The 55,728-nt window shown below is 60.4% G+C and carries 57 protein-coding genes and 3 tRNA genes (2 of these 60 running past the window's edge); 19 read left to right on the forward strand and 41 right to left on the reverse strand.

Features of this window, described 5'->3' with window-relative positions:
- On the reverse strand, positions 1-286 hold the 5' portion of the coding sequence (locus CRO23_RS21840; protein ID WP_016929339.1) for a methyl-accepting chemotaxis protein. Its footprint begins 1,268 nt before the window's first position; the window shows 286 of its 1,554 coding nt (coding positions 1-286); the start codon lies at positions 284-286; the stop codon falls past the left edge of the window.
- A 260-nt stretch (positions 287-546) separates the two neighbouring features.
- Here CRO23_RS21840 and ppa point away from each other — a divergent pair, with 260 nt between their 5' ends.
- Positions 547-1,077 carry an inorganic diphosphatase gene (gene ppa, locus CRO23_RS21845; RefSeq protein WP_004933594.1) on the forward strand — a complete coding sequence of 177 codons (531 nt, stop codon included), beginning with the start codon at positions 547-549 and terminating at the stop codon, positions 1,075-1,077.
- Between the two features lie 52 nt (positions 1,078-1,129).
- Here the strand turns inward: ppa and CRO23_RS21850 are convergent, their stop codons facing one another.
- Genes CRO23_RS21850 through tamA form a run of 3 tightly spaced genes read right to left on the reverse strand, consistent with a single transcriptional unit; the run spans position 1,130 to position 7,013 of the window.
- Complete coding sequence (locus CRO23_RS21850) at positions 1,130-1,477, reverse strand: gamma-glutamylcyclotransferase family protein (RefSeq protein WP_004933596.1); 348 nt, start codon at positions 1,475-1,477, stop codon at positions 1,130-1,132.
- A 2-nt stretch (positions 1,478-1,479) separates the two neighbouring features.
- On the reverse strand, positions 1,480-5,298 hold the full coding sequence (gene tamB / locus CRO23_RS21855) for an autotransporter assembly complex protein TamB (protein WP_097102916.1): 3,819 nt from the start codon (positions 5,296-5,298) through the stop codon (positions 1,480-1,482).
- The gene (gene tamA / locus CRO23_RS21860) at positions 5,295-7,013 is read right to left on the reverse strand and encodes an autotransporter assembly complex protein TamA (RefSeq protein WP_249339672.1); all 1,719 of its coding nucleotides are present in this window, start codon (positions 7,011-7,013) and stop codon (positions 5,295-5,297) included. The genes tamB and tamA overlap by 4 nt, the downstream gene beginning before the upstream one ends.
- Positions 7,014-7,320: 307 nt before the next feature.
- Between tamA and msrA the strand changes: the two genes are divergently transcribed.
- The gene (gene msrA, locus CRO23_RS21865; protein WP_086013601.1) at positions 7,321-7,959 is read left to right on the forward strand and encodes a peptide-methionine (S)-S-oxide reductase MsrA; all 639 of its coding nucleotides are present in this window, start codon (positions 7,321-7,323) and stop codon (positions 7,957-7,959) included.
- A gap of 180 nt (positions 7,960-8,139) precedes the next feature.
- A complete protein-coding gene (locus CRO23_RS21870; protein WP_016929344.1) occupies positions 8,140-9,471 on the forward strand; it encodes a hemolysin family protein in 1,332 nt (443 codons plus the stop codon).
- 68 nt (positions 9,472-9,539) lie between these two features.
- Here the strand turns inward: CRO23_RS21870 and CRO23_RS21875 are convergent, their stop codons facing one another.
- Entirely contained in the window at positions 9,540-9,746 is a 207-nt protein-coding gene (locus CRO23_RS21875) for a DUF1107 domain-containing protein (protein ID WP_004933604.1), read from the reverse strand.
- A 330-nt stretch (positions 9,747-10,076) separates the two neighbouring features.
- On the opposite strand from CRO23_RS21875, the gene CRO23_RS21880 reads away from it, so the two are divergent.
- The gene (locus CRO23_RS21880; RefSeq protein ID WP_025159587.1) at positions 10,077-10,634 is read left to right on the forward strand and encodes a YtfJ family protein; all 558 of its coding nucleotides are present in this window, start codon (positions 10,077-10,079) and stop codon (positions 10,632-10,634) included.
- Position 10,635: 1 nt separating this feature from the next.
- Here the strand turns inward: CRO23_RS21880 and cysQ are convergent, their stop codons facing one another.
- A complete protein-coding gene (cysQ, locus tag CRO23_RS21885) occupies positions 10,636-11,376 on the reverse strand; it encodes a 3'(2'),5'-bisphosphate nucleotidase CysQ (RefSeq protein ID WP_176519337.1) in 741 nt (246 codons plus the stop codon).
- A 255-nt stretch (positions 11,377-11,631) separates the two neighbouring features.
- Between cysQ and CRO23_RS21890 the strand changes: the two genes are divergently transcribed.
- Positions 11,632-13,584, forward strand: coding sequence for a bifunctional 2',3'-cyclic-nucleotide 2'-phosphodiesterase/3'-nucleotidase (locus CRO23_RS21890; RefSeq protein ID WP_049300851.1), 1,953 nt, complete (start codon positions 11,632-11,634; stop codon positions 13,582-13,584).
- Between the two features lie 98 nt (positions 13,585-13,682).
- Here the strand turns inward: CRO23_RS21890 and fklB are convergent, their stop codons facing one another.
- Positions 13,683-14,303, reverse strand: coding sequence for an FKBP-type peptidyl-prolyl cis-trans isomerase (gene fklB / locus CRO23_RS21895; protein ID WP_004933618.1), 621 nt, complete (start codon positions 14,301-14,303; stop codon positions 13,683-13,685).
- A 267-nt stretch (positions 14,304-14,570) separates the two neighbouring features.
- On the opposite strand from fklB, the gene CRO23_RS21900 reads away from it, so the two are divergent.
- Entirely contained in the window at positions 14,571-15,245 is a 675-nt protein-coding gene (locus CRO23_RS21900; protein ID WP_097102919.1) for an OapA family protein, read from the forward strand.
- A gap of 3 nt (positions 15,246-15,248) precedes the next feature.
- On the opposite strand, the gene CRO23_RS21905 is transcribed toward CRO23_RS21900, so the two are convergent.
- The 5 genes from CRO23_RS21905 to rpsF all read right to left on the reverse strand — a co-directional run bounded on the left by CRO23_RS21905 (position 15,249) and on the right by rpsF (position 17,162).
- On the reverse strand, positions 15,249-15,602 hold the full coding sequence (locus tag CRO23_RS21905) for a DUF488 domain-containing protein (protein WP_016929349.1): 354 nt from the start codon (positions 15,600-15,602) through the stop codon (positions 15,249-15,251).
- Between the two features lie 111 nt (positions 15,603-15,713).
- Positions 15,714-16,166, reverse strand: a complete 453-nt coding sequence (rplI, locus tag CRO23_RS21910; protein ID WP_004933629.1) for a 50S ribosomal protein L9 — start codon at positions 16,164-16,166, stop codon at positions 15,714-15,716.
- A gap of 39 nt (positions 16,167-16,205) precedes the next feature.
- A complete protein-coding gene (gene rpsR, locus CRO23_RS21915; RefSeq protein WP_000135199.1) occupies positions 16,206-16,433 on the reverse strand; it encodes a 30S ribosomal protein S18 in 228 nt (75 codons plus the stop codon).
- Positions 16,434-16,437: 4 nt separating this feature from the next.
- Positions 16,438-16,755 carry a primosomal replication protein N gene (gene priB / locus CRO23_RS21920; protein ID WP_049233092.1) on the reverse strand — a complete coding sequence of 106 codons (318 nt, stop codon included), beginning with the start codon at positions 16,753-16,755 and terminating at the stop codon, positions 16,438-16,440.
- 8 nt (positions 16,756-16,763) lie between these two features.
- Positions 16,764-17,162 (reverse strand): 30S ribosomal protein S6, encoded by a 399-nt coding sequence (rpsF, locus tag CRO23_RS21925; protein ID WP_004933634.1) that lies wholly within the window; start codon positions 17,160-17,162, stop codon positions 16,764-16,766.
- Between the two features lie 453 nt (positions 17,163-17,615).
- On the opposite strand from rpsF, the gene CRO23_RS21930 reads away from it, so the two are divergent.
- Positions 17,616-17,882, forward strand: a complete 267-nt coding sequence (locus CRO23_RS21930) for a DUF1471 domain-containing protein (protein ID WP_004933636.1) — start codon at positions 17,616-17,618, stop codon at positions 17,880-17,882.
- A 99-nt stretch (positions 17,883-17,981) separates the two neighbouring features.
- Here the strand turns inward: CRO23_RS21930 and CRO23_RS21935 are convergent, their stop codons facing one another.
- On the reverse strand, positions 17,982-18,341 hold the full coding sequence (locus tag CRO23_RS21935; RefSeq protein ID WP_097102921.1) for a hypothetical protein: 360 nt from the start codon (positions 18,339-18,341) through the stop codon (positions 17,982-17,984).
- 124 nt (positions 18,342-18,465) lie between these two features.
- Complete coding sequence (gene yjfP, locus CRO23_RS21940; protein WP_097102922.1) at positions 18,466-19,218, reverse strand: esterase; 753 nt, start codon at positions 19,216-19,218, stop codon at positions 18,466-18,468.
- A gap of 127 nt (positions 19,219-19,345) precedes the next feature.
- On the opposite strand from yjfP, the gene bsmA reads away from it, so the two are divergent.
- Complete coding sequence (gene bsmA, locus CRO23_RS21945; protein ID WP_016929352.1) at positions 19,346-19,654, forward strand: biofilm peroxide resistance protein BsmA; 309 nt, start codon at positions 19,346-19,348, stop codon at positions 19,652-19,654.
- A 123-nt stretch (positions 19,655-19,777) separates the two neighbouring features.
- Entirely contained in the window at positions 19,778-20,053 is a 276-nt protein-coding gene (locus CRO23_RS21950) for a DUF1471 domain-containing protein (RefSeq protein WP_028127568.1), read from the forward strand.
- Here CRO23_RS21950 and CRO23_RS21955 read toward each other — a convergent pair.
- The 16 genes from CRO23_RS21955 to nnr form a co-directional block, all read right to left on the reverse strand.
- Positions 20,050-20,448, reverse strand: coding sequence for a DUF350 domain-containing protein (locus tag CRO23_RS21955; RefSeq protein WP_016929354.1), 399 nt, complete (start codon positions 20,446-20,448; stop codon positions 20,050-20,052). The two genes, CRO23_RS21950 and CRO23_RS21955, sit on opposite strands and share 4 nt — an antisense overlap.
- Positions 20,449-20,514: 66 nt before the next feature.
- Positions 20,515-22,143 (reverse strand): isovaleryl-CoA dehydrogenase, encoded by a 1,629-nt coding sequence (locus CRO23_RS21960; RefSeq protein ID WP_016929355.1) that lies wholly within the window; start codon positions 22,141-22,143, stop codon positions 20,515-20,517.
- Positions 22,144-22,259: 116 nt separating this feature from the next.
- On the reverse strand, positions 22,260-22,991 hold the full coding sequence (gene rlmB / locus CRO23_RS21965) for a 23S rRNA (guanosine(2251)-2'-O)-methyltransferase RlmB (RefSeq protein WP_004933653.1): 732 nt from the start codon (positions 22,989-22,991) through the stop codon (positions 22,260-22,262).
- Positions 22,992-23,052: 61 nt separating this feature from the next.
- Complete coding sequence (rnr, locus tag CRO23_RS21970) at positions 23,053-25,527, reverse strand: ribonuclease R (protein ID WP_097102924.1); 2,475 nt, start codon at positions 25,525-25,527, stop codon at positions 23,053-23,055.
- A gap of 59 nt (positions 25,528-25,586) precedes the next feature.
- Positions 25,587-26,012, reverse strand: coding sequence for a nitric oxide-sensing transcriptional repressor NsrR (nsrR, locus tag CRO23_RS21975; RefSeq protein WP_004933660.1), 426 nt, complete (start codon positions 26,010-26,012; stop codon positions 25,587-25,589).
- Positions 26,013-26,245: 233 nt separating this feature from the next.
- On the reverse strand, positions 26,246-27,544 hold the full coding sequence (locus CRO23_RS21980) for an adenylosuccinate synthase (RefSeq protein ID WP_004933663.1): 1,299 nt from the start codon (positions 27,542-27,544) through the stop codon (positions 26,246-26,248).
- Between the two features lie 98 nt (positions 27,545-27,642).
- Positions 27,643-27,843, reverse strand: a complete 201-nt coding sequence (locus CRO23_RS21985) for a DUF2065 domain-containing protein (RefSeq protein WP_004933666.1) — start codon at positions 27,841-27,843, stop codon at positions 27,643-27,645.
- Between the two features lie 61 nt (positions 27,844-27,904).
- Entirely contained in the window at positions 27,905-28,909 is a 1,005-nt protein-coding gene (hflC, locus tag CRO23_RS21990) for a protease modulator HflC (protein ID WP_004933669.1), read from the reverse strand.
- Between the two features lie 3 nt (positions 28,910-28,912).
- Complete coding sequence (gene hflK / locus CRO23_RS21995) at positions 28,913-30,163, reverse strand: FtsH protease activity modulator HflK (protein WP_016929360.1); 1,251 nt, start codon at positions 30,161-30,163, stop codon at positions 28,913-28,915.
- Between the two features lie 68 nt (positions 30,164-30,231).
- Positions 30,232-31,512 (reverse strand): ribosome rescue GTPase HflX, encoded by a 1,281-nt coding sequence (gene hflX, locus CRO23_RS22000; protein WP_004933675.1) that lies wholly within the window; start codon positions 31,510-31,512, stop codon positions 30,232-30,234.
- A gap of 98 nt (positions 31,513-31,610) precedes the next feature.
- Entirely contained in the window at positions 31,611-31,919 is a 309-nt protein-coding gene (gene hfq, locus CRO23_RS22005; protein WP_004933678.1) for an RNA chaperone Hfq, read from the reverse strand.
- A gap of 114 nt (positions 31,920-32,033) precedes the next feature.
- Complete coding sequence (miaA, locus tag CRO23_RS22010; RefSeq protein ID WP_097102926.1) at positions 32,034-32,975, reverse strand: tRNA (adenosine(37)-N6)-dimethylallyltransferase MiaA; 942 nt, start codon at positions 32,973-32,975, stop codon at positions 32,034-32,036.
- Complete coding sequence (gene mutL / locus CRO23_RS22015) at positions 32,968-34,851, reverse strand: DNA mismatch repair endonuclease MutL (RefSeq protein ID WP_060444772.1); 1,884 nt, start codon at positions 34,849-34,851, stop codon at positions 32,968-32,970. Before mutL ends, miaA begins: the two co-directional genes overlap by 8 nt.
- A 22-nt stretch (positions 34,852-34,873) precedes the next feature.
- A complete protein-coding gene (gene amiB / locus CRO23_RS22020) occupies positions 34,874-36,670 on the reverse strand; it encodes an N-acetylmuramoyl-L-alanine amidase AmiB (RefSeq protein WP_016929364.1) in 1,797 nt (598 codons plus the stop codon).
- 7 nt (positions 36,671-36,677) lie between these two features.
- A complete protein-coding gene (tsaE, locus tag CRO23_RS22025; RefSeq protein ID WP_028127566.1) occupies positions 36,678-37,148 on the reverse strand; it encodes a tRNA (adenosine(37)-N6)-threonylcarbamoyltransferase complex ATPase subunit type 1 TsaE in 471 nt (156 codons plus the stop codon).
- Between the two features lie 10 nt (positions 37,149-37,158).
- The gene (gene nnr / locus CRO23_RS22030; RefSeq protein ID WP_097102928.1) at positions 37,159-38,673 is read right to left on the reverse strand and encodes a bifunctional ADP-dependent NAD(P)H-hydrate dehydratase/NAD(P)H-hydrate epimerase; all 1,515 of its coding nucleotides are present in this window, start codon (positions 38,671-38,673) and stop codon (positions 37,159-37,161) included.
- Between nnr and queG the strand changes: the two genes are divergently transcribed.
- Positions 38,672-39,811 carry a tRNA epoxyqueuosine(34) reductase QueG gene (gene queG, locus CRO23_RS22035; RefSeq protein WP_097102929.1) on the forward strand — a complete coding sequence of 380 codons (1,140 nt, stop codon included), beginning with the start codon at positions 38,672-38,674 and terminating at the stop codon, positions 39,809-39,811. The genes nnr and queG overlap by 2 nt on opposite strands.
- A gap of 311 nt (positions 39,812-40,122) precedes the next feature.
- Here the strand turns inward: queG and CRO23_RS22040 are convergent.
- The 4 genes from CRO23_RS22040 to orn form a co-directional block, all read right to left on the reverse strand.
- Positions 40,123-40,198, reverse strand: a tRNA-Gly gene (locus tag CRO23_RS22040).
- A gap of 54 nt (positions 40,199-40,252) precedes the next feature.
- Positions 40,253-40,328 (reverse strand) — tRNA-Gly (locus CRO23_RS22045).
- Positions 40,329-40,394: 66 nt separating this feature from the next.
- Positions 40,395-40,470, reverse strand: a tRNA-Gly gene (locus CRO23_RS22050).
- Positions 40,471-40,662: 192 nt separating this feature from the next.
- Entirely contained in the window at positions 40,663-41,208 is a 546-nt protein-coding gene (gene orn, locus CRO23_RS22055; protein WP_004929689.1) for an oligoribonuclease, read from the reverse strand.
- A 245-nt stretch (positions 41,209-41,453) separates the two neighbouring features.
- Here orn and rsgA point away from each other — a divergent pair, with 245 nt between their 5' ends.
- The 3 genes from rsgA (at position 41,454) to mscM (ending at position 46,834) form a co-directional block, all read left to right on the forward strand.
- Positions 41,454-42,503, forward strand: a complete 1,050-nt coding sequence (gene rsgA / locus CRO23_RS22060; protein WP_016929368.1) for a small ribosomal subunit biogenesis GTPase RsgA — start codon at positions 41,454-41,456, stop codon at positions 42,501-42,503.
- Between the two features lie 76 nt (positions 42,504-42,579).
- A complete protein-coding gene (gene asd / locus CRO23_RS22065) occupies positions 42,580-43,473 on the forward strand; it encodes an archaetidylserine decarboxylase (protein ID WP_047025075.1) in 894 nt (297 codons plus the stop codon).
- A 13-nt stretch (positions 43,474-43,486) separates the two neighbouring features.
- Positions 43,487-46,834, forward strand: coding sequence for a miniconductance mechanosensitive channel MscM (gene mscM / locus CRO23_RS22070; RefSeq protein WP_016929370.1), 3,348 nt, complete (start codon positions 43,487-43,489; stop codon positions 46,832-46,834).
- A 68-nt stretch (positions 46,835-46,902) separates the two neighbouring features.
- On the opposite strand, the gene epmA is transcribed toward mscM, so the two are convergent.
- Positions 46,903-47,880, reverse strand: coding sequence for an elongation factor P--(R)-beta-lysine ligase (epmA, locus tag CRO23_RS22075; protein WP_028127564.1), 978 nt, complete (start codon positions 47,878-47,880; stop codon positions 46,903-46,905).
- A gap of 385 nt (positions 47,881-48,265) precedes the next feature.
- Here epmA and frdA point away from each other — a divergent pair, with 385 nt between their 5' ends.
- The 5 genes from frdA to blc all read left to right on the forward strand — a co-directional run bounded on the left by frdA (position 48,266) and on the right by blc (position 52,186).
- Positions 48,266-50,062 (forward strand): fumarate reductase (quinol) flavoprotein subunit, encoded by a 1,797-nt coding sequence (gene frdA / locus CRO23_RS22080; RefSeq protein ID WP_028127563.1) that lies wholly within the window; start codon positions 48,266-48,268, stop codon positions 50,060-50,062.
- Complete coding sequence (locus CRO23_RS22085; RefSeq protein ID WP_004929676.1) at positions 50,055-50,789, forward strand: succinate dehydrogenase/fumarate reductase iron-sulfur subunit; 735 nt, start codon at positions 50,055-50,057, stop codon at positions 50,787-50,789. Before frdA ends, CRO23_RS22085 begins: the two co-directional genes overlap by 8 nt.
- Positions 50,790-50,803: 14 nt before the next feature.
- Positions 50,804-51,196 (forward strand): fumarate reductase subunit FrdC, encoded by a 393-nt coding sequence (frdC, locus tag CRO23_RS22090; RefSeq protein ID WP_025305010.1) that lies wholly within the window; start codon positions 50,804-50,806, stop codon positions 51,194-51,196.
- Positions 51,197-51,208: 12 nt separating this feature from the next.
- On the forward strand, positions 51,209-51,568 hold the full coding sequence (gene frdD / locus CRO23_RS22095) for a fumarate reductase subunit FrdD (RefSeq protein WP_016929374.1): 360 nt from the start codon (positions 51,209-51,211) through the stop codon (positions 51,566-51,568).
- Between the two features lie 84 nt (positions 51,569-51,652).
- Positions 51,653-52,186 (forward strand): outer membrane lipoprotein Blc, encoded by a 534-nt coding sequence (gene blc, locus CRO23_RS22100; protein WP_097102931.1) that lies wholly within the window; start codon positions 51,653-51,655, stop codon positions 52,184-52,186.
- Here blc and sugE read toward each other — a convergent pair.
- The 4 genes from sugE to efp all read right to left on the reverse strand — a co-directional run bounded on the left by sugE (position 52,180) and on the right by efp (position 53,710).
- Positions 52,180-52,497 carry a quaternary ammonium compound efflux SMR transporter SugE gene (sugE, locus tag CRO23_RS22105; protein WP_004929669.1) on the reverse strand — a complete coding sequence of 106 codons (318 nt, stop codon included), beginning with the start codon at positions 52,495-52,497 and terminating at the stop codon, positions 52,180-52,182. The two genes, blc and sugE, sit on opposite strands and share 7 nt — an antisense overlap.
- A 192-nt stretch (positions 52,498-52,689) precedes the next feature.
- A complete protein-coding gene (locus CRO23_RS22110; protein ID WP_004929668.1) occupies positions 52,690-52,821 on the reverse strand; it encodes an entericidin A/B family lipoprotein in 132 nt (43 codons plus the stop codon).
- 120 nt (positions 52,822-52,941) lie between these two features.
- Complete coding sequence (locus tag CRO23_RS22115; protein WP_004929667.1) at positions 52,942-53,073, reverse strand: entericidin A/B family lipoprotein; 132 nt, start codon at positions 53,071-53,073, stop codon at positions 52,942-52,944.
- 70 nt (positions 53,074-53,143) lie between these two features.
- Positions 53,144-53,710 carry an elongation factor P gene (efp, locus tag CRO23_RS22120; protein ID WP_004929666.1) on the reverse strand — a complete coding sequence of 189 codons (567 nt, stop codon included), beginning with the start codon at positions 53,708-53,710 and terminating at the stop codon, positions 53,144-53,146.
- A 42-nt stretch (positions 53,711-53,752) separates the two neighbouring features.
- Between efp and epmB the strand changes: the two genes are divergently transcribed.
- A complete protein-coding gene (epmB, locus tag CRO23_RS22125; RefSeq protein WP_028127561.1) occupies positions 53,753-54,781 on the forward strand; it encodes an EF-P beta-lysylation protein EpmB in 1,029 nt (342 codons plus the stop codon).
- An 88-nt stretch (positions 54,782-54,869) separates the two neighbouring features.
- Here epmB and CRO23_RS22130 read toward each other — a convergent pair whose 3' ends face one another.
- Together CRO23_RS22130 and groL are read right to left on the reverse strand one after the other, a co-directional pair.
- Positions 54,870-55,214: a DUF4156 domain-containing protein gene (locus CRO23_RS22130; protein WP_025305007.1), complete on the reverse strand. Its 345-nt coding sequence runs from the start codon at positions 55,212-55,214 to the stop codon at positions 54,870-54,872.
- A 244-nt stretch (positions 55,215-55,458) separates the two neighbouring features.
- Positions 55,459-55,728, reverse strand: partial view of a chaperonin GroEL gene (gene groL, locus CRO23_RS22135; RefSeq protein WP_004929662.1) — the 3' end only. The gene runs 1,377 nt beyond the window's last position; 270 of the gene's 1,647 nt are visible here — the last part of the coding sequence; its start codon lies off the right edge, out of view; the stop codon is at positions 55,459-55,461.

The raw sequence follows: 55,728 nt of genomic DNA on the forward strand, positions 1-55,728 counted from the left end.
GCTCGAGGTAGCCGTAAATGCGGCCCACGGTGGCGTCAGCGACATCGATCTGGCCGATCTCCCGTTGGCGCACCGCCAGCGAGGCGGCGGTGCGGGCGCGCAGCGTCAGGTTGGAGCTGTTGGCCAGCGAGCCCAGCTCTTCGCCGAGGATCTGGTTTAAGGTATGGATCGAGCGCGATCCTTCGTTAATCGCGTTGACGCCAATAACGCTGACCATGATCAGCAGCATGGTCATCAGGCTCAGCAGGGCGATCAGCCCAGCCTTCACCGTAATCTTTTTTAGCATGAGTTCTTCCCGGCTTCAGAATAGTGAGATCAGACGTAGTAGGGGTGGCAAAACGCGGAGCCAGCTTTGCTGGCTCATTATTGTTTGTTGAAGTTATCGGCAGGCGGAGACAAAACTTCATGCCGTGGCGGGATTAATCTGGAAATTATCCCTGCGCCGGCACGCGGGGTTTTCGACGATGAAAAGGGCAGGAAATCGCAAAAGAGTCCGCTATAATAGCCGCCACTCCATTTCTGGTTTGATGATTAAAGGAAACCGACATGAGCTTGAATCTGGTCCCTGCTGGCAAAGACCTGCCGGAAGACATCTACGTAGTAATCGAAATCCCGGCCAACGCCGATCCAATCAAATACGAAATCGACAAAGAAACCGGCGCGCTGTTCGTTGACCGTTTCATGTCCACCGCGATGTTCTACCCGTGCAACTACGGCTACATCAACCACACTCTGTCTCTGGACGGTGATCCGGTTGACGTGCTGGTCCCAACCCCATACCCGCTGCAGCCGGGCTCCGTGATCCGCTGCCGTCCGGTTGGCGTGCTGAAGATGACCGACGAAGCCGGTGAAGACGCCAAGCTGGTTGCGGTACCGCACAGCAAGCTGACCAAAGAGTACGATCACGTGAAAGACGTGAACGACCTGCCGGAACTGCTGAAAGCCCAGATCGCTCACTTCTTCGAGCACTACAAAGATCTGGAAAAAGGCAAATGGGTGAAAGTGGAAGGCTGGGCAGACGCTGCTGCGGCTAAAGCGGAAATCATCGCCTCCTTCGAACGCGCTGCCAAGAAGTAATTTTCGCCGCCGTCCGATGAAAAAACACCGCTCATTGAGCGGTGTTTTTTTATTACTGATCTTCGAGGCGTTTCAGCCAGTCACCGCTGGTAATTCGCGGGTAACCGTCCACGCTGTGTTTATACAGGTAGATCCACGCACTCCCATAAGGCGTCTGAATCAGCTCGCGCTTATAGTCCTTGGTGTTGCTTTTCAGTTCGTCCAGCTCTGCCAGAATCGATGAGTTAATACGATACACTTCGCAATGTATCGTGCCCTCTCCAGGGATCGCCGCCGGGTAATGGCCCAGATTATAAATCTGATAGCCTTCGAGCTCGTGCTCGCCGAGCCATTGGGCGTTGGTCATCCAATGGCTGTTTCCCTGTTTGCGCCGTAAACTGCCGTAGACAATTATTCGCATCGCTAAAACTCAAACTGATAGAGCAAATCTAATGCCTGGTCGAGACCAGACACCGCTTCAAGATACAACTTAGGCATCAGGCGATAACGCAACGTCAGCGTGGCCAGCGAGTCGAAAATGCCCACCCCATATTTTACTTGTAAGCCTGGGAGGACATAGCCGCTCACGACAACCTGGGAATTGTCGCCAACCCCTTGGGTGTCCAGAGCCAAATTACTCACGCCGAATGCCTCGCCGATTTTACCCACAAGTTGACCACTTTGTGCAACCCCCATGCCGATTAACATCGACGTCATGGCGTTGCCGTCGGCGCCGGAGCTGTTCAAGCCCTGGCCGCGCAGCAGATAAGACAGGGCTTCCTGTTGCGATTTGGCCGGATCGGAGAACACTTCCAGCTTCGGCGCATCCGCCAGGCCGGTCACGCGCACGCCGGCGGTCACGTCGTCCTCGGTGGATTCCGGGTTGCGGATCGCTTCGATATTGAGCAGCGGCTGATCCGGCGGGCCGGAGAACATCAGCTGCCCTTTACGCACGATCAAATCCTGACCATAAGCATGGAAGCGACCGGAAGGGATGTCAATCTGGCCGTTGAGGCCCAGCCCTTTCTTGTCCTGTACCACTTTCAAATCACCCTTCAAGCGGGCTTTCAGGCCAAAGGCGTCCAGCCGCACGTCGTTGCCGACGTGGATCATCAGGTTACTGTTGATCGGGATCGAGGCGGTCTTCGGTTGAATCGGCTTCAGCTGATCGTCCAGCATGACTTCGTCGGAAGAGACGCCCACCGCGCTTTCCGGCAGCTCCTGCACCGTGATGCGCGCCCAGGGAATGTCGACCTTGCCGTTGAGCGAGAACAGCTGCGGCGTGGCTTCGAACACCAGATCCGGCGAGACGTCGATACGGATCATCGGCGGCACCGTCACCCGCAGCTTGTCACCCTTGGCGGCAATGCGCGCGCGCCAGGCGTTGATGTCACGCCAGTCGGCATCGCCCGCCAGATTCAGCTGGCCGCGCGTGGTGCTGAGCAGCCCTTCCAGCGTCGAGGTCATGCCGTTGAAATTCACCGCCAGCCGCGCGTCGGTCATATCGAACGGCATCCAGTGCCCCTGCACCTTCGCCCGATCCAACGCCAGACGCCCGAACACCAGCGGCTTCTGCGCGCTGCCGCCCAGACGCAGGTTGGCGTTCAGCATGCCCGCCGCGCTTTCGCCCTTCATCAGCGCCGGGTTGATCAGCGCCAGCGAGATGTTGGTGATATTGACGTTGCCGCTGATGGTGCGCCGCACCTGCGGATCCGCCACCTGGATATTGCCGTCGAACTGGCCGTTGTTGGTCAGTTTGATCCGCCAGTCGGCCTGCGCGCGGCCGTTGTTCAGGCCGGCGTTGAGGGTCAGCGTATCGAAGGCGATCGGCAACGCGTTGCCCTGCACCTGCTGCACCACTTTGACGCCGTTGCCGGCGAGCGTGACTTTCGCCTCCGGCAGCGCGCCGCCCGGCTTCCAGCTGACGTCGGCCCGGCCGGTGAACACGCCGCTCAGGGCGGTTTCCGGGCCAAGGAACGGCTTGATCATCGCCAGATCGAACCGGTTGAGCACCACGCTGGCCTGGCCGCTCTGGCCGGCTTCAATGGTCTTTGGCACGCACAGCTCGGCGTTCGGGTTCTGCCAACAGTGCGGCCCGACGCTGATTTTCTGCTCGGCGTTCAGGTAGTCCAGCGCGATGGCGCGCGTCAGGCGCCACTCCCCTACCGGCGTATCGAAGCGGGTATTGTTCAAATTGCCGCGCCAGCGCTGCTGCTGACGATCGAAGCTGCCCTGCAGCGCCAGCTGGCCGGAGACCGGTTTGCCGTCGATCTTCAACTGCAGTTGGTGCTGCTTCTCGCTGCCCTTGGCGTCGAGGGTCAGCAGGCTGACCTCCAGCGCGTCCTGCTTCAGCTGCTCGACACGTACCGCCAACTGCCCCTGAATCTGATCCGTCGAGCGCACGTCGCCGTCGATCTTCACGCGGTTGATGTGCAGCGCCTGCCACTGCAAGCCGGAAGCGGTCAAATCCGCCAGCAGCTGCGGCGCCTGCAGATTGCCGCGCAGTTTCAACAGCCCTTTGGCGGTGCCGCCGAGGCCCGGCAGCGCGCCGTCCAGACGCGGCGCGTCGATGTTGGCGTCCAGGTTCCAGCTCTTCTCGTCCAGCTGCCCTTTGACGTTCAGCTGGTTGCGCCCCAGCGTCAGATCGATGCCGGGGATTTTCCACTGCCCGGCGGCGTTGCCGCTCAGCGTGCCGCGCGCCGTGACCTTATTCTGCTTCACATTGCCGTCCAGCTGCAGCACCGGCACCTGCAGCTGCCAGCTGCCGCCGTGCAGGCTGCCGCGCGTGGTGATCTTGCCATCCAGCTTCGCCGGCCATTCCGGCCACTGCTTGGCGGTATTGATGCCGCTCAGCGTCAATTGCGAGGTCCAGCTGATGGCCTTGCTCCAGTCCACCAGCGCGGTGAGATCGGTATTGCCCTGCAGCGCCGCCAGCCGCAGGCGCTCCAGCTTGAACTGCTCGACGTTGCCTTTGCCGTCCAGCGTCAGCACCGCCGGCGGCAGATCCTGGCCTTTCAGATTGGCGCGCGTCGACAGCGCGTAATCGGTCGCCTTGCCGTTAAAGCGCAGGCGGAAATCGTTGACCTGGTACTGCGCCTCGCCGCTCAGCGGCCATTTCAGCTGTTTGCTCTGCAGCGTCAGCGCCAGCGGCAGGCCGGCTTCGGCCAGCCGAGTTTGCACATCAAGCTGGGCGCCGACCGGGCCGGACAGGTTCAGCGCCACCTTCAGCTCGTCACGCAACCCGCCGCCGATGTTCAGCTTCACCTTCTCGCCCTTCAGCGGATCAATGTTCAACGCGCTGTTGGCGGTCAGCGCCACCGGCCAGTCGCCGGTCAGGGTCGCCTGCCCCTGCACCGACAGCGTGCCCTGCGGCGACTTCACGTCGAAATTGTCCAGCTGGATATGCTGATCCTGCGTGCTGGCCTGCAGCAACAGGCTCGTGATCAGCACGTCGGTATCGCCGGTCAAGCGCAGCTGTTCGCCGCTGATCTCTTTCACGGTGATATCCAGCGGCAGGCGGATGTCCGGCAGATCCGGCAACAGCGGTTTGGCGAACAGTTCCTTCAGCGTTTCGCCGAGCGGCTTCTCTTCCGGCTGCGGCGCAGGTTTCGCCGCGTCGGTGACCTGCTCGCCGACCTTTTTCGCCACCTCGACCGCCGGTTGCACCGCTTCCGGCAACGGATTTTGCGGCGTTTTCGGCAAGGCGATCAGCAACGAGCCGATCTTGGTCGGCATCAGCGTCAGCGCGCGCTCTTGCCACTGCGCGCCGGTGCGGAACTCGGCCAGAGAGATGGCGGTATCGTCGACGGTGACCTTGACGTTATTCAGCGCCAACAGGCGCAGGGTGATCGGATAAGGGGTGCTGAGATTGGTGGTCGGCTCACTGCTCTCCTCCACCGGCGCGGAGGGCGCCATCTCTTTGGTGTTCACCGCCACGTCCACGTCCTGAGCGGTCAAGGCGTTAACGCACAGCGAGCTGCGTTTAAAGCAGGAGAGATCGAGGGACAGATGGAATTGCCCGGCGTTGACCGTCACGCCCGGCATCTGATACTTCACGCCCTTCAGCGTCAGATCGCGCCAGCCGCCGCTGACGCCGGCGATCTCCAGCCCCGGCACCCAGCGCGCCGCGCCGTTGATGACCATATGCAAACCGGTGGTGGTCCCCACCAGGAAGGCCAGGCCGCCGATCAGCAACAGCAGGACGACCAGAAATCCAAGGCAAATCTTTTTAATCAGGCTCATAGTTCAGGCCCCAAACCGATGTAGAACTGCATCCCGTGGGTGTCCTTGTCCCCCACGGGCGCGGCGATATCCAGCTTCACCGGCCCCACCGGCGACTGCCAGCGCACGCCTACGCCGGCGCCGGTCTTGAAGTTGCTCTGCTTGATATCGTTCACCGCTTCACCGGAATCGACGAACATCGCCCCCCACCATTTGCCGGTCACGTTGTATTGGTACTCCAGCGAGCCGGTCAGCATCTTGGAGGCGCCGGTCAGCTTGCCGTCGTCGCCGCGCGGCGAAATGTCTTTGTACTTGTAGCCGCGAATGCTGCGGTCACCGCCGGCGAAGAAACGCAGATCCGGCGGCACCTTGTCGAAGTCGTTGGTTTCGATCCAGCCCACCTGCCCGCGCGCCACGAAACGGTGCTTGTCGGCCAGGGTGCGGATCCAGACGTTCTGCGCCTGCATCAGCGCGAAGTCCACGCCGGAGCCCCAGGAGGTGTCGGATACGTCGATGGAATAGCGCTGGCTGTCGCCCCAGGTCGGCATCAGCCCGCCGCGCGAACGGGTGCGGTTGAAGCTGACGCCGGGGTACAGCAGCATGGTGGTATTGCTGACGTTGCCCTGGGTAAAGTTATCCCAGCGCCAGGTCAGGTTGATCGCCCGCTGCCAGCCGCTGGAGAGATCCCAGTTGCGCGAGGCCACCACTTTGGAGGTCACGGATTTGGTGTCGTTAAGATCGACGTTCTTGAGCCCTCCCTGCAGCAGGTAATACTGCTCCAGCGGATTCTTCAGCAACGGGATCTTATAGGTCAGATCCAGCTGCTGCTCCGGCGCCGACACGCTGGCGCTGGTTTCCAGGCTATGCCCGCGATCGTTGAGCCAGGGCTTTTTCCAGGTGCCTTTCACCCGCGGGCCGACGTCGGTGGAATAACCGATACCGGTTTCGACGGTGTTGCGCGTGCGCGGCGTCACCAGCGCGTCCAACGGCAAAATCTTGTTCTCTTTGGCATCGTTGAAATCAGGGGACACCACCACCGAGTTAAACCAGTTGGTGGCGGACAAACGGCGATTCAGCTCGGCCAAATCCTCCGAACTGTAGTAATCCCCCTGATGAAAGGGCACCAGATTTTGCAGATAGTCTTCGCGAATTTGCGAACCGGTGAATTTCACCTTGCCGAAGCGGTAACGTTCGCCGCTGTTGAAATCGATATCCCAAAACGCCTTGTGCAGATCTTCGGCCACGCCGAGCTGGCTTTTGGTCATATCGGCGTCGAAGTAGCCTTTGCGCAGCGCCAGGCCGGTCAGCGAGCCTTTGAAACTGTCATACTTGCCGTGGTTGAGGATCTCGCCGATGGTCGGCCGCCCCTTCTTTACCAGCGTCAGGTAGTCCTCATCGGTCTTTGCGCCTCCCTCCAGCACGATGTTGGCGCCGGCGATGCGCACCGGCTCGCCCGGATTGACCTTGGCGTGCAGCACCGGGCGCGACATCCCCGGCCGATCGTCCAGCGTAAACTCGATGGTCGGCTGGTAATAGCCGAGCGCGCGCAGCCCCTGGCGCACCGCCTCATCCACCCGCGCGCGGAAGCGGCCGTCGGTGCCAACCTCTTCAGGCGTGATCGACGACAGCCGCACCCGGACGTTTTTTTCCAACTCTCCGCTTAACCCCTCCACCTGCAGCCGCACGTTGGCCGCATAGGCTGCAGGTGCCGCAAGCAACACAGATATCAAGCACATGACCGGGTACTTTGGCACGTGTTCTCCTTATTGATTTTACTGTCCTGTTATGGTGTTCGCTCCGGGGCCAGGGCAGACTCCGCGCTATCATGACGGCAGCCCTCTTCAACCTTATTCCGGACGCCGCCCGCCGCGCTTTGCCACCGCCGCGCAACAGGCGAATTCTTCACTTTTGGCGCTCAAAATACTGCGTTAAGCTTATACAAAATCCAACTTGCCGCTTATTGTGGGCAAAGACGCGGTGAGATACAACCGAACCACCGCCATGTAGGGTCAATTCTTACTGTGACAACAGGAGTCAACCGTGGTGCCATTTTTTGATAAATCACAAACCGTCGATAAGGCAAGCGCGCTGCCTGGCCGCACCACGCCAATGCCTGTCGCAACGCTCAACGTGGTCACCGAGCACTCGATGACCCAGGTGCCGGCAGGCATGGACGTGGCGATCTTCGCCATGGGCTGTTTCTGGGGCGTTGAGCGTCTGTTCTGGCAACAGCCGGGCGTCTACAGCACCGCCGCCGGCTACAGCGGAGGCTATACGCCGAACCCGACCTACCGCGAAGTGTGCAGCGGCCAGACCGGCCACGCCGAAGTGGTGCGCGTGGTGTTCGATCCGCAGATCGTCAGCTACAAACAGCTGCTGCAGCTGTTCTGGGAAAATCACGATCCGGCGCAGGGCATGCGCCAGGGCGGCGACGTCGGCACGCAGTACCGCTCGGCGATTTATACGCTGAGCCCTGAGCAGCAGGCCGAGGCGGAAAGCAGCCTGCAACGCTTCCAGCAGGCGATGGACGCGGCGGGCGACAAGCGCGTCATCACCACCGAGATCGCGCCGGCGCTGCCGTTCTATTACGCGGAAGACGATCACCAACAGTACCTGTACAAGAACCCGGAAGGCTACTGCGGGCTGGGCGGCATCGGCGTTTGCCTGCCGCCGCAGGGCTGATTTGATGCCGGCCGGCGGCACTTTTTTAACCGCTGGCGGCCCCTGTGGGGCAACTGCTATACTATGCGGGCCGCTTCTGCGGCCCGATAGCTTCCCTTCTGGTTGTTATCGCTGCTTTTTTTACTATGTACTACCCTTCCTCAAGAGCGCCGTCATCCCGTCGGCACGTATGGATAGATTATGTTAAACAGTATTTTACTGATTCTTTTTCTGATCGCGGTGAGTGCGTTCTTCTCACTGTCGGAAATCTCTCTGGCCGCCTCGCGCAAGATCAAACTGAAGCTGATGGCTGACGAAGGTAACGTCAACGCCGCCAGAGTGCTCAAGCTGCAAGAAACCCCTGGCATCTTCTTCACCGTGGTGCAGATCGGCCTGAACGCCGTGGCCATCCTCGGCGGTATCGTGGGCGACGCGGCTTTCTCTCCCACCTTCAAGGTGTTGTTCGATCGTTTCCTGTCGCCCGAATTGGCGGAACAGGTCAGCTTCATCTGCTCTTTCGTGCTGGTGACCAGCCTGTTTATCCTGTTCGCCGATTTGACCCCGAAGCGCATCGGTATGATTGCACCAGAGACGGTCGCCGTCCGGATCATCAACCCGATGCGTTTCTCCATCATGATCTTCCGCCCGCTGGTGTGGTTCTTCAACGGCATGGCCAACCTGATCTTCCGCATGTTCAAGCTGCCGATGGTGCGTAAGGACGACATCACCTCCGATGACATCTACGCGGTGGTGGAAGCCGGCGCCCTGGCGGGCGTGCTGCGCAAGCAGGAGCACGAGCTGATTGAAAACGTGTTCGAACTGGAATCGCGCACCGTGCCGTCTTCGATGACCTCGCGCGAAAGCGTGGTGTACTTCGATCTGCGCGAAAGCGAAGAGAGCATCAAGGAGAAGGTCTCGACCCATCCGCACTCCAAGTTCCTGGTGTGCGACGGCCATATCGATCAGGTGGTGGGTTACGTCGACTCCAAAGACCTGCTGAACCGCGTGCTGGGCAACCAGAGCCTGGTGCTGAGCAGCGGCGTGCAGATCCGCTCGGCGCTGATCGTGCCGGATACGCTGACGCTGTCCGAAGCGCTGGAAAGCTTCAAAACCGCCGGCGAAGACTTCGCGGTGATCCTCAATGAATATGCGTTGGTGGTGGGCATCATCACGCTTAACGACGTGATGACCACGCTGATGGGCGATCTGGTCGGCCAGGGCCAGGAAGAGCAGATCGTGGCGCGCGACGAAAGCTCATGGCTGATTGAAGGCGGCACGCCGATCGACGACGTGATGCGCGTGCTGGACATCGATGAGTTCCCTCAGGCGGGCAACTACGAAACCATCGGCGGCTTTATGATGTACATGCTGCGCAAGATCCCGAAACGCACCGACTTCGTCAAATACGCCGGCTACAAGTTCGAAGTGGTGGATATCGACAGCTACAAGATAGACCAGCTGCTGGTCACCCGGCTGAGCGACAAACCGGCGGCGGTGCTGCCGAAAGCGCCGGACGACGCGCCTGCGGCCTGACGGCGGTAAGACAAAAACATCAGCGGCCCCATCGGGGCCGCATTTTTTTACCGCTGTCAGCGAGGTGTTCACCCCATCTCGGTCTGCAACAGCAGCACCTGACGGTTCACTTCAGACATCACGCTGAAATGGCGCTTGTCGCGAATCTTCGGCGGCAGGATTTTCCCCTCGTCGAATTCAAATGCGCCCACGTCCTTGATATATAGCCTTCCGCGAAACAGGGTCTTAACGTACTTTGCCACTTTCAAAGGGTTATAACGCTGGAAGATTCTCATTCTTTTACGCTCCTCCCGTTGATCCATGCGCTCAGCGAGCCGCCAAAGGTGGCAGCCTCGAAATTCAGAACGCAACTTGATTGCATGTAGTAGACCCAGTAAAGACCAGAACGTTCACTTCTGCCCGGATTTCTACGCTGGATTTACACTTTTTGACAGAATTGTATATGATAATTTATAACGTTTTCAGGATATCCCTTCAAAATCTGATGATTAGCGAACCAAGGGAAAATCTGCGATCCGGTTAACAGGACAGACCTCTTATCACATCCTATGCTTTAGGCTGTCGAAGTGCTGTCGCACAAATTCCCCCCATTACAAGGAGAAAGCATGAAAACAAGTCGCATGCTGATGGTATCCCTGCTGCTCGCCCCGCTTTTCGCTTCCGCGCACAACTTCCAGCTCCAGCAGCGCGTGGCGCCGGTCGGCGTCAGCGACAAAGGAGAGCTCAATTACGCCGACGGTAATTTTAGCTACCAAAACTGGAACAGCGCGCAGCTCAGTGGAAAAGTGCGAGTGATACAACATATTGCCGGCCGCAGCTCCGCCAAAGACATGAACGACCCACTGATTGAAGCGATCAAGAAAGCGAAGCTACCACACGATCGTTACCAAACGACGACAATCGTCAACACCGACGATGCCCTGATGGGCACGGCGATGTTCGTGCGCAGCAGCATTGAAGACAGCAAGAAGGAGTTCCCATGGTCGCAGTTTATCGTCGACAGCGACGGCAACGTGCGCAAAGCCTGGGATCTGCAGCCGAAAGGCTCCGCCATCGTGGTGCTGGATAAGCAAGGGCGCATCCAGTTCGCCAAAGACGGCGCGCTGACGCCGGAAGAGGTGCAGCAGGTGATGTCCAAACTGCACCAGTTGTTGGCGAACTAACTCAGAACAGCGACACCCGGAAGCCGGGGTTGAGGAAAGATTCACGCGGGGTATAGAGCAATGGCTTACCCTGCCAATCGTGAATTTGCGCCCCGGCGGCCACCGCCACCGCATGCCCTGCGGCGGTATCCCAAATGTTGGTCGGCCCGAAGCGCGGATAGAGCTGCGCCTTGCCTTCCGCCACCAGACAGAACTTCAGCGAGGAACCGACTGACACGGTCTGGTGCTCGCCCAGCTGCAGCAAATAATCTTTCAGTTCGTCGTCGATATGCGAGCGGCTCACCACCACCAGCGGCGGATGCGCGTTGCTGACGCCGATCGCCTGCCGCACGCCCTTCTCTTCTTTCCAGGCCTTGCCGCGCTCCGCCAGATACAACACGTCGATCGCCGGGGCGTACACCACCCCCATCACCGCCTGCCCGTCTTCAATCAGGGCGATATTGACCGTGAACTCGCCGTTGCGGTGCAAAAACTCTTTGGTGCCGTCCAGCGGATCGACCAGCCAGTAACGCGTCCAGCTGCGGCGCTCTTCCCACGCCGGCGGATCCTCTTCCGACAGCAGCGGCACCTCGGGCGTCAGCGCCGCCAGGCCGCGCTTGATGATGTGATGCGCCGCCAGATCGGCCGCCGTCACCGGTGAATCATCTTTTTTCTGTGCGACATCAAGCGGTTGTTCACCGTCGTACACCGCCATGATCGCCGCCCCCGCCTCGCGGGACAGTTGGCAAATTCGCTCTAACATCATGCACCTCAACTCCGCATCTCCGTGGGAAATTTCCCCCTGTCTCTGCTAGCAGACTAGTTTTTTTTACGCCGAATATCCATCTCAACCGCCTAAGCCCCGGGAATTCCTCAGTTCTTGTTGGGCACAACTGTGAACTTCCCCGCGTTACCCGCCGCCGTTTTCTGCCACACTTCACAGTTTGCTGTGGCAAGCAATGTTAATTACATTTCCCTCTGCGATAACACTCGAATAATGGAATGGAGAGAACCCCAAATGATGAAGCATCCACTGACGCTGTCCGCGCTTGCGCTGCTGGTGTGCGCCTCCGCGCAAGCGGCCACCGTCGATCTGCGCGTGCTGGAAACCACCGATCTGCACAGCAATATGATGGACTTCGATTACTACAAGGACACGCCGACCGACAAGTTCGGCCTGGTGCGCACCGCCAGCCTGATCCAACAGGCGCGCCAGCAGGCCGCCAACGCGGTGTTGGTGGACAACGGCGACATCATTCAGGGCAGCCCGCTCGGCGACTACATGGCGGCCAAGGGGCTGAAACCGGGCGACGTGCACCCGGTCTATAAGGCGATGAACACGCTGGACTACGTCGTCGGCAACATCGGCAACCATGAGTTCAACTATGGGCTGGACTACCTGAAGAACGCCATCGCCGGCGCCAAATTCCCGTATATCAACGCCAACGTCATCGACGCCAAAACGCAAAAACCGCTGTTCACGCCGTACATCATCGTCGATACGCCGGTGAAAGACCGCGACGGCAAGGCGCATACGCTGCGCATCGGCTACATCGGCTTCGTGCCGCCGCAGATCCTGGTGTGGGACAAGGCCAACCTGCAGGGCAAAGTGACGGTGGACGACATCACCGCCACCGCCAAGCGCTACGTGCCGCAGATGCGTAAAGAGGGCGCCGATCTGGTGGTGGCGATCCCGCATTCCGGGCTGTCCAGCGAGCCTTACAAGGCGATGGCGGAAAACTCGGTCTATTACCTCAGCCAGGTGCCGGGCATCGACGCCATCATGTTCGGCCACGCTCATGCGGTGTTCCCGAGCAAGGACTTTGCCAACATAAAAGGCGCGGATATCGACAAAGGTCTGCTGAACGGCGTGCCGGCGGTGATGCCGGGACAATGGGGCGATCATCTCGGCGTGGTCGACCTGCAGCTCAACAACGATGGCGGCAGCTGGAAAGTGACCGCCGCCAACGCGGAAGCGCGGCCGATCTACGACAAAGAAAACAAGAAATCGCTGGCGGCGGAAGATGCCGCGCTGGTGAAGGTATTGGCGGACGATCACAAAGGCACGCGCGAGTTCGTCAGCCAGCCGATCGGTAAATCCGACGGCAACATGTACAGCTACCTGGCGCTGGTGCAGGACGATCCGACGGTGCAAATCGTCAACAATGCGCAGAAAGCCTACGTCGAACATTACATCCAGGGCGATCCGGATCTGGCCGATCTGCCGGTGCTGTCGGCGGCGGCGCCGTTCAAGGTCGGCGGCCGCAAGAACGATCCCGCCAGCTTCGTCGAAGTGGAAAAAGGCCAGCTCACCTTCCGCAACGCCGCCGATCTCTATCTCTACCCCAATACGTTGGTGGTGGTGAAGGCGAGCGGCAAAGAGGTGAAAGAGTGGCTGGAGTGCTCCGCCGGCCAGTTCAACCAGATCGACGTCAACAGCGCCAAGCCGCAGGGCTTGATCAACTGGGACGGCTTCCGCACCTATAACTTCGACGTGATCGACGGCGTCAACTACCAGATCGACGTCAGTCAACCGGCGCGCTACGACGGCGAATGCCAACTGATCAACGACAAGGCGGAGCGTATCAAGCAGCTGACCTTCAACGGCAAGCCGATCGATCCGAACGCCACCTTCCTGGTCGCCACCAACAACTACCGCGCCTACGGCGGCAAGTTTGCCGGCACCGGCGACAAACATATCGCCTTCGCTTCGCCGGATGAAAACCGCTCGGTGCTGGCGGCCTACATCAGCGCCGAAACTCAGCGGCATGGCGCGGTGCGCCCGCAGGCGGACAACAACTGGCGTTTGGCGAACTTCAGCAGCCAGCAACCGCTGGATATCCGCTTCGAGACCTCGCCTTCGGACAAAGCGACAAGGTTTGTCAAAGCGCACGCCCAATATCCGATGAGCGCCGCAGGCAGCGACAGCATCGGCTTCGCGGTTTATCGCATCGATTTAAGCGGTAAGTGACGCGGTTTATGGCCGGCGCGCCCGGCCATTCATCGCTCGCCTGCGCGGCGCATAAAATAAGGGCGCCACGAAGGCGCCCAGAACAATCCTCGGTGGGATTACAGGATTTCCAGCAGCTCGACGTCGAACACCAGCGCGCTGAACGGCGGAATGGACGCGCCTGCGCCACGCTCGCCGTAGGCCAGGTTGTGCGGGATATACAGCTGCCATTTGGAACCGACCGGCATCAGGGTCAGCGCTTCGATCCAGCCTGGGATCACGCCGCTGACCGGGAATTCCGCCGGCTGGCCGCGCTCAACCGAGCTGTCGAACACATCGCCGTTGATCAAGCGACCGGTGTAGTGCACACGCACGCGGTCCTGACGGGACGGAATTGGGCCGTTGCCCTGCTCCAGCACGGAGAACTGCAGGCCAGACTCGGTCAGCGTCACGTCGTCGCGCTTGGCGTTGTCGTCCAGGAATTTCTGGCCTTCAACCGCCATCGCCTGCTGGCGCTCGCGGCGCACCGCGTCAGCACGCTCGTGGATTTCACGCAGCGCACGGTGCACCACGTCTACCGGAACCGCCGGGGCATTCCCTTCCAGCGCGTCACGCAAACCCGCCAGCAAAGCTTCCGGTTGCAAACCTTCCAGCCCGGACTCTTGCAGCTGCTGGCCTACCTGTAAACCAATCCCGTAACTTGCTTGCGCTTCAACGCTGTCAAAAGAAGGGGTTGTCATGGGGTTTTCCTTAAGTCTGTAAAAAGTCGAAAGCGCAGCATAACAGCGCGTCAATGCCGGGTAAAATCTTGTGTGGAGAATGATGACTTTTGTCGTAGAAAAAGAAACAATAACCTTCTGTTAACGCCCGCAGCCGCAAACCCCGGCTCTGCCGCTCAGCCGCCTTTCACTTCAATCAGTTAGCGGACTATACTGAAGGCAGGATATCGGGCAGGCGACGCGTTTAACGCGCCGCACTGATTATTACGCCGTCGAAGAGAGGTCACCATGGGCAGAATCGCGCCCAGGAGAAGGAAAACCACCCGCATCTACCAGCCGCTGCTGCGCATCTGGCTGAACATCAGCCAGCGCCTGAAACCGGGCGCCGCACCCACGGCTGAAGGCGCGGAACCGCCATCGGAGCCGCCGTCGGCCAACGACAAAATGCAGCGGGTCAAAGCTCTGCTGATTAAAGTCTGGCATCTGCCGGACGGTTTCCATTGGATGGAACCGCTGCCCTACTTTCACCGCCGCTGGGTGCTGATCTTCGGCATCATCCTGCTGCTGGCGTTGCTGTGGCCCTACTCGCCCGAAAGACAGCCGTTCCCGGTCTCTCAGCAGGAAACCAGCGTGCCGCTGCAGGCCGAGCTGCAAAACGGCGGAAGCGCCGCCACGCCCGCCAATGAGCCGACGCCGGCGGGCAACTGGCAGCGTTATCAGATCCAGCCCGGCCAGACCCTGGCCCAACTGTTTCGCGACAACAATCTGCCGGTGAATGAAGTGTTCGCCATGGCGCAGGTGGAAGGCGGCGACAAGCCGCTGAGCAACATGAAAGCCGGCCAGGAAGTGCGCATTGAACGCGACGCCAACGGCGTGATTAGCGCACTGTCGGTCACCACGGCAGACAATAGCCAGGCGCTGTTCCGCCGCCAGGCCGACGGCAGCTACCGCCGGGAACGCTAATCTCTACAGCTGCGCCAGCAGAAACTCGCGCAGCACCACGCCCTGATTGTGCTCGGTATCTTTACTGCCATACAGCAGCGTCAGCGCTTGCCCCTGCCGTAACAGCGCCACCAGCGGCTGCCAGGCGTCGTTGGCCGCCAGCTGTTGGCGGTATCGCGTCTCAAAGGCTTCCCACTGGTCGGTATGCTGATGGAACCACTTGCGCAGCTCGTCATCCGGCGCCACCTGTTTCAACCACTGCACGCCCGTCAACCGCTCTTTGCTGATGCCGCGCGGCCATAGCCGGTCTATCAGATAACAATGTTCCGGCGCCGGCGCGCTGAAATCGTAAACCCGCTGTAGCGTAATCGTTGCCATCGCACGCTCTCCTTTTCATCCCGTCTTCAAGCGTAGCGCGTTTTGCCAGGCGCAGAAAAGCAAAACGCCAGCGCGAGGCTGGCGTTTTAACCGGGTTAACAGCAGCGTAAATTACGCTTCTGCAACCACAACTACATTCAGCTGTGCGAACACGTCGCTGTGTACCTGGAAGTGCACTTCGTGCTCGCCAGTGGTACGCAGAACGCCGTTCGGCAGACGAACTTCGCTCTTGGCAACTTCAACGCCTGCCGCAGTCACTGCGTCAGCGATGTCGCGGGTGCCGATAGAGCCGAACAGTTTACCTTCGTCGCCAGATTTGGAAGCGATGGTGACTGAACCCAGTTCGTTGATCTTGGTTGCGCGAGCTTCAGCAGCAGCCAGAACGTCAGCCAGTTTGGCTTCCAGTTCAGCACGGCGTGCTTCGAAGAACTCAACGTTTTTCTTGGTAGCAGGAACAGCTTTGCCCTGTGGTACCAGGAAGTTACGAGCGTAGCCCGCTTTAACGTTAACTTGATCACCCAGGCTGCCCAGGTTTGCTACTTTATCAAGCAGAATAACTTGCATTACCTTATCCTCTCAAAGTCGTTAATGGACAGTGGCCGATTACTGATGACGATCAGTGTACGGCAACAAAGACAGGTAGCGCGCGCGCTTGATAGCACGGGCCAGCTGGCGCTGATATTTTGCACGAGTACCGGTGATACGGCTCGGTACAATTTTACCACTTTCGGTGATGTAGTTTTTCAGCGTAGCGATGTCTTTATAGTCAATCTCTTGAACGCCTTCCGCGGTGAAACGGCAGAACTTGCGACGACGGAAATAACGTGCCATTTGGCTAGTCTCCAGAATCTATCAATTCAATCTGCTCGGCATGCAGAACCAATTTGCTCAGCCCGTTGCGCCCTTGATGGCAGCTTACAAAGCCTTGCACGGTAATCTGACTGCCGACCGTTAATCTTTGAGTTAGTGCTTGTGACTGTTGTCCGCTGACAACCACGGGCATTCGGCACCATGCTTGTCTGCTGAATCCGGCTTCCATCTGCTGCGAACGGTGCTCTAGCACAAATTGGCAGTGCGGTATCCCGGAAGGACTCACTTTTCGAACCGGCGCCTTGCACACAGTGCCCGACAAAACCAGACGATTAGCCGTCACGGCGGCAATTACTCTTCAGAATCCCCAGCATCTGCATCATCTGCGGTTTCGTTAGCGAAGTCTTCGCGGCGATCGCCACGACGTTCGTCTTTCGCTTTAACCATCGGAGATGCTTCGGTTACCGCGTGCTTAACGCGCATAACCATGCTGCGGATAACGGCGTCGTTGAAGCGGAAGTTAGTTTCCAGCTCATCGATCGCTTCCTGCGGCGCTTCAACGTTCAGCAGAACGTAGTGAGCTTTGTGCAGTTTGTTGATCGGATAAGCCAGCTGACGGCGGCCCCAGTCTTCCAGACGGTGAATCTGACCTTGCGCGTTAGTGATGGTAGCACTGTAACGCTCGATCATGCCCGGAACCTGTTCGCTTTGGTCAGGATGGACCATAAAAACGATTTCGTAATGACGCATCGAATTGCTCCTTACGGATTATTCAGCCTCCTGTCAGGGTCAACCGCGGCCCATGGAAGCAAGGAACGTGTTTAGTGTGCGGCTGAAAAATGACGCGTAATCATACTGACGCAGGGCGGGAAACTCAAGGACTGCGTGGGTTTTATTCGCGTTAATGCGAGGCGCTATGGGAAATAGCACGATTTGCTCGTGAGTGAACCTATGTACGCCGATCCATCAGTTTCAAAAATCTTTCAATGAAATCAGCGTTGAGTCACAAATCTATTTCACTTTTTTTGAAGGATGCCTTCAAAACACCCCGCTTTTTAATCGCCGGCAACGGACTAAAATTAACCATATCCGCCGCAGACAGCGCGACGAAAAAGATCCCAGGTTATTCAATGCAGATAAATGACTTTTTGCCGCAGCGACACTCGCTGTCAGGCCGTAACGGCAAAAAGTAAGAGAGGCACTATGAAACGCATTATTCTCGCGACGGCGCTGGCCGCCCTGTTCTCCGCCAATGTGATGGCCGCGACGGAGATCACCTCGCACCAGGCCGATCAACGCCAAAGCGTCGGCTTCGTCACCCTGAACCAGAATGTGGTTTCGCCGGACGACGCCAGCAGCCAGGTCAGTAAAATCGCCGACCAACGCGGCGCAAGCTCTTATCGCATCATCGCCCTGCACGAACCGGGCGACAACAGCACGATGCACGTCAGCGCCGAGCTGTACCGCTAAAGAGACGCGCCACGCCAGGGAAATCCCAGGGCTTCATCAGAAAGCCCGTTCAGTCCGCACCGGAGCGCCGCCCGTTGGGCGCTCCGCTTCCCCCGCCAATCAGAGCTTGAGCAACGCCGGCGCGTTGAGCGCCTTGCCCGGATTGTGCAACTGCAACGCCATCCGCAGATAGTGGGTGCGCATTTGCAGCAGATCGGCACTTTCCGCCAGGGTCGCCCGCTGTTCGAACGAGAGCGCTCCCGGCGCCGCAGTGTGAGTGGCCGCCGCTTTCGGCGCGAAAGAGAACAGTGCCGTCATGTTTTGCACCGTCTGCGCGGTAATGCGCGACAGCGGATGCACCTTGCCGTCGGCTGCCTCCAGCATCTCGCTGAAGGCCGCTGAGTTAAGCTCGGCGCGCGCTTTCATCGTTCCCGCCAGCCCGCGCGCTGTCTCGGCCGTATTGCTGATACCCTTTATCATGCTCTCCGCTCCTTGCCGCCCCTGAAAGAATTCACGCTGACATTCTCCTCCGCCATGCGTCAAACAATGACCGAAACAGCCTGCAGAGAGCACCGCAATTCCACGCATCGCGCCCGGAGGCGCATTACAATTCGCGGCGAAAGAAATCGGTGGTGGCGGACAGTGCCAGCGGCGTGATGCGGTGCTTCACCCCCGATTCGATGAGCGATGTCAAACGACCGTCCGCGCCTTGCCGCCGCAGTTCAGCAGCCAAACGCTGGCTGTCAGCCGCCGGCACCACGTCGTCCGTCTCGCCGTGCCACAGCAGCAGCGGCCGCCCGGCAATCGTCTCCAAATGCCCCTCCAGCTCATATTCCGCCAGCACGGCGGTGCGCGCCGCAAACGCCGCCGGCGAGAGTGCCTCGCCCTCTTCGTCCAACGGCGGATACAGCGTTTGCGCCAGCGAACGGTAATAACCTGAGCCCATCAGGCTGGCGGCCGCCCGGATCCACGGGAAGCGCGCGAAGGCGCCGAGCGCGGTCATGCCGCCCATTGAGGCGCCGGCGACGCCGATGCGTCCGTCGGCTATCAGGCCAAGCCGCTCAAAATGCGCCTTGATCTGCGGCAGTTCGTCGATATTGCTGCGCAGGATCTCCCAGAACGACGCCAGGCGCCGCGTCTCATCGCCGTCGAACCGCTCGCCGTGCCGATCGGCATCCGGCAGCACCGCCCGAAAACCGGCGCGCGCCAGCGCATAGGCGAAGTAGGCGTACACCTCTTTCGATGAGGTATAACCATGGCAGAAGAACACCGTCGGCAGCGGCCGATGATACTGCCCCGCCGGCACCGCATGGATCACCGCAATATCGCCCACCCGCTCGTCATGAATTTCAATCATCCGCTCATCCTCAACTCACCTGTTGGCATTCATCATGACAAACTTGCGCCAGCCAGCGTTAGCTCAATCTGTTCCAGCTTATATTGCGTTACACTGAAGCCATCGCACCGGCTCTTTCGAGGTTCCCATGACGTTTGTCCGCACACTCATCGCCCTGACGCTGGCCGCACAGCTTTCCGCCTGCGGCATCATGACCACCACGCCGAAACCGCCGCCGCCGCCCACCGCACAGGCGCAGGAGATCGTCCGCGCGCAGACCGCCAAACTGGTGAAAATCGGCACCGTCACCGCCGTAGTGCGCGGCAGCCCGATGGACGTGGAAGCGGAGATCCAGCGCAAGGCCACCGCCGCCGGCGCCCGTTATTACGTGATCATCATGAACAGCGAAACCGTCGTGCCGGGCCAATGGTATTCCCAGGCGCTCCTGTATCGTTAAGGCGGGGATTGTTTAAGCAGATTTACACTGGCTTTGCACTGGCTGAAGAAGGGTGTTGCACACTGAGGGACAGCATGCCGCATGTTGCGGGTGTCGATTCAGGATCTGACGAAGGGGAACGCCATGAAACGCTCCACCGCACTCACCTCCCTCCTGCTTTCCATGGGATTGCTCAGCACCGGCGCACAGTCCGCCGAGCTGGCGCCCGCCGATCGCGTGACGCCGCTCAGTGAAATCGCCGAGATCACCTTCAGCGATCTGCCCGGCTCGCCGCAGGAAGCAGAACTGGCCATCGCCCGCACCGCCGACCAACACGGCGCCAGCTATTACCGCATCCTGCGGATGGAAGAGCAGGCGCACCCGCTTGGCTGGCGCGCCTCCGCCATCTTATACCTTTAGTAGCTCATGCAAGCCGCATTCAACACGCCGCCGCTAACGGAGACGCCCCCCAGGAAAATCCCGGCGGCCAGGTGATTCGCTTCGATCTTTTCGCTGATGCGCGGCATGTAGATCTTCACGGCAGCGAACAGCAGCAGTTGCACCACCAGCGCCACTACGCCCCACAGCAGGTAATCCAGCAGGCTGATCGAGTTGATCGCCGCGCTGGCCAGCGGGATCACATACCCCAGGCAGGCGCCGATAAAAGCAAAGGCGGCGGATTGATTATCGGCCTTGATCAACGCCCATTCGTCGTGCGGGGTGATGCGAGTATAGACGAACAGAAACACCAAAATCATGGCGAAACCGCTGAAGAAGTAAGAGGCGAACGCCGCCAACGCGCTGAGAATATCCATGTGCATTTTCCTGTCAGAGTGAGGCTGAATTAAAAAGGTTTTCGCCGCCGCGCGCCACCCTTTTCCCTAACCGCCGATGGCGCGGTTCAGCAGCAGTTCGCACACCTCGGCCGACAGCAGGCTCTCGCCGCGATGATCCAGCGTCAGATGACACCAGGCATCGGCGATCTGCGGGCTGGCGTGCTGCAGCAGCTGTGCGGCGCAGCACAGGTCGAACAGCTGTTGAGTGAGCAGCCGCCCCATCTCCTCACTCGGTTGCCGGGCGCGCTGCTGCCACTGCCGCCAGGCGCGATCGAACAACCGATTCTGGCCGCGCACCGGCTGCAGCTCGAACTGCAGCATTTCAAGCGCGCCCGGCAATTTGTGCAGGCTGCGCAACACGTCCAGGCACATGATGTTGCCGGAACCTTCCCAGATGCTGTTCACCGGCATCTCGCGATACAGGCGCGGCAGTTCGCTCTCCTCACAGTAACCGATGCCGCCCAGCACCTCCATCGCCTCGGCGATGAACGGCATGCCCTGGCGGCAGATGCTGTATTTGGCCGCCGGGGTCAGCAGGCGGCTGTAGATCAGCTCGCCCTCATTGCTGCGGCTTTCCCAGGCGCGGGCCAGCCGGAACAGCAACGCGGTATGCCCTTCCAGCCGCAGCGCCATGCGCGCCAGAACCTGACGCATCAGCGGTTGTTCGATCAACAGCTTACCGAATGCCTGCCGCTGCAGCGCATGATACAGCGCCACCGACAGCCCGCGGCGCATCAGGCCGTGGCTGCCCAGCGAGCAGTCGAAACGGGTCAGGCCACCCATTTTCAGGATATGCCGCACGCCGTCGCCCTCATCGCCCAGCAGCCAGGCCGCGGCGTCCTGAAACTCCACCTCGCTGCTGGCGTTGGAGCGGTTGCCCAGTTTGTCTTTCAGCCGCTCCAGACGAATGGCGTTGCGGCTGCCGTCCGGCAAAATGCGCGGCAGGAAGAAGCAGGACAGCCCGCCTTCGGCCTGCGCCAGTACCAGGTGCGCATCGCTCTGCGGCACCGAGAAGAACCACTTGTGCCCCACCAGCCGGTAGGCTTCGCCCGGCCCACGCGCGCCGAGCGGCGCGGCGGTGGTGGTATTGCTCAAGACATCGGAGCCGCCCTGCTTCTCTGTCATACCCATGCCGATCAGCAGACCGCGCTTTTGCCCGCCAGGCAGCAGGTGAGCGTCATAACGATCCGACAGCAACGGGGTCAGCCAGGAACGGAATTCCGCCGGTAACGCCTGCAGCAACAGCGGCGTGGCGCCGAAGGTCATGGTCACCGGGCACAGCGTGCCGGCCTCGACCTGCGCATGCAGCATAAAGCGCGCGGCGCGCGCCACGAAGGAACCGATGCGCGCATCCTCCTGCCAGGGCAGGTTGTGCACCCGATTGGCGATCAGCCCCTGCATCAGAATATGCCAGGCAGGGTGAAAGCGAACGTCGTCCAACCGCTGGCCGGTGGCGTCATAGCGCAGCAGCTCCGGCGGGTTGGCGTTGGCCAGGCGCCCCAGCTCCAGCGACTCTTGCGTGCCGAGCTGCTGGCCCAGCGAAGCCAATACCTCGGCGTCCCAACCGCCTTGCTCGCGCTGCAACGCTTCGCGCAGCGGCGTATCGGAGAGAAACAGGTTGCTGTTGCCCAGCGGCTTGGGTTGGTTAAAAACGGTGTGCGTAGTCCAGACCATGAGAGTGCTCCCTGAAAAAAGCGTCAGGGATAAGTATGGTCGGCGCAGAGATTTCTGCCGCAGGCGGGATCACAAGAGAGGGAATTAACGGGGGCAGAGCGCCCCCGTCAGGAGAATCAGCCGCGCTGACGCACCGCTTCGAACAGGCAGATGCCGGTGGCGACCGACACGTTCAGCGAAGAGACGGTGCCGGCCATCGGGATGCTGATCAGCTCGTCGCAGTGTTCGCGGGTCAGGCGACGCATGCCTTCGCCTTCCGCGCCCATCACCAGCGCCATCGGGCCGGTCATTTTGCTTTGATACAGCGTATGGTCGGCTTCGCCAGCGGTGCCCACCACCCAGACGTTCATCTCTTGCAGCAGACGCAGCGTGCGCGCCAGGTTGGTCACGCGGATCAACGGCACGTTTTCGGCGGCGCCGCAGGCCACTTTCTTGGCGGTGGCGTTCAACTGGGCGGAACGGTCACGGGGCACGATCACCGCGTGCACGCCGGCCGCGTCGGCGCTGCGCAGGCAGGCGCCGAGGTTGTGCGGGTCGGTCACGCCGTCCAGCACCAGCAGGAACGGCGTCTCCACGCTTTCCAGCAGGCCCGGCAGATCGTTCTCCTGATACTGGCGCCCTTCGCGCACCCGGGCGATGATCCCCTGGTGCACCGCGCCTTCAACCTTGTCATCCAGCCATTGACGGTTCGCCACCTGGATCACGATGCCGGTCGCTTCCAGCTCGGCGATCAGCGGTTGCAGACGGCGATCTTCGCGGCCTTTCAGAATAAACACTTCCAGGAAGCGTTGCGGGTCGCGCTCTAACAGGGCTTTGACGGCATGGATGCCGTAAATAATTTCGCTCATGATGCTCTTTTAAATTCGTGCGGCCGGCGATAACCGGCCGATGATAACGATGTGCGGCAGGTTAGGCCTGCTCGGCACCTTTCTTCTTGGCTGCGCGCTTGGCTTTGGTCGCCGCCGCGATTTTCCGCGTTTTGTCGGACGCTTTCTTGGCTTTCTTCTTCGCCTTCTTCACGTTGTCCGCGGGCTTGGCGTCATCCTGCTTGCGGAAGGCGCTGTCCGGCTCGAAGTTGGCCGGCGGTTTGCCGCCGCGGCGCTTGCCGCGCCCCGCGCTACCGTTGTCGCGCAGCGTGCGCTGGCCGCCCTTCTTGGCGCGATCGCGTTCGGTTTTGCCTTCACCGCGCGCTTTGCGGGTGCTGGATACCAGTGCGAAATCGATCTTGCGCTCGTCCATGTGCACCGCGTCCACGCGGATCTCCACCGTATCCCCCAGGCGATAGACCGTGCCGGAAGATTCTCCGATCAGGCGCTGGCCGATATTATCGTAGCGATAGTAATCATTATCCAGCGTTGATACGTGCACCAGCCCGTCGATGAACAGATCGTTCAGGCGCACGAAGAAGCCGAAGCCGGTCACGCTGGAGATGATGCCGCTGAACACTTCACCGACGTGATCCTGCATGAAGTCGCACTTCAGCCAGTCGGCGACGTTGCGCGTCGCTTCGTCCGCGCGGCGCTCGGTCATCGAGCAGTGTTCGCCCAGCTGCAGCATCTCTTCGAATTCGCTGTGCCAGCCGCCGGTCGGCGTCCAGCGCTCTTTCTGCTCGCCGTGTTCTTTGGCCAACTGATATTTGATCGCGCGGTGCAGCGCCAGATCCGGATAACGGCGGATCGGCGAGGTGAAGTGGCCATAAGACGCCAGCGCCAGGCCGAAGTGGCCGCGGTTTTCCGGATCGTAAATCGCCTGTTTCATCGAACGCAGCAACATGGTTTGCAGCATTTCGTGGTCAGGGCGCTCGGACACTTCATCCATCAGCACCGCATAGTCCTTCGGCTGCGGCTTGTTGCCGCCGCCCAACGTCAGCCCCAGCTCGCTCAGCACGCTGCGCAGCGCGGAGATGTGGTCGTCGCTCGGACGATCGTGCACGCGGTAAAGCGCCGGCTCGTTGCGTTTCTCGACGAAGCGCGCGGCCGCCACGTTGGCCATGATCATGCACTCTTCGATCAGCTTGTGGGCGTCATTGCGCACCGTCGGCTCCACGCGCTCGATGCGACGCTCGGCGTTGAAGATGAATTTGGCTTCTTCGGTTTCGAACGCGATGCCGCCGCGCTCGGCGCGCGCCTTATCCAGCACCTTGTACATGGCGTGCAGCTCTTCCAGGTGCTTGACCAGCGGATGGTAATGCTCGCGCAGCTCCTTATCGCCCTGCAAAATGTGCCACACCTTGTTGTAGGTCAGGCGGGCGTGAGAGCTCATTACCGCCTCGTAGAACTTGGCCGTCGACAGGCGCCCCTGGGCGGAGATGGTCATTTCGCACACCATGCACAGACGATCGACCTGCGGGTTCAGGGAGCACAGCCCGTTGGACAGCACTTCCGGCAGCATCGGGATCACCTGCGACGGGAAGTACACCGAGTTGCCGCGGCTGCGCGCTTCATCGTCCAGCGCGGTGCGCGGGCGCACGTAGTAACTGACGTCGGCGATCGCCACCCACAGGCGCCAGCCGCCGCCGCGTTTTTTCTCGCAGTACACGGCGTCATCGAAGTCGCGCGCGTCTTCACCGTCGATAGTGACCAACGGCAGCTTGCGCAGATCGACGCGGCCCTTCTTGGCCGCTTCCGGCACCTGCTCGCTGAGATCGGCTACCTGTTTTTCCACCTGCGGCGGCCAGGTATGCGGGATCTCATGGGTGCGCAGCGCGATGTCCACCGCCATGCTGGTGCCCATCTTGTCGCCGAGGATCTCGACGATCTTGCCGACCGCCTTGGTGCGGCGGGTCGGGCGCTGAGTCAGCTCCACTACCACCATAAAGCCCATGCGCGCGCCGCTGACGCTGTCCGCCGGGATCAGAATATCGAAGCTCAGACGGCTGTCGTCCGGCACCACGAAGCCGGTACCGGCGTCCATGAAGAAGCGGCCGACAATCTGGCTGGTTTTCGGCACCAGCACGCGCACGATGCGCGCTTCGCGGCGCCCTTTGCGATCCGCGCCCAAGGCCTGCGCCAGCACCACGTCACCGTGGATCGCCATTTTCATCTGTTCGGCAGACAGGTACAGATCGTCTTTGCTGCCTTCAACGCGCAGGAAGCCGTAGCCGTCGCGGTGGCCGATCACCGTGCCGCGCAGCAGATCCAAACGTTCCGGCAGCGCGTAGCACTGGCGGCGGGTAAACACTAACTGGCCATCGCGCTCCATGGCGCGCAGGCGGCGGCGCAGCGCTTCCAGCTGTTCTTCGCCGCTGAGGCCCAATTCGTTGCCCAGTTCTTCGCGGCTGGCCGGCGTTTCTCTTTTCGCCAAATGGGCCAGGATATATTCACGGCTGGGGATAGGGGATTCGTATTTTTCTGCTTCTCGTTCCAGGAATGGATCTTGTGACATTGCGGTTCCTCCGTTGTCATCAGCAGGATGACGTTGAGCCTTGTCTTCTCAACGTCGTTTTATTCGACAAGCAATAGCTTGTAGAGCGGCGGATTGTCTTCGACCATGTCGGCCAACGTATGCTTATCCAGCTCTTCAAGGAAATTCTGTACGCCCTGGTGGAGCACCTGCTTCAAGCGGCAGGCAGGGGTAATGTGGCAAAACTCACTGCTGCAGTTAACCAGCGCGAGCGGCTCCAGCGCCCGCACCACGTCACCGAGGCGAATGCTCTCGGCCGGTTTGCCCAAACGTATACCGCCATGCTTGCCGCGCACCGCCGTGACAAAACCTACCCGGCTTAACTGATTGATGATCTTCACCATATGGTTGCGAGACACGCCATAAACCTCAGTCACTTCCGAGATGCTGGTCATCTTGTCCTGCGGCAACGAGGCCATGTAGATCAACGCCCGCAGGCCATAATCAGTAAAACTTGTTAACTGCACATCTTACCTCTGGGTATCACTTTACCCGTCTGATACGCCGCTTTTCGGCGCTATTCAAAAGATTACTCATTGGATAATAAACCAGCCGGAGAGTTCGTCGCTAATTATTTAGCGAATCCCGCGCCCTAAGGCGGGTTTATGAAAGGATTTTTTGACGTGAAACCGCAATCGGAGGGAGTCAGGATAAAAACAAACCGGGACGCGCCCGGTTTGTTTAATGCCGCAAAGCCTGATTATGCGTCGAACGGGTCGCGCAGGATCATGGTTTCGCTGCGATCCGGGCCGGTAGAGATGATGTCTACCGGTACGCCGGTCACTTCTTCGATGCGCTTGATGTAGTTCAGCGCAGCCTGAGGCAGCTTGCTGTGCTCTTTCACGCCAAAGGTGGTTTCGCTCCAGCCCGGCATGGTTTCGTAGATAGGCTCAATGCCTTCCCAGCCTTCAGCCGCCAGCGGAGTGGTGTCCACTTCGCGGCCGTCCGGCATGCGGTAGCCCACGCAGATCTTCACTTCTTTCAGGCCGTCCAGGACGTCCAGTTTGGTCAGGCAGAAGCCGGACAGGGAGTTAATCTGCACGGCGCGGCGCACCGCTACCGCGTCCAGCCAACCGGTACGACGACGACGGCCGGTGGTGGCGCCGAACTCGTTACCCTGCTTGCACAGGTATTCGCCGGTCTCATCGAACAGTTCAGTTGGGAACGGACCTGCACCCACGCGAGTGGAATAGGCTTTCACGATGCCCAGCACGTAATCCACATAACGCGGGCCGATGCCGGAACCGGTAGCCACGCCGCCGGCGGTGGTGTTGGAAGAGGTCACGTACGGATAAGTACCGTGGTCGATATCCAGCAGGGTACCCTGAGCGCCCTCGAACATGATCAGGTCGCCACGCTTGCGCGCGCCGTCCAGCAGTTCGGAAACGTCAACCACCATGGCGGTCAGGATGTCGGCGATAGACAGCACGTAGTCCAGCGTCGCCTGATAATCGACGGCGTCAACTTTGTAGTAGTTGACCAGCTGGAAGTTGTGGTAATCGACGATCTCTTTCAGCTTAACGGCGAAGGTTTCTTTGTTGAACAGGTCGCCGACGCGCAGGCCGCGACGAGCCACTTTATCTTCGTAAGCCGGGCCGATGCCGCGACCGGTGGTGCCGATCGCTTTCGCGCCGCGCGCTTTCTCACGCGCGTTATCCAACGCAACGTGGTAAGGCAGGATCAACGGGCAAGCTTCAGAGAGTAACAGACGTTCGCGTACCGGGATGCCACGCGCTTCGAGTTCACCCATTTCTTTCATCAACGCGTCCGGCGCCAGAACAACACCGTTGCCGATGATGCTGGTGACGTTTTCACGCAGAATACCTGAAGGAATTAAATGAAGGACGGTTTTTTCACCGTTGATTACCAGAGTGTGGCCAGCGTTATGGCCACCTTGGTAGCGCACAACATATTGAGCCCGTTCAGTCAGCAGGTCTACAACCTTGCCTTTACCTTCGTCACCCCATTGGGTGCCCAGTACGACGACGTTCTTACCCATTTTTCAAAATCACCGATTGCTTAAAAATGGATTCTACCACCGTAATTTTCGATTTTCAGCACTTTTAGCATACGATTGCATAAATTTTGGGCTAGACTTTAAAGACCCGTGCGGCCGCTCAACATGTAGTAGATCACGCAGCCCGCAACCACTATTCCACCGCCAAATCGCCGCAGCGTCGCGTCCGGCAACTGCGACATCGCCACAATCATTTTGCGCCAGGCCTGCGGAAACAGCATCGGCCCTAATCCTTCCAGTACCAGAACCAGCCCGAGCGCCAGCCAAATCGTTGAGTTCATGCATCCCCCAAAAACGAGAAAGGGCCCGCGTAAACGGGCCCTCGGTCAGATTGCCTGCCGCTTATTTGCGCAGGGTATCAGGCGACTTCATGTAGCGGAAGAAATCGCTGTCCGGGCTCAGTACCAGCACGTCCTGGTTGTCCTTGAAGCTGGCTTCATAGGCGCGCAGGCTGCGGATAAAGGCATAGAAATCCGGATCCTGGCTGAACGCGTTGGCGAACAGCTTGGCCGCTTCGGCATCGCCTTCACCGCGGGTGATACGCGCCTGACGCTCGGCTTCCGCCAGGGTACGGGTCACTTCGTAATCCGCGCTGGCGCGCAGCTTCTCGGCTTCTTCCTGGCCCTGCGAGCGCAGACGACGGGCTACCGCTTCACGCTCGGCGCGCATACGCTGGTAGATGGCGTCGGACACTTCGGCCGGCAGGTTGATCTGCTTGATACGCACGTCGATCACTTCGATGCCCAACGCCGCCATGCTGTTCGGGTTCACCTGCGGCTGTTTGCCGGTGGTTTCCCGCTCAACGCGCGCCGCCGCAGAGGCGATAGCGTCATCGGCTTCGGTGGTCGCCACCTCTTCGCCGTCACCCACGGTGCCGGTGTTCAGCGCGTCACGCACGTCAGACATCAGCTTGCCGCGCGAGTCGGTCACGATGTCTTTCACGTCCAGACGGCCAATTTCGGAACGCAGACGGTCGCTGAACTTGCGTTTCAGCAGCACTTCGGCCTGGGAGACGTCGCCGCCCCCGGTCGCCAGGTAGTAACGGCTGAAGTCGCTGATGCGCCACTTCAGATAGGAGTCGACGATCAGGTCTTTCTTCTCGCTGGTCACGAAGCGATCGGCCTGGTTGTCCATGGTCTGGATGCGCGCATCCAGGTTCTTCACGGTCTCAATGAACGGGATCTTGAGGTGTAGACCCGGCGCATACACCAGCGGCTTGTTTTCGCCGTCGCGCAGAACCTTGCCGAAGCGCAGCACGATGCCGCGCTGGCCTTCCTGCACCACGAACAGCGAAGCGTACAGCACCACCAGCACCGCGAGGACAATAACTACAAAAGACTTACGCATTGATTACTCTCTCCCTACGCGAGTGGTGTCGTCACGCTGCGCATTCGCCCGGCGCTGATCCATAACCGATCCGCCGCTGGTGCGCGGAGTGCTGCTGTTGGCAGCCGGCGCAGGATTCGGATTGAGGCGAATCAGGCTGGTATCCTTGTTGCCGCTCTCCGTCGCCGCGCCTTGGCCGCGCAGCATCTGATCCAGCGGCAGCACCATCAGGTTGTTGCCTTTGTCGCTCACCAACACCTTACGGGTATGGCCCAGCACTTTTTCCATGGTTTCGATATACAGACGCTCGCGGGTGATCTGCGGTGCGGACTTGTATTCCGGCAACAGCTTGGCAAAGCGCGCCACCTCACCCTGAGCTTCCAGGACGGTGCGGTCCTTATAAGCCTTGGAGTCTTCCAGCAGACGCTGCGCCTGGCCGTTCGCACGCGGCTGAACTTCGTTGGCGTAAGCTTCCGCTTCACGGATGTATTGCTGCTCGTTCTCACGCGCGGCGATCGCATCGTCGAACGACGCCTTCACCTCTTCCGGCGGACGCGCCGCCTGGAAGTTGACGTCCAGCAGCGTGATGCCCATGTTGTAAGGACGGATGGTCTCTTCCAGCATGCGCTGCGTATCGTTACGCACCACGGTACGGCCTTCAGTCAGGATGCGATCCATCGAGTACTTGCCGATCACGCCGCGCAGGGCGCTGTCGGTCGCCTGGCTCAGGCTGTCGTCGGCATTGACGACGCTGAACAGGTACGCTTCCGGGTTGGTCACGCGGTACTGCACGTTCATTTCCACGCGCACCACGTTTTCATCGGAGGTCAGCATCACGCCGGACGCCGCCAATTCGCGCACGGATTCCACGTTCACCGGACGCACGTCGTCGATGAAGGTCGGCTTCCAGTTCAGGCCCGGCTGCACCAGATGGCTGAACTTGCCGAAACGCGTCACGACGCCGCGCTCGGCTTCCTTGATGGTGTAGAAGCCGCTGGCGGCCCAGATCACCACCACGGCGACCGCCGCGATACCGATAATGCGGCCGCTGAAGCCCGGGCCAGAGGTGCCGGTGCCGCCGCTATTGCTGTTGGAGCCTTTGCCCCCGCCGAAACCGCTCAATTTCTTGCTCAGTTTGCGGAAGATATCGTCCAAATCAGGTGGCCCTTGATCACGACCGCCTTTGTTGTTACCGCCAGAGTTGCCGCCATTATTATTGCTGCTCCCCCACGGGTCGCGGTCCTGTCCGTTATTACCGGGCTGATTCCACGCCATGTTTTAGCTCCATATTCTGTGATTGGGTACTTCAGGCTTTCGCGAAGCATAAATGTAACAGGATATGATCATACGATAAAGTCAATCAGGTCCTGTTCTTGCTTGCAGAGACGACGCCATTCGACGATCGGCATTCGCACCACCACGCCAATGCTGCCGTCTTCTTCGTTCCACTCTTTTTCAATCGCCTGAAGCTGGTAAAAACGGCTGCGAAGACGGCCTGCCCGTGGCGGTAAGCGCAATTCGTAATGCGCGATCTCCCCCGATAAGCGCTCCGTCAACGCCTGATACAGCAACGGAATACCCTCTCCGCTGGCGGCGGACAGCCACACCCGGATCGGCAGGTTTTCGTCGTTGCGGTCGATACGCGGCACAAAATCGTCCAGCATATCTATTTTGTTCATCACTAACAGTGTAGGAATTTCATCCGAGTCTATCTCCGCCAGCACGGTGTTCACCGCTTCGATGTTCTCATCGACGCGCGGATCTGCGGCATCGATGACGTGCAGCAGCAGAGATGCCTGGCGCGTTTCCTGCAGCGTCGCCTTGAAGGCGGCCACCAGATCGTGCGGCAGGTGCCGGATGAAGCCTACGGTATCCGCCAACACGGTATCCCCCACGTCCGGCACGTCAATGCGCCGCAACGTAGGATCCAGGGTGGCAAATAGCTGGTCCGCCGCATACACCTCGGCAGACGTTATTCGGTTAAACAGGGTGGATTTGCCGGCGTTGGTGTAGCCCACCAGCGATACGGTCGGCACATCGGCACGGGTCCGCGCGCGTCGGCCTTGTTCACGCTGCTTTTCTACCCGCTCCAGGCGGCGCAGAATCAAGCTGATGCGATCGCGCAACAGGCGACGGTCGGTCTCAAGCTGGGTTTCCCCCGGCCCGCGAAGGCCAATCCCCCCTTTTTGCCGCTCCAGGTGCGTCCAGCCGCGTACCAGACGCGTGGCGATGTGACGCAACTGCGCCAGCTCCACCTGCAGCTTACCTTCATGGGTGCGGGCACGCTGGGCGAAGATGTCTAAAATCAACCCGGTGCGATCGATCACCCGGCATTCGCACAGGCGCTCGAGGTTTCTTTCCTGCGCCGGGGAAAGGGAATGATCAAACAGGACAACAGACGCGCCGCTGGCTTTCACCGCATCTGCAATTTCTTCGGCCTTTCCTTCGCCGACAAAGTACTTCGGATGCGGGGCTTTGCGGCTACCAGTCACCACTTGCAAAGCTTCGACACCGGCTGAGGAGACCAGCGATTCGAACTCGTTGAGGTCTTCCGTATCTTTGTCTTGCGAGAAATAGATATGAACCAGTACGGCCTGCTCACCGGCTTCATAACGGTCAAACAAGCGTGCAACCTCTCAAACGGACACTCACCGTGAGTTTGGGGGACATAAACAGCCCGCGGCTGCTTATGCTCCCCGTCATGGTTGACTTGCAACGCGCTTTATTCAGCGTCATCGCTTTCCTGCTGCGGCTGTTGCTGCGCAGACGGATTGTTGCCATGGTGATAGTTGCTTGAACCGCCGCTCGGGTTGTTGCTGTGATGCGAAACCGGACGTGACGGGACAACGGTAGAGATAGCGTGCTTGTACACCATCTGGCTAACCGTGTTCTTCAACAGGATGACAAACTGGTCAAAAGACTCAATCTGGCCTTGCAGCTTAATACCATTCACCAAATAAATAGAAACCGGAACACGTTCACGACGCAATGCGTTCAGGAACGGATCTTGCAAAGATTGCCCCTTAGCCATTCTATCTTTTCCTTATTTGCTTGTTGTTTGTAACTAAGAACCTGTCGGCTCTAAAATAAACGACGTAAAAAATTTGCGCGCTGAATACTCAGCAATTGTACACAATCACCCAACCTATGCACTAACAACCTGTGTCACCGAGTCCAAAGCCTCTCCCGGCTTTTCACTGTCCAACCAATGGACCGACTCCCAACCCCGTAACCAGGTCATTTGGCGTTTAGCCAACTGACGTGTTGCGCAAATACCACGATAAACCATCTCATCGTAACTAATTTCACCAGACAAGTATGACCACATCTGGCGGTAACCGACACAGCGAATGGAGGGCAAGTCCGTATGCAAATCACCCCGTGCGAAAAGTGCACGCGCTTCCGTCTCAAAACCCGCCGCCAACATTTGATGGTACCGCAGCTCGATGCGTTGATGGATCAACTCACGGCTGGTCGGCGCTATCGCAAATTGGTGAACTTGATACGGCAACGATTCACCCGAAATTTTAGTCAGTTCCGTTAAAGTTTTACCCGAAATAAAAAAAACTTCCAGTGCTCTGGACAGTCTCTGCGGATCATTCGGATGAATTCTCAATGCCGCGACCGGATCGATCGCCTGTAACTGACGGTGCAACGTCTCCCAGCCCTGCTCCGCCGCTTGCCGTTCGATGCGCTCGCGCACCGCGGGATCGGCGGACGGCAACGGCGATAATCCTTCCAGCAACGCCTTGAAATACAACATGGTGCCGCCCACCAACAGCGGAATGCAGCCGGCGGCGGTGATGTCGGCCATCTCTTTCAGCGCATCGGCGCGGAACTCCGCGGCCGAGTAAGCTTCGGCGGGATCGCGAATATCGATCAGCCGATGCGGCGCCTGCGCCAATTCTTCGGCGCTCGGCTTGGCGGTGCCGATATCCATGCCGCGGTAAATCAGCGCGGAATCGACGCTGATCAGTTCCACCGGCAGGCGTTCGCGCAGCGCGATCGCCAGCGCGGTCTTGCCCGAGGCGGTCGGCCCCATGATGAAAATAGCCGGGGGACGTGGTGTCATTTCAGTGTCAGTCATGCTTGAGGGCCGCCAGTGCGGCCTGTAAATCAACGGGTTGTAAAAGTCCGCTCGGTGGCGATTTGACCAGCTGCGGGCAAAGTCGTTCAACGTCGGTCAGCAATTGTATCGCTTGCGAGGTGTTCCACTGTTCATGTTCGCTGCCAAGACGGCGAGCGAGCCAGGTGGCCAGCACCGCGGGCGACATCTCCTGATGTTCGGCCAGATAGCCTAACAGTTCGGGTATCAGTTTTTGTAAATTTTGTTGGCGTAATGGTAAAGGCACTGCGCGCAGCGTCACACGGCCGTGATCCGCCTGCAGATCCAGCCCCATCATCGTCAGCAGCGCCTGATGCCGCGCGATGGCCGCCGCTTCGCTCTTTTCCAACGTCAGCTTGACTGGGATCAGCAGCGGCTGCGGCCGCAGCCCTTCCGTCGGCGGGTTGAGCTGCGCCTGACGCAGCCAGCGCTCGGCCACCGTAAGATTGAGCAACGCCGGCTGCTGGCGCTGTTCAATCAACGCATAACACGGCGGATGGATCATCAACACCCGGCCAAAACTGTGCTGGCCGCCCGCCAACGGCGTTTCCGCTGCGGCTTTCGCCGGCGGGAACAGCGGCGGCTTGATCGAGACTTCCGGCGCGGCCTCGGCCGGCGGCTCGGCGGCGGGCTGCATCAGTTTACCGTACAGCTCGCCTTCGCGTTTCTGATAACCGCCCGCCGCTTGCCAGCTCGGCTGCGGCGGCCGCTCGCGGGCGGTGCCGGCCGGTGGCGGCGTTTCACGGCGCGGCGCAGGCTGAGAAAAATGGTTGCCGCCGGCGGCGACGCGGTTTTCCTGCTGCCAGACCGGCGCGGGCGCTTCGTCCGGCGTTTCCGCCAGCGGCAGCGACGGAGTCTGACCGGCCTGTTGCAGCACGGTGGTCACCGCCTGGTAGATAAAATCGTGCACCAGCCGCGCCTGATGGAAACGCACCTCGTGCTTGGCGGGATGCACGTTGACGTCCACCTGGTGCGGATCGACCTCCAGATACAGCACGTAAGCGGGCTGCTGATCGTCCTTCAACTGATCCTGATAGGCCTGACGAATGGCGTGATTGATCAAACGATCGCGCATCATGCGGCAATTGACGTAACAATACTGCATTTCACCCAGCTGGCGCGCCCCGGCCGGATCCGCCACCCAACCGCGGATGCTCAGATCGCCGTGCTGCCAGTCGATGTTCAGCGCATGCTGCAAAAACGCCGGGCCGCAGATGCTGCCCAAACGGCGCTCGTGCTGGCTTTCTTCCTTCGCCGCCCGGTATTGGCGGATCAGTTTGCCGTTGTGGCTGAGGTTGATCGCCACATCGAAGCGCGCCAGCGCGATGCGCCGCACCACTTCATCGATATGGCCGAATTCGGTTTTCTCGGTGCGCATGAACTTGCGGCGCGCCGGGGTGTTGTAAAACAGATCCAGCACTTCCAGCGTGCTGCCGACCGGGTGCGCAGCGGGTTTGACCGTCACCGCCTGCTCGCGCCCTTCGGCATAGGCTTGCCACGCTTCGCTCTGGTCGGCGGTGCGCGACGTCAGAGTCAAACGGGACACCGAACTGATGCTGGCCAGCGCTTCGCCGCGAAAGCCGAGGCTGACGATCGCCTCCAGGTCGTCGAGCGTGCTGATTTTACTGGTGGCGTGCCGCGCCAGCGCCAGCGCCAGATCGTCCTTGCCGATGCCGCAACCGTTGTCGCGAATGCGGATCAGCTTGGCGCCGCCGCGTTCGATATCGATATCGATGCGCGTCGCCCCGGCGTCCAGGCTGTTTTCCACCAGCTCTTTGACGACCGACGCGGGGCGCTCAACCACCTCTCCGGCGGCGATCTGGTTGGCGAGCTGTGGCGGTAACACCTGGATAGGCATGCTGACTCCTGTAGCGGTGGCGCTAGGCCTGCGGAATGGTCAGCGTCCGATCCAGCGGCGCGACGTCCGACTTCAGATTATTGACCCGTTTCAGATCGCCGACGCTGACCCCGTAGCGGGAAGCGATGGAGGACAGCGTATCTCCGCGGGCCACTTTATGTTTAGACGGCCTTTTCGCCGGCGTTTTCGCTTTGGCGACGGCGGTGACGGCGGCGGTTTTCCCCGCCGGCACCTTCAGGCGTTGCCCGACCCACACGCCATCTTTCTTCAGTTTGTTCAGATCCCGCAGCGCCGCCATGGTGGTGCCGTAGCTGTCGGCGATGCCGGACAGCGTCTCCGCCCGTTTCACCACGTGGATCTGGGTCTTGCCGTTAACGCTGCGGCTCGCGCCGGCCGGGCTGACGATAGGCTCCGGCTGACGCACGTCTGGTGTTGAGGTGTTAACCGCCGCTGCGACGTCCAGCGGTCGGTTTTCCACCTTTGGGTCGGCTTGCAGCGGATGCGCCAGGAAGTAGCTGCGCAGGCCGTTATGAATGGCCTTGGCAATCTTCTCCTGATACGCGCTACTGCCCAGCAGCCGCTCCTCCGTGCTATTACTGATAAATCCGGTTTCCACCAGCAGCGATGGAATATCCGGCGAACGCAGCACGCCCAGGCTGGCGTGTTCCGGCCGGCGTTTATGCAACGATCCGACGCTCTGCAGCTGCTGCAGCACTTTCACCGCCACGTCGTACCCGACGCGCTGCGAGTGACCGAACTGCAGATCCAGCACCGCCTGGCTCAGATAAGGGTCGGCCTGGCTATTGGCCAGCAAATCGCCGGCGCCGCCGAGCAGCTCAGACTGCTTCTCATGCTGTTCGAGCCAACCGGCCATTTCGCTGTTGGCGCGGCGGTTGGACAGCACCCAGACGGAAGCGCCGCTGGCGCTGCGGTTTGGCGCGGCGTCCGCATGGATGGAGACCAGCACGTTGGCGCCCTGTTTACGCGCAACGTCGGAACGCCCCATCACCGAGATGAAATAATCACCGTTACGCGTCAGCACCGGTTTGAACTGCGGGTCGGCGTCCAGCATCGCCTGCAGGCGACGCGCGATGGCGATGGTGACATTCTTTTCTTTCAACCCGCTCGGGCCGATGGCCCCCGGATCCTGGCCGCCGTGGCCGGCGTCGATCGCCACCACCACCCGATCGCCGGAACCGGCGGAAACGCGGCTGCTGCGCGGCGTGACCTCAGTGGCGGTGCCTGCGACCACGGTCTGTTTTTGGGTAAAGGGATTCGATCCCGTCGGCGCTTTGCGCAGCGGCGGCTCCGGCGCTTCACGCACCGCGACCGGCGCCTGACGCGGCGGTTGACTGACGGCGACCGGCGGAGGCGTTTGCACCGGCGCTTTACGCGCCACGATATTGGCGCCGCCTTCGGCCGAAATGGTGAACACCACGGTATGCACGCCGCCGTTCTGGCGAGTGGAAACGCGGGTTTTGGCGCGCTGGGTCAGATCAAACACCAGGCGCACGCTCTGAGCGTCTTTCGGCGCGCTGGAACGAATGCTTTTCACCAGGTTTTGCCCGCTGAAATTGAGCGGAAGACCGCCGACCTTGCCCTTCTGATTAACGTCCAGCACCACCCGTTCCGGGCCGTGCAGCGGGAAAAACGCATAGTCCGGCGGACCATTGAAGCTCACCGACACCGTCGCTTCGCGTTGGGCGTTCGACACTTTGATATCGGACAGCGAGGACGCCGCCAGCGCGTTCAACGCGCCGAGCGGCCCCAGCACGGCGATCAGCATGATGACCGCAAATTTTTTCAACACCTGCGTCATTGCAGCATCATCCCTGTGATCCATGAATGCGGTCTAACAACTGGCTGCCGTATGCGGAAATCGCCTCAATCTTCGCCTCTCGCCCCTCACCCTGATAACTGAGGTACAGCGCCAGGTCCGGCTCCGGCAGCACGCCGGTGCCCTGCTGCGGCCATTCGACCAGGCAGATGGCGTCTTGCGCGAAGTAATCGCGAATGCCCATGAATTCAAGCTCTTCCGGATCGGCCAAGCGATACAGATCGAAGTGATACACCGCCAACGGCTGCAAGGCATAGGGCTCTACCAGCGTGTAGGTCGGGCTTTTGACGTTGCCCTGATGCCCCAACGCCTGCAGGAAGCCACGGCTGAAGGTGGTTTTACCGGCGCCCAGGTCGCCGTAGAGATAGATGACGCTGGCGCGATCGCAGGCCTTGGCCAAAGTGGTGCCCAAAGCGACAGTCGCTGCCTCGTCCGGCAGAGGTAAAACGAGTTCTTTCATTCGATAAAGTCTATTTTGCCCACTCAGGATTAACGAAATGAAGGATGTCCGGCAGTAAATCGGTCGCCAACATGCCTCTTGTTCCTTGTCTTTCCGCTACGCGATCGCCGGCCGCGCCATGCACGACGCAGCCCGCACAGGCGGCATCATACAGCGGGAGCTTTTGCGCCAGCAAACCGCCGATGATGCCCGACAGCACATCGCCCATGCCGCCGGAGGCCATGCCGGCGTTGCCGACGTCGGCGATCGCCATCTGCCCCTGCTCATCGGCGATCAGCGTACCGGCGCCTTTCAGCACCGCCACGCCGCCGTAGCGCGCCGTCAGCTTGCGCACGGCAAGTAAGCGATCACTCTCGATGTCAGCAGTGCTGCAGCTCAACAGCCGCGCCGCCTCTCCAGGATGCGGAGTCATCACGCGATTCTGCCGTTTCTCGGGATTTAATGCCAGCAAGTTCAGCGCATCGGCGTCCCACAAGGCTGGTTTATCGCTGGTTTGCAGCACGCTCAAGGCGTTTTTGCCCCACTCAGCCTGGCCCAGCCCCGGGCCAATCACCAGCACATCCGCCCATTGCATCGCCTGCCGCAGCGTCGCCTCGTCCAGCGCCTGCGCCATCAGCTCCGGCCTGGCCGTCAGCAGCGGCGTAACATGATCAATGTGAGTAAGCACTCGCACCAATCCAGCCCCGCTGCGCAGCGCCGCCTCCGCCGCCATGCGAATGGCGCCACCGAAACCGCTATCGCCGCCCACCAACAGCAGGCGGCCATGCTCGCCCTTATGAGCGCAAGGACGGCGCGGATGCAGCCAGCGCGGCAACACCTCGGCGGTAAGCCGCTGAATCTGCTCCGGTTGCTTCGCCAACCAACCCGATAAGCCTAGCGCATTCTGATGAAGTTGCCCGACCCAGTCACGCGCCTGGCCGGTCAGCAACCCCGGTTTGAGGCCGATGAACGTGACGGTGTGGGCGGCACGCACCACCGCGCCTGGCGCCGCGCCGCTTTCCGCCAGCAGGCCGGACGGAATATCGAGCGCCACCACCGGCGCCGAATGGCGGTTGGCGGCCTCGATCAGCGCGTCGTAAGGCGCACGCGGCGCGCTGCCCAGACCAGTGCCCAGCAGGCCGTCGATGATGAGCGAAACAGACGCCGGCCAGCGGCTGTTCGCCGGCAGAATGTCGCCGCCTGCTGCTTGCCAGGCCTCGCGAGCCGCTGCGGCTTCCGGTGGCAAAGGACGTGCGCCTTCGCAGGCGATCAGCGTCACCTGCACGCCCGCCGCCTTCGCCAGACGCGCCACCACATAGCCGTCGCCACCGTTGTTGCCGTGGCCACACAGCACCAGCCAGTGGTCGCGGGAAGGGTACGCGTTGCGCGCCAGCACGTAGGCCGCCTGACCGGCGCGCTGCATCAAATCGTAAAGAGAAATACCGAGCGAGGCCGCCGCCGCGGGTTCCGAGCGACGGATCCAATCCGCAGGCCAGACAGAGTGTGGTAAACTGTCAGCGTATGCTTTTTCACTGTGGCCCGTCATGACGCACCCCCTCGATCTTCATCAACTCGCCCAACATATCAAGCAATGGGGGCAATCGCTAGGATTCCAGCAGGTTGGCATCTGCGATACCGATCTGAGCCTTGAAGAGCCGAAGCTGCAGTCCTGGCTCGACAAGCAGTACCACGGCGAGATGGAATGGATGGCGCGCCACGGCATGTTGCGCGCACGCCCTCACGAACTGTTGCCGGGCACGCTGCGAGTGATCAGCGTACGCATGAACTACCTGCCGGCCAAGGCGGCGTTCGCCAGCACCTTGCAAGATTCGCAGTTGGGCTACGTCAGCCGCTACGCGCTGGGGCGTGACTATCACAAGCTGTTGCGCCAGCGCCTGAAAAAACTGGGCGATCAGATCCAGGAATACTGCGGCGAGTTGAATTTCCGCCCCTTTGTCGATTCTGCGCCGGTGATGGAGCGCGCGCTGGCCGCCAAGGCGGGCATCGGATGGGTTGGTAAACACTCACTAATTCTCAACCGCGAAGCCGGATCGTGGTTTTTCCTCGGCGAATTGCTGATCGATCTGCCGCTGCCGGTGGATCAGCCGCAGGAAGAACAGTGCGGCCGCTGCGTCGCCTGCATCACCACTTGCCCGACCGGCGCCATCGTCGCCCCCTATACCGTCGACGCCCGGCGCTGCATCTCCTACCTGACCATCGAGCTGGAAGGCGCGATCCCGGAAGAATTCCGCCCGCTGCTCGGCAACCGCATCTACGGCTGCGATGACTGCCAGCTGATCTGCCCGTGGAATCGCTTTTCGCAGCTCACCGACGAAGACGATTTCAGCCCGCGCGCCGCGCTGCATGCGCCGCAGCTGATCGATCTGTTCAACTGGACAGAAGAAAAATTCCTGCGCATCACCGAAGGCTCGGCGATACGCCGCATCGGCCACCTTCGCTGGCTGCGCAATATCGCCGTGGCGCTGGGCAATGCGCCTTATGAGGACGGCGTCGTGCTCGCGCTGCGCACGCGTTTGGGCCAGGACAGCATGCTGGACGAACATATCCACTGGGCGCTGGCGCAACAGCTCGCCCGCCGCGAAGCGCAGGGCATCGAGGTGCAGACGGCACAGAAAAAACGGCTGATACGGGCTGTGGAAAAAGGTTTGCCGAGGGACGCCTGACGGCGTGCGCCGCGCGGGCTTATCGCCGGAAGACTCACTCTGTGGATTTGTGCATAAAAATAAAAACACGTTGTCTTTCAACTGCAACAAAAAGAGCAAGTGATCGGCATAACGTTTTGGGATAAATAAATAAGCATATAAATCAAATAGATAAATATTTAATTTGTATGACGTTGATTTTTCAGGCAGGCGAGTTTATGTGCAGAGGCTGTGGATAACTCTGTTCACAACATTTTTAGCAGGCGTGTAAAACGGGACAAAAATCCGCGCCGGATAAGGCGTTGGACTTGAGTTTGAAACGAAGAGAAAATTGGAGCGGGAAACGAGACTCGAACTCGCGACCCCGACCTTGGCAAGGTCGTGCTCTACCAACTGAGCTATTCCCGCATAGAGATGCTTTTGGCATCCGGTCACCAAACACTGGCGTGACCTTTGAATTTTTGGAGCGGGAAACGAGGCTCGAACTCGCGACCTCAACCTTGGCAAGGTTGCGCTCTACCAACTGAGCTATTCCCGCGTCGCATAGGTACTGCTTGATACTGCTTTATTTATTCATCATGCCGCATCGCGACATTGTTGAATTTGGAGCGGGAAACGAGACTCGAACTCGCGACCCCGACCTTGGCAAGGTCGTGCTCTACCAACTGAGCTATTCCCGCCCGGCGTATCGATGGTGGAACGTTACGAAATTCTTCATCGGTACGGGGTGCGCATTATACGAGAAATCCTTTTTGCCGCAAGCCCCTGAAAGCAAAAAAACACGATTTTTGTTTGATTGCCGATTAAAGCGCCAGATTGGCGAATTAAGCGGCTAAAAACGACGTTTTTTCCCCGCAGGGGCCGCCATCGCCTTAAAGCTGAATGAAATGTTCGCGGTAATAAGCCAGTTCGGCCACCGATTCGCGGATGTCATCCAGCGCCTGATGGGTGCCCTGCTTCTTAAAGCCGCCGAGAATTTCCGGCTTCCAACGGCGCGCCAGTTCCTTCAGCGTGCTGACGTCCAGATAGCGGTAATGGAAGTAGGCCTCCAGCTCGGGCATATAGCGGAACAGGAAACGGCGATCCTGGCCCACGCTGTTGCCGCAAATCGGCGATTTGCCGGCCGGCACCCATTGCTGCAGGAAGGCGATGGTTTCCAGCTCGGCGGCGCGATCGTCCTGGCGGCTGGCTTTCACCCGCTCCACCAGCCCGCTGCCGGTATGGGTGCGCACGTTCCACTCGTCCATCAAGGCCAGCTGCTCGTCGGATTGGTGCACGGCGATCACCGGCCCTTCCGCCAGGATGTTCAGATTGGCGTCGGTGACCAGCGTGGCGATCTCGATAATGCGGTCGCGCTCGGGATCCAGCCCGGTCATCTCCAAATCGATCCAAATCAGGTTATTTTCGTTTCCTGTCATGATGTTTCCTGCCTAAAAGCCGAGAGAAAAACGCTGTGCGGACGAGACGACGGGCGCCGCCGGTGGCAACGCGCCGCAGCCGGCGGCTAACAACGGTTATTTAATATAAAATAGCGTGTATCATAGTCTTTTTGGTCGCCTTGGGCGACATATACCCTGACGGGTTCAAGGCTGCGCCCGGGGCTAGTCCCTCGCCGCAGCTGTGCGTATACGTAAAGGTATAAAACCGATTCAAGTGAGGCGCAGTGAGTAAGAACAAACTGTCCAAAGGTCAGCAACGCCGCGTGCAGGCGAACCATCAGCGCCGTCTGAAGCGCGCCGATAACAAACCGGAACCGGATGATTCCCAGCTGGGCGAGCCGCAGGAAGGCATCGTCATCAGCCGTTTCGGCATGCACGCCGACGTTGAGGCGCCGGATGGCACTCAGCACCGCTGCAACATCCGCCGCACGCTGCGTTCGCTGGTCACCGGCGATCGCGTGGTGTGGCGCCCCGGCCTGGGCGCCCATGAAGGGGTGAAGGGCATTGTGGAAGCGGTGCACGAGCGCACCTCGGTGCTGACGCGCCCGGACTTCTACGACGGCGTGAAGCCGATCGCCGCCAATATCAATCAGATCGTCATCGTGTCGGCGATCCTGCCCGAGCTGTCGCTGAACATCATCGACCGCTATCTGGTGGCCTGCGAAACGCTCGAAGTCGAGCCGCTGATCGTGCTCAACAAAATTGACCTGCTGGACGCCGAAGCGCGCAAGCTGGTCGACGGCATGATGGATATCTATCGCAAGATTGGCTACCGGGTGCTGGAAGTCTCCAGCCAGACGCGGGAAGGCATGGCGGAATTCGAACAGGCGCTGGCCGGGCGCATCAGCATCTTCGCCGGCCAGTCGGGGGTAGGCAAATCCAGCCTGCTGAACGCGCTGTTGCCGCCGTCTGAAGAGCAAATTCTGGTAAATCAGGTTTCCGACGTATCGGGCCTCGGGCAACATACCACCACCGCCGCGCGGCTGTACCACTTCCAGCATGGCGGCGACGTGATCGACTCCCCCGGAGTGCGCGAGTTTGGCCTGTGGCACCTGGAGCCGGAACAAATTACCCGCGGCTTTGTCGAATTCCGTGATTATTTAGGTGGTTGCAAATTCCGCGACTGCCGCCACGATACCGATCCCGGCTGCGCCATCCGCGCGGCGATGGAGAAAGGCGACATCGCGGAAGAGCGTTTCGACAATTACCACCGCATTCTGGAAAGCATGGCGCAGGTGAAGGTTCGCAAGAACTTCACGGACGCCGCAGACTGACACTGACGGGCGGGCATTGACGGCGGCGGCGCCCTCGTTACAATGCGCGCCCTTTACCCTGATTCACGAGGTTAACGTGCTGGATAGCATCAAGATTAAACTGCAATATTGGCTGCCGAAGCTGGCGCTGACCCGCCTGGCGGGCTGGGGCGCCGACAAACGGGCCGGCTGGCTGACCCAACTGGTGGTCAAAACCTTCGCCCGCTACTACCGCGTGGACATGCAGGAAGCGCAAAACCCGGACCTGGCGTCTTACGCCACCTTCAACGATTTCTTCGTGCGCCCGCTGCGCGATGGCGCGCGCCCGATCATCGCCGACGCCAACTGGCTGGCGCTGCCCGCCGATGGCGCCATCAGCCAGCTCGGCCCGATCCGCGAGGACCAAATCTTCCAGGCCAAAGGCCACCACTACAGCCTGGAAGCGCTGCTGGCCGGCAACTACCTGTTGGCCGAGCCGTTCCGCAACGGCCTGTTCGCCACCACCTACCTGGCGCCGCGCGACTATCACCGCGTACACATGCCGTGCGCCGGCGTACTGCGCGAAATGATCTATGTGCCGGGCGATCTGTTCTCGGTCAACCCGCTCACCGCCGCCAACGTGCCTAACCTGTTCGCACGCAACGAGCGCGTGATCTGCGTCTTCGACACAGACATCGGGCCGATGGTGCAAATCCTGGTCGGCGCCACCATCGTCGGCAGTATCGAAACCGTCTGGGCCGGCACCGTCACGCCGCCGCGCGAAGGCATCATCAAACGCTGGACCTACCCGGCCGCCGGCGAAGAAGGCGCCATCGCGCTGGAAAAAGGCGCCGAGATGGGCCGTTTCAAACTCGGCTCCACGGTGATCAACCTGTTTACCGCAGGCAGCGTGCAGTTCGCGCCGCAGCTGCATAACGGCACCGTCACCCGCATGGGTGAAGCCTTCGCCGAAATCCCGGCCGCCGCTGAAACACCACAGACCCCGCTCTAAAGGAATCGACGCCGTGCGCCTGATCATCACGCTTTTGCTCGGTTGCCTGCTGTGGCAACCGGCGCTGGCCGCCCCCGTGCCGACCGAGACCCAGCTCAAACAGGAGCTGAAGCAGGCGGAAAGCAGCAAAAACGCGCCGAATCAGGCGGAAACCACCGAGGCGCTGCAAAGCGCCCTCAACTGGCTGACGGAGCGCAAAGAGTCGCAGACTCGCTCCGAGCAGTATCAGAGAGTGATCGACGATTTCCCGAAGATGACGCAGGAACTGCGCCGTCAGTTGGTGCTGGAAAGCAACAAGATCCTGCCGAACGGCGACGATCTGCCGGCCGCCGAGCTGGAACAGCAGATCCTGCAAACCAGCAGCCTGCTGCTGGAACAGGCGCGCCTGCTGCAGCAAGAACAGGATCGCACGCGGGAAATCAGCGATTCGCTCGGCCAGTTGCCGCAGCAGCAGACCGACGCCCGCCGTGCGCTGACGGAAGTGCAGCGCCGCCTGCAGGCGCAGCCCGCCAACCCGACCACGCCGTACGCGCAGGCCGCCCTGGCCCTGCTGCAGACCGAAGCTGCGGCGCGCAAAGCCAAAGTGGACGAGCTGGAGCTAGCGCAGCTGTCGGCCAACAACCGGCAGGAGCTGGCGCGCATGCGCGCCGAGGTCTATAAAAAGCGCCACGAGAAAATAGACGTTCAGCTGCAGGCGCTGCGCAACAACCTCAACGCCCAGCGCCAACGCGAAGCGGAACTGGCGCTGGAAAAAACCGAGCAGTTGGCCGAGCAGAACGGCGATTTGCCAAGAAGCATCAGCCAACAGCTGCAGATCAACCGCGAACTGTCCGCCGCGCTGAACAGCCAGGCGCAGCGCATGGATCTGATTTCGTCGCAGCAGCGGCAGGCGGCGGCGCAGACGCTGCAGGTGCGCCAGGCGCTGAGCACCATCATCGAACAGGCCCAATGGCTCGGCTCGTCGTCGGCGCTGGGGGAAACCCTGCGCGCCCAGGTGGCGACGCTGCCGGAAATGCCCAAGCCGCAACAGCTGGACGGCGACATGGCCCAGCTGCGCGTGCAGCGCCTGCAGTTTGAAAACCAGCTGGAAAAACTGTCGCAGCGCGAATTCAAGCGCGACGACGGCAGCGCGCTGACCAACCAGGAGCAGCGCATCGTCGATGCCCAGCTGCGCACCCAGCGCGAGCTGCTCAACTCGTTGTTGTCCGGTTGCGACACCCAAATCCTTGAGCTGACCAAGCTGAAGGTGGCCAACACCCAGTTGATCGAAGCGTTGAACGAGATCCGCGACGCCACCCACCGCTATCTGTTCTGGGTGCCGGACGTCAATCCGATCAACTTCTCTTATCCGCTCAACGTGGCGCACGATCTGACCCGCGTCCTGTCGCTGGACACGCTGTCGCAGCTCGGCGGCGCCTTCATGATGATGGTGACCAGCCGCGAAACGCTGATCCCGATCTTCGGCGCCCTGCTGCTGGTGATTTTCAGCATCAGTTCGCGCAAGCACTATCACGCCTTCCTCGAGCGCGCCAGCAGCCGCGTCGGCAAGGTGACGCAGGACGAATTCTTCCTGACGGTGCGCACCGTGTTCTGGTCGATTCTGGTGGCGATGCCGCTGCCGGTGCTGTGGGCCGCGCTCGGTTACGGCCTGCAGAGCGCCTGGAACTACCCGGTGGCGGAAGCGATCGGCAAAGGGGTGACCGCCACGCTGCCGATCCTGTGGATCTGCATGATCTGCGCCGCCTTCGCCCACCCGCAGGGGCTGTTCATCGTGCACTTCCGCTGGCCGGCGAAGCAGGTTTCGCGCGCCATGCGCTACTACAAGATGTCGATCTGGCTGATCGTGCCGCTGATCATGGCACTGATCACCTTCGATAGCCTGAAAGAACGCGAGTTCGCCAACACCCTGGGGCGGCTGTGCTTTATCCTGCTGTGTCTGGCGCTGGCGCTGGTCACCCACAGCCTGAAACGCGCCGGCATTCCGCTGTATCTGGATAAAAACGGCTCCGGCGACAACATGCTCAACAGCGCCTTCTGGGGGCTGCTGCTGTCGGCGCCGCTGCTGGCGGCGCTGGCGTCGACCGTCGGTTACCTCACCACCGCGCAGGCGCTGTTGGCGCGCCTGGAAACCTCGGTGGCGATCTGGTTCCTGCTGCTGGTCATCTACCACATCATCCGCCGCTGGATGCTGATCCAACGGCGGCGCATCGCTTTCGATCGCGCCAAACAGCGCCGCGCCGACATCCTGGCCCAGCGCGCCCGCGGCGAAGACGAAACCTCGCACACCCCGAACAGCACCGAAGGCGCCATCGATCCGGACGATTCGGACTTCGATCTGGACACCATCAGCGCCCAGTCGCTGCGGCTGGTGCGATCGATCCTGACGCTGATCGCGCTGGTGTCGGTGATCGTGCTGTGGTCCGAGATCCACTCCGCGTTCGCCTTCCTGGAAAACATTTCGCTGTGGGACGTGACTTCGACGGTCAACGGCGTGGAGACCGCCCATCCGATCACCCTCGGCGCGGTGCTGATCGCCATTCTGGTGCTGATCATCACCATGCAGCTGGTGCGCAACCTGCCGGCGCTGCTGGAGCTGGCGGTGCTGCAGCACCTGGATCTGTCGCCGGGCACCGGCTACGCCATCACCACCATCACCAAGTACTTGCTGCTGCTGTTCGGCGCGGTGCTCAGCTTCGCCTGGATCGGCATCGAATGGTCAAAACTGCAGTGGGTGGTTACCGCGCTCAGTCTGGGCTTGGGCTTCGGCATGCAGGAGATCTTCTCCAACTTCATCTCCGGCCTGATCATCCTGTTCGAGAAACCGATCCGCATCGGCGACACCGTGACGATCCGCAACCTGACCGGCACCGTCACCAAGATCAACACCCGCGCCACCACCATTTCGGACTGGGATCGCAAAGAGATCATCGTGCCGAACAAAGCGTTCATCACCGAACAGTTCGTCAACTGGTCGCTGTCGGACACCCTGACCCGCGTGGTGCTGACCGTACCGGCGCCGGGCGAAGCCAACAGCGAAGAAGTGACCAAGATCCTGATGAACGCCGCCGAGCGCTGCTCGCTGGTGCTGGATAACCCGGCGCCGGAGGTTTACCTGGTCGATCTGCAGCAGGGCATCCAGATCTTCGAGATGCGTATTTACGCCGCCGAGATGGGCCACCGCATGCCGCTACGCCATGAGATCCACCAGCTGATCCTGGCGGGTTATCGCGAGCACGGCATCACGCTGCCGTACCCGCCGTTCCAGGTGCGCACCGAGACGCTGTCGCGGTTGACCAACAACGGCCGCACGCCTCCGTCTACGCCGGCGCCGAACACCAAGCGCGACGCCGGGGGGCTGTAAGCGTTTCTCGCAATAAAAAAAGGGCCGGCAAATGCCGACCCTTTTTGCTTTTCTCTCCGCCTGAAACGTCAGGCGATCCCGACCGGGAAGGCTAAGACTTCGCTCAGGCTCTCGGCGCCCAACGCCAGCATCACCAGACGATCCACGCCCAGCGCCACGCCGGAACATTCCGGCATGCCGTGCTGCAAAGCCGCCAACAGGCGGTAGTCGATCGGCTGCTGCGGCAGGCCGCGCTCCGCGCGTTTGCGGTTGTCCTGCTCGAAGCGCTGCTGTTGTTCACGGCCGTCGGTCAGCTCGCGGAAACCGTTCGCCAGCTCAATGCCCTTGAAATACACCTCGAAGCGCTCCGCCACGCGGTGGTCTTCGGTGCTGATCTCCGCCAACGCCGCCTGGCTGGCCGGGAAGTGGTAAACGAACGCCGGCTTTTCACGGCCGATATGCGGTTCCACGCCCACGGTGAACAGCAGCTGCAGCAGCGTATCGCGATCTTCTTCGGTATCGGCGATGTTGCTCAGATCGAGTTTGGCCGCCGCTTCACGCAGTTGCGCCTTCTCCGCCGACAGCGGATCGATGTCCAGATGGCGCAGGAACGCCTGCTGATAGGACAGGGTCTCCGCGCTCTCGCAGTCCAGCACCTGTTGCAGCAGATCGTCCACCTCATTCATCAGGCGGTACATGTCGTAGTGCGGACGGTACCACTCCAGCATGGTGAATTCCGGGTTATGATGCCGCCCGGCTTCTTCATTGCGGAAGCTGCGCCCCATTTGGTAGATCGGGCCGCTGCCCGCCGCCAGCAGGCGCTTCATGTGATATTCCGGGCTGGTCATCATGTATAGCGTCAGGCCCTCTGCCGCCCCCGGCCCGACGAAACGCGTCTCGAACGGGAACAGGTGAACGTCGGTGACCGTCGCCTGGCTCATGGTGGGCGTCTCAACTTCCAGCACGCCACGATCGGCGAAGAAACGCCGGATCTCAGCCAGAATCGCTGCGCGTTTCAACAAATTGGCGATGGGTGCACTAGGCTGCCAGCTTGCCGTTTCGCTCATGGTAATTAACTCCGAAATCAAACAGGGGATGCAGTCTACTCGCATCCTTGCAGCCAAACAAATTCTTCACGATGCGCAACCGGCCAGAACGCCAATTTCCGACAAATGGGCGGCAAAAGTGCGTTAAAAAGGGTAAAGCACGCCGAACACGCGAAAAGGCAGGTAAGCCTGTTGGACAAGCGTTAATCGACAAAACAATCGATCACATCAAATTTCGACTACTTAACTTTAGGTATAGTTAATTCCCCATTATTGGTGGGAGATATCTATCCTTAACCTTTAAGCAACATTAATCGGTTCAATTAGTTAGCACCCGAAGAGTTCGCTAAATTTTAAGCATAGATATTTAACTTGCCGTTCTTAACAAGAACATTGGAGGAATGCAGTGCAAACCTTTAACGCCGATCTTGCCATTATTGGGGCCGGGGGCGCTGGTTTACGTGCAGCAATAGCCGCAGCGGAAGCCAATCCCCAACTGAAAATCGCGCTGATCTCTAAGGTCTACCCGATGCGCAGCCACACGGTCGCCGCCGAGGGAGGCTCCGCCGCCGTCACTCAGGATCACGATACCTTCGACTACCACTTCCACGACACCGTCGCCGGCGGCGACTGGCTGTGCGAGCAGGATGTGGTCGATCACTTCGTGCATCAGTGCCCGCGCGAGATGACCCAGCTCGAGCAGTGGGGCTGCCCGTGGAGCCGCAAACCGGACGGCTCAGTCAACGTGCGGCGCTTCGGCGGCATGAAGATCGAACGCACCTGGTTCGCCGCCGACAAGACCGGCTTCCACATGCTGCACACCCTGTTCCAGACCTCGCTGAAATACCCGCAAATTCAACGCTTCGACGAGCACTTCGTGCTGGATATCCTGGTGGATGATGGCCAGGCGCGCGGCCTGGTGGCGCTCAACATGATGGAAGGCACCCGCGTGCAGATCCGCGCCAACGCGGTGGTGATGGCCACCGGCGGCGCCGGGCGCGTTTACCGCTACAATACCAACGGCGGCATTGTGACCGGGGATGGCATGGGCATGGCGTTCCACCACGGCGTACCGCTGCGCGACATGGAGTTCGTGCAGTATCACCCGACCGGCCTGCCCGGTTCCGGCATCCTGATGACCGAGGGCTGCCGCGGCGAAGGCGGCATCCTGGTGAACAAGGATGGCTACCGCTACCTGCAAGACTACGGCATGGGCCCGGAAACCCCACTGGGCGAACCGAAGAACAAATACATGGAGCTGGGCCCGCGCGACAAGGTGTCGCAGGCTTTCTGGCACGAATGGCGCGCCGGCCGCACCATCGCCACCCCGCGCGGCGACGTGGTCTACCTCGATCTGCGCCACCTGGGCGAGAAAAAGCTGCTGGAGCGGCTGCCGTTCATCTGCGAACTGGCCAAGGCCTACGTCGGCGTCGATCCGGTGAAAGATCCGATCCCGGTGCGCCCTACCGCGCACTACACCATGGGCGGCATTGAAACCGACCAGAACTGTGAAACCCGCATCAAGGGGCTGTTCGCGGTCGGCGAGTGCTCCTCCGTCGGCCTGCACGGCGCCAACCGCCTCGGCTCCAACTCGCTGGCGGAACTGGTGGTGTTCGGCCGCGTCGCCGGTGAGCACGCGGCGCGCCGCGCGCTGGAAACCGCGCCGGCCAACGGCAGCGCGCTGGATGCGCAAACCCGCGACGTCGAAACCCGCCTGAGCAACCTGATGAAGCAGGAAGGCAACGAAAACTGGGCGAAGATCCGCGACGAAATGGGGCTGTCGATGGAAGAAGGCTGCGGCATCTACCGCACGCCGGAGCTGATGCAAAAAACCATCGATAAGCTGGCCGAGCTGAAAGAGCGCTTCAAACGCGTCAAAATCACCGACAACTCCAGCGTGTTCAATACCGATCTGCTGTACACCATCGAGCTGGGCTACGGCCTGGACGTCGCCGAATGTATGGCGCACTCCGCGTTTAACCGCAAAGAGTCGCGCGGCGCCCATCAGCGCCTGGACGAAGGCTGCACCGAGCGTGACGACGTCAACTTCCTCAAGCATACGCTGGCGTTCCATAACCCGCAGGGCGCGCCGCGTCTCGAATACAGCGACGTGAAAATCACCAAGCTGCCGCCGGCCAAACGCGTCTACGGCGCAGAAGCCGAAGCGCAGGAGAAAAAGAATAAGGAGCAGGCAAATGGCTGAGATGCAAACCCTGAAGATCGACGTCATGCGCTATAACCCGGAAAGCGACGCCGAACCGCATTTCGTCACTTACGCCGTGCCTTACGACGAACAGACCTCGTTGCTCGATGCGCTGGGCTACATCAAGGATAACCTGGCGCCGGACCTCTCCTACCGCTGGTCTTGCCGCATGGCGATCTGCGGCTCCTGCGGCATGATGGTCAACCGCGTGCCGAAGCTGGCGTGCAAAACCTTCCTGCGCGACTACGTCGGCGGCATGAAGGTCGAAGCGCTGGGCAACTTCCCGATCGAGCGCGATCTGGTGGTCGACATGACCCACTTCATCGAAAGCCTGGAGGCGATCAAACCGTACATCATCGGCAACGATCGCAAACCGGAGGATGGCCCGAACGTGCAGACCCCGGCGCAAATGGCCAAGTACCACCAGTTCTCCGGCTGCATCAACTGCGGCCTGTGCTACGCGGCGTGCCCGCAGTTCGGCCTCAACCCCGAGTTTATCGGCCCGGCGGCGATCACGCTGGCGCACCGCTATAACCTGGACAACCGCGACCACGGCAAGAAACAGCGCATGCCGCAGCTCAACGGCCAAAACGGCGTCTGGAGCTGCACCTTCGTCGGCTATTGCTCCGAAGTCTGTCCGAAACACGTCGATCCCGCCGCAGCTATCCAGCAAGGCAAGGTGGAGAGCGCCAAAGACTTCATGATCGCCATGTTGAAGCCGCAATAAGGGAGAAAATTGCCATGACAACTCAACGTAAGCCCTATGTGCGCACCATGACGCCCACCTGGTGGCAAAAGCTCGGCTTCTACCGTTTCTACATGCTGCGTGAAGGCACCTCGGTGCTGGCGGTCTGGTTCAGCATCGTGCTGCTCTACGGCGTGTTCGCGCTGAAGGGCGGCGCCGAGAGCTGGGCCGGCTTCGTCGGCTTCTTGCAGAACCCGCTGGTGCTGTTAATCAACGTCGTCGCCCTGCTGGCGGCGGCGCTGCACACCAAAACCTGGTTCGATCTGGCGCCGAAGGCCGCCAATATCGTGGTCAACAGCGAGAAAATGGGACCGGGCCCCATCGTGAAAGGGCTATGGGCCGTCACGATCGTCGTCAGCGTGGTCATCCTGGCCGTGGCCCTGTTCTAATCCGGAGGAATCATGATAAATCAAGCACCTAAACGCTCCGACGAGCCGGTTTTCTGGGGATTGTTCGGCGCCGGCGGCATGTGGGGCGCGATTGTCGCGCCGGCCATCGTGCTGCTGGTCGGCATTCTGCTGCCGCTGGGGCTGTTCCCCGGTGAAGCGCTGGGTTACGAGCGCGTGCTGGCGTTCTGCCAGAGCCTGATCGGCCGCCTGTTCCTGCTGCTGATGATCATTCTGCCGCTGTGGTGCGGCCTGCACCGCATCCACCATGCGATGCACGATCTGAAGATCCACGTGCCGGCAGGCAAATGGGTGTTCTACGGTCTGGCGGCGATACTCAGCGTCGTCACCGTCATCGGCGTCATCACGCTGTAAACCGCTCGGGTGGCCAACGCCCGTTGGCCGCCCTTTTCTCATCGGCTACACTGTCTACTCGCCCCCGGTAAACAGGAGTCACCGATGCGTTTATGGTCAAAGCTTAGCGTCATGCTTTCCGCCCTGCTCTCCGTGGCCTGCAGCGTCTCCCCGCCTAAAGACATCAGGGTCGTGACCCCTTTCGACAGCCAGCGCTATCTCGGCACCTGGTATGAGATCGCTCGTCTGGATCATCGTTTTGAACGCGGTTTGCAGCAGGTGACCGCCCATTACGGCCCGCGCGCCGACGGCGGACTGAAAGTCATCAATCGCGGCTTCAATGCGCAAAAACAGCAATGGCAAGAAAGCGAAGGCAAAGCCTACTTTATCGGTTCACCGCAGGTCGCGGCGCTGAAAGTGTCGTTCTTCGGCCCCTTCTATGGCGGCTACAACGTGATAGCCCTGGATCCGGAATATCGCTACGCGCTGGTTTGCGGCCCTAACCGCGACTATCTGTGGATCCTGTCGCGCACGCCGACGCTTGACGCCAGCGTACGCAACCGTTTATTGCAGACAGCCAAGGGCTACGGTTTCGCCACCGATGCGCTGATCTGGGTGCAGCAGTCCGCCGATCAGTGACTGCTGAACTTCAGCCCGAGGATGCCGACCACGATCAGGCACAGGCTGATGATGCGCGCAATATTGGTCGATTCCCCCAACAGCACCATGCCCATGATGGCCGCGCCCACCGCGCCGATGCCGGTCCACACCGCGTAGGCGGTGCCGGCGGGCAGCGTTTTCATGGCGTTGGCCAACAGCAACATGCTGACCACCATTGCGGCGATGGTGATGATGCTCGGCGTCAGCCGGGTAAAACCGTGGGTGTATTTCAGACCGATAGCCCAAACCACTTCGAGCAAACCGGCGATAAGCAAAATAATCCAGGCCATGAGACGGCCTCCCTACCACTGGGGTCGTCCCCGATAAAATGACGCGTAAACGGGTCGTCCCGTTCAGCTGAGTGATGAATGGCGGGCAACCTCACCCGCACTGCGGCAGGATAGCAGCAGCGTTAACGCGCAGGCAAGGGATAGAAATGTGGCGGCTCTCCGCAGCCGGAACGCCGCCGGGTGGAATGCGGATTATTCCGCGCTGCGCTGAATAGCCTTGCCGCCGGCCTGAATGTCTTCACCCACACCGCGGGTGGTGTTGCAGGCGGTCAGCGAGCTCAAAATCATCAAAGAGAAGATCGCGATAATACTTTTCTTCAGCATAAGAAAGTCCTTATTTGTCGTTGATGAAAAAGTACGGCTTTCTAAGCGTAGTCAAAATTGGCGCAGAGAGTGGAATCGCCACCGGCTTTGTGGCGCGAATACATCGGGTTAAGGGCCGGGTCAGCTGGCCGTGCGCGAAATGGCGCCGCCGAGATGCTGAACGTCTTCGCCGAAACCGCGAAACGTATTGCAACTGCTGAGGGAGAAAAGGAACAACAGGGAGAGCACGGCCAACAACGTTTTCTTGAACATGCGGATTTTCTGCCAACGAACGGGGATGGGGTAAAACAGAGGAACCGCCAGGGTTCCTCTGTTTTGAAACTTATTTAACGCGAGAGACGTATTCGCCAGAGCGAGTGTCAACCTTGATCACTTCGCCGATCTGGACGAACAACGGCACTTTCACCACGGCGCCGGTGCTCAGGGTCGCCGGCTTGCCGCCAGTCCCTGCGGTATCGCCTTTCAGGCCAGGATCGGTATCGGTGATTTCCGCTTCGATGAAGTTCGGCGGCTGAACGGCGATTGGACGGCCATCCCACAGGGTGATGATGCACTCTGCGTTATCCTGCAGCCATTTGGCCGCGTCACCGACGGTTTTGCCGTCAACCTGATGCTGTTCGAAAGACTCAGGGTGCATGAAGTGGTAGAACTCACCGTCGCTGTACAGGTAGTTCATGTTGGTGTCCATCACGTCTGCGCCTTCGCAAGAATCGGTAGACTTGAAGGTTTTTTCCACGCGGGTGCCGGTCAGCAGACGACGCATTTTCACGCGTGCAAACGCCTGGCCTTTGCCCGGCTTAACGAACTCACTGGCTTCGACGGCGTAAGGTTCGCCCTCGAACATGATTTTAAGACCCGGACGGAAATCGTTGCTAGAATAAGTCGCCATGATGGCCCTCTGAATATTTGAACTGGTAGCTTAGCCAAAAAAATGGCACACATTATAACCCAAAGTACGGCACATAGAGAAGATTGGTTGCATCAACTCGCCGATGTTATTACCGATCCCGATGAATTACTGCAGCTTTTGTCACTGAATACGCACCCGGAACTGCCGCAGGGGCGAGATGCCCGCCGGCTGTTTGCCCTGCGCGTGCCGCGCGCCTTCGCTGCGCGCATGCGCCCCGGCGATGCCAACGACCCGCTGCTGCGCCAGGTGCTGACCGCCAGAGAAGAGTTCATCAACGCCCCAGGGTTCACCACCGATCCGCTCGATGAGCAGCGCAGCGTGGTGCCGGGCCTGCTGCACAAATACCGCAATCGCGCGCTGCTGCTGGTCAAAGGCGGCTGTGCGGTCAACTGCCGTTACTGCTTCCGCCGCCACTTCCCCTATCAGGATAATCAGGGCAACAAGAACAACTGGCGGCAGGCGCTGGATTATATCCGCCAACACCCGGAACTCGACGAGATCATTTTTTCCGGCGGCGACCCGCTGATGGCCAAAGACAGCGAGTTGGAGTGGCTGGTCGGCGAACTGGAGGCCATCCCGCACCTGAAACGCCTGCGTATTCACACCCGTCTGCCGGTGGTGATCCCGGCGCGCATTACGCCGGCGTTGTGCCGCCTGCTGTCAGCCTCGCGCCTGCAGGTGCTGATGGTCACGCACATCAACCACGCCAACGAAATCGACCGCGAGCTGCGGAGCGCCATGGCCCAGCTGCGCCTCGCCGGCGTCACGCTGCTCAACCAGAGCGTGTTGCTGCGCGACGTCAACGACGATGCCGACACGCTGGCGGCGCTCAGCAACGCGCTGTTCGACGCCGGCATCCTGCCCTACTATATCCACGTGCTGGACAAGGTGCAGGGCGCGGCGCACTTCATGGTCAGCGACGATGAAGCGCGCGTCATCATGCAGGCGCTGCTGAGCAAGGTGTCCGGTTATCTGGTGCCGCGCCTGACGCGTGAAGTGGGCGGCGAACCGAGCAAAACGCCGATCGACCTGCGCCTGATGCAGGAATGACGCGCGCCACATGGCCCGATGGAACGAAAAGAGGAATGCCGTGGCATTCCTCTTTTTTTATCTCTGTGCGGCGTTTGGCCTCAGCGCCTTACGGGCACTTGTAAACCTGGCCGACCATTTTGCTGTCCAGCGGCGCGAAGCTGGAGAGCAGGTTCTGGCTTGGGCTGTTGGCGCCGTAAATGACGTTGCCGCCCATCGCCGCCGCCTTGTTGCGCAGATCGTTGGCCGCACCGCGCATGGAGCTGCCCTCACCGCCGTTGCCGGACAGCCAGTTGCTCTGGGTGCCGGTCACTTCCCCCAGCAGCTGGCATTCCGCCGCCGGCTTGCTGTCGGTGAACTTGATCTGCTGACCCGCAGCGGTCAGTTCATGAGTGGTGCTGCAACCCGCCAGCAGCATCGCTGCCGAAAGACCCAGTAAGGCTTTAATCCGCATCTTGTTCCCCATTCGATGTTGAGAATTACGCAAAAGCTTATCAGAAAGCGATGCCATCTCTTAAGCATCCGTTGCCACGGCTAGCGGGCCAACGTCTTGAGCGACAGCTGATGACTTACCAGTTTACCAGTTAAATCGCCTCCGGCGGCAAAAATATCATCAAATACAGTGCGGCGGCGCTCAGGCATAAAAAAACCCCGGTCACTTGACCGGGGTTCTCAGCACACAAGCGTGTGGGGGATGATTACATCATGCCGCCCATACCGCCCATGCCACCCATGCCGCCTGCTGCGCCCAGATCCGGTGCGTCAGCCTTCGGCAGGTCGGTGACCATGCATTCGGTGGTGATCATCAGGCCAGCCACGGAAGCCGCGTACTGCAGAGCAGAACGGGTCACTTTGGTTGGATCCAGGATACCCATCGCGATCATGTCGCCGTATTCTTCAGAGTAAGCGTTGTAGCCGTAGCTGCCTTCGCCCGCTTTCACCTGGTTGGCGATAACGGAAGCTTCTTC

The sequence above is a fragment of the Serratia sp. JKS296 genome, assembly GCF_900215445.1.
GTDB lineage: Bacteria > Pseudomonadota > Gammaproteobacteria > Enterobacterales > Enterobacteriaceae > Serratia > Serratia marcescens.

Bases quoted from the DNA above. Each gene is read 5' to 3' on its own strand.
- ppa (WP_004933594.1), top strand. From the start codon at position 547: ATGAGCTTGAATCTGGTCCCTGCTGGCAAAGACCTGCCGGAAGACATC.
- CRO23_RS21850 (WP_004933596.1), bottom strand. From the start codon at position 1,477: ATGCGAATAATTGTCTACGGCAGTTTACGGCGCAAACAGGGAAACAGC.
- tamB (WP_097102916.1), bottom strand. From the start codon at position 5,298: ATGAGCCTGATTAAAAAGATTTGCCTTGGATTTCTGGTCGTCCTGCTG.
- tamA (WP_249339672.1), bottom strand. From the start codon at position 7,013: ATGTGCTTGATATCTGTGTTGCTTGCGGCACCTGCAGCCTATGCGGCC.
- CRO23_RS21870 (WP_016929344.1), top strand. From the start codon at position 8,140: ATGTTAAACAGTATTTTACTGATTCTTTTTCTGATCGCGGTGAGTGCG.
- CRO23_RS21875 (WP_004933604.1), bottom strand. From the start codon at position 9,746: ATGAGAATCTTCCAGCGTTATAACCCTTTGAAAGTGGCAAAGTACGTT.
- CRO23_RS21880 (WP_025159587.1), top strand. From the start codon at position 10,077: ATGAAAACAAGTCGCATGCTGATGGTATCCCTGCTGCTCGCCCCGCTT.
- cysQ (WP_176519337.1), bottom strand. From the start codon at position 11,376: ATGTTAGAGCGAATTTGCCAACTGTCCCGCGAGGCGGGGGCGGCGATC.
- CRO23_RS21890 (WP_049300851.1), top strand. From the start codon at position 11,632: ATGATGAAGCATCCACTGACGCTGTCCGCGCTTGCGCTGCTGGTGTGC.
- fklB (WP_004933618.1), bottom strand. From the start codon at position 14,303: ATGACAACCCCTTCTTTTGACAGCGTTGAAGCGCAAGCAAGTTACGGG.
- CRO23_RS21900 (WP_097102919.1), top strand. From the start codon at position 14,571: ATGGGCAGAATCGCGCCCAGGAGAAGGAAAACCACCCGCATCTACCAG.
- CRO23_RS21905 (WP_016929349.1), bottom strand. From the start codon at position 15,602: ATGGCAACGATTACGCTACAGCGGGTTTACGATTTCAGCGCGCCGGCG.
- rplI (WP_004933629.1), bottom strand. From the start codon at position 16,166: ATGCAAGTTATTCTGCTTGATAAAGTAGCAAACCTGGGCAGCCTGGGT.
- rpsR (WP_000135199.1), bottom strand. From the start codon at position 16,433: ATGGCACGTTATTTCCGTCGTCGCAAGTTCTGCCGTTTCACCGCGGAA.
- rpsF (WP_004933634.1), bottom strand. From the start codon at position 17,162: ATGCGTCATTACGAAATCGTTTTTATGGTCCATCCTGACCAAAGCGAA.
- CRO23_RS21930 (WP_004933636.1), top strand. From the start codon at position 17,616: ATGAAACGCATTATTCTCGCGACGGCGCTGGCCGCCCTGTTCTCCGCC.
- CRO23_RS21935 (WP_097102921.1), bottom strand. From the start codon at position 18,341: ATGATAAAGGGTATCAGCAATACGGCCGAGACAGCGCGCGGGCTGGCG.
- yjfP (WP_097102922.1), bottom strand. From the start codon at position 19,218: ATGATTGAAATTCATGACGAGCGGGTGGGCGATATTGCGGTGATCCAT.
- bsmA (WP_016929352.1), top strand. From the start codon at position 19,346: ATGACGTTTGTCCGCACACTCATCGCCCTGACGCTGGCCGCACAGCTT.
- CRO23_RS21950 (WP_028127568.1), top strand. From the start codon at position 19,778: ATGAAACGCTCCACCGCACTCACCTCCCTCCTGCTTTCCATGGGATTG.
- CRO23_RS21955 (WP_016929354.1), bottom strand. From the start codon at position 20,448: ATGGATATTCTCAGCGCGTTGGCGGCGTTCGCCTCTTACTTCTTCAGC.
- CRO23_RS21960 (WP_016929355.1), bottom strand. From the start codon at position 22,143: ATGGTCTGGACTACGCACACCGTTTTTAACCAACCCAAGCCGCTGGGC.
- rlmB (WP_004933653.1), bottom strand. From the start codon at position 22,991: ATGAGCGAAATTATTTACGGCATCCATGCCGTCAAAGCCCTGTTAGAG.
- rnr (WP_097102924.1), bottom strand. From the start codon at position 25,527: ATGTCACAAGATCCATTCCTGGAACGAGAAGCAGAAAAATACGAATCC.
- CRO23_RS21980 (WP_004933663.1), bottom strand. From the start codon at position 27,544: ATGGGTAAGAACGTCGTCGTACTGGGCACCCAATGGGGTGACGAAGGT.
- CRO23_RS21985 (WP_004933666.1), bottom strand. From the start codon at position 27,843: ATGAACTCAACGATTTGGCTGGCGCTCGGGCTGGTTCTGGTACTGGAA.
- hflC (WP_004933669.1), bottom strand. From the start codon at position 28,909: ATGCGTAAGTCTTTTGTAGTTATTGTCCTCGCGGTGCTGGTGGTGCTG.
- hflK (WP_016929360.1), bottom strand. From the start codon at position 30,163: ATGGCGTGGAATCAGCCCGGTAATAACGGACAGGACCGCGACCCGTGG.
- hfq (WP_004933678.1), bottom strand. From the start codon at position 31,919: ATGGCTAAGGGGCAATCTTTGCAAGATCCGTTCCTGAACGCATTGCGT.
- miaA (WP_097102926.1), bottom strand. From the start codon at position 32,975: ATGACTGACACTGAAATGACACCACGTCCCCCGGCTATTTTCATCATG.
- mutL (WP_060444772.1), bottom strand. From the start codon at position 34,851: ATGCCTATCCAGGTGTTACCGCCACAGCTCGCCAACCAGATCGCCGCC.
- amiB (WP_016929364.1), bottom strand. From the start codon at position 36,670: ATGACGCAGGTGTTGAAAAAATTTGCGGTCATCATGCTGATCGCCGTG.
- tsaE (WP_028127566.1), bottom strand. From the start codon at position 37,148: ATGAAAGAACTCGTTTTACCTCTGCCGGACGAGGCAGCGACTGTCGCT.
- queG (WP_097102929.1), top strand. From the start codon at position 38,672: ATGACGCACCCCCTCGATCTTCATCAACTCGCCCAACATATCAAGCAA.
- nnr (WP_097102928.1), bottom strand. From the start codon at position 38,673: ATGACGGGCCACAGTGAAAAAGCATACGCTGACAGTTTACCACACTCT.
- orn (WP_004929689.1), bottom strand. From the start codon at position 41,208: ATGACAGGAAACGAAAATAACCTGATTTGGATCGATTTGGAGATGACC.
- epmA (WP_028127564.1), bottom strand. From the start codon at position 47,880: ATGAGCGAAACGGCAAGCTGGCAGCCTAGTGCACCCATCGCCAATTTG.
- CRO23_RS22085 (WP_004929676.1), top strand. From the start codon at position 50,055: ATGGCTGAGATGCAAACCCTGAAGATCGACGTCATGCGCTATAACCCG.
- frdC (WP_025305010.1), top strand. From the start codon at position 50,804: ATGACAACTCAACGTAAGCCCTATGTGCGCACCATGACGCCCACCTGG.
- frdD (WP_016929374.1), top strand. From the start codon at position 51,209: ATGATAAATCAAGCACCTAAACGCTCCGACGAGCCGGTTTTCTGGGGA.
- blc (WP_097102931.1), top strand. From the start codon at position 51,653: ATGCGTTTATGGTCAAAGCTTAGCGTCATGCTTTCCGCCCTGCTCTCC.
- sugE (WP_004929669.1), bottom strand. From the start codon at position 52,497: ATGGCCTGGATTATTTTGCTTATCGCCGGTTTGCTCGAAGTGGTTTGG.
- CRO23_RS22110 (WP_004929668.1), bottom strand. From the start codon at position 52,821: ATGCTGAAGAAAAGTATTATCGCGATCTTCTCTTTGATGATTTTGAGC.
- CRO23_RS22115 (WP_004929667.1), bottom strand. From the start codon at position 53,073: ATGTTCAAGAAAACGTTGTTGGCCGTGCTCTCCCTGTTGTTCCTTTTC.
- efp (WP_004929666.1), bottom strand. From the start codon at position 53,710: ATGGCGACTTATTCTAGCAACGATTTCCGTCCGGGTCTTAAAATCATG.
- epmB (WP_028127561.1), top strand. From the start codon at position 53,753: ATGGCACACATTATAACCCAAAGTACGGCACATAGAGAAGATTGGTTG.
- CRO23_RS22130 (WP_025305007.1), bottom strand. From the start codon at position 55,214: ATGCGGATTAAAGCCTTACTGGGTCTTTCGGCAGCGATGCTGCTGGCG.